The organism is Aeromonas sp. QDB20 (assembly GCF_027707805.1).
In the GTDB taxonomy this organism is placed as follows: domain Bacteria; phylum Pseudomonadota; class Gammaproteobacteria; order Enterobacterales; family Aeromonadaceae; genus Aeromonas; species Aeromonas dhakensis.
In genome coordinates, this window is record NZ_JAPCJC010000002.1 from 379,030 (window position 1) to 424,501 (window position 45,472).

Annotated in this window: 41 protein-coding genes and 3 tRNA genes (1 of these 44 cut by a window edge); 31 read left to right on the plus strand and 13 right to left on the minus strand. The window is 60.8% G+C overall.

What is annotated here, in order from left to right:
• Both PG897_RS03525 and PG897_RS03530 read left to right on the plus strand, forming a co-directional pair.
• Nucleotides 1–620, plus strand: the final stretch of a protein-coding gene (locus tag PG897_RS03525) for an ATP-dependent endonuclease (protein WP_017780171.1). 1,018 nt of this gene lie to the left of the window's left edge; the window shows 620 of its 1,638 coding nt (coding positions 1,019–1,638); its start codon lies beyond the left edge, outside the window; the stop codon is at nt 618–620.
• 117 nt (nt 621–737) lie between these two features.
• A complete protein-coding gene (locus PG897_RS03530) occupies nt 738–1,457 on the plus strand; it encodes a hypothetical protein (protein ID WP_024943378.1) in 720 nt (239 codons plus the stop codon).
• 82 nt (nt 1,458–1,539) lie between these two features.
• On the opposite strand, the gene glgX is transcribed toward PG897_RS03530, so the two are convergent.
• The gene (gene glgX / locus PG897_RS03535; RefSeq protein WP_024943379.1) at nt 1,540–3,603 is read right to left on the minus strand and encodes a glycogen debranching protein GlgX; all 2,064 of its coding nucleotides are present in this window, start codon (nt 3,601–3,603) and stop codon (nt 1,540–1,542) included.
• A 196-nt stretch (nt 3,604–3,799) separates the two neighbouring features.
• On the opposite strand from glgX, the gene PG897_RS03540 reads away from it, so the two are divergent.
• The 5 genes from PG897_RS03540 to yjjG all read left to right on the plus strand — a co-directional run bounded on the left by PG897_RS03540 (nt 3,800) and on the right by yjjG (nt 6,489).
• Nucleotides 3,800–3,876, plus strand: a tRNA-Met gene (locus PG897_RS03540).
• 92 nt (nt 3,877–3,968) lie between these two features.
• Nucleotides 3,969–4,045: transfer RNA gene (locus PG897_RS03545), tRNA-Met, on the plus strand.
• An 11-nt stretch (nt 4,046–4,056) separates the two neighbouring features.
• Nucleotides 4,057–4,132, plus strand: a tRNA-Met gene (locus PG897_RS03550).
• Between the two features lie 171 nt (nt 4,133–4,303).
• Complete coding sequence (locus PG897_RS03555; protein ID WP_017787987.1) at nt 4,304–5,800, plus strand: M17 family metallopeptidase; 1,497 nt, start codon at nt 4,304–4,306, stop codon at nt 5,798–5,800.
• An 8-nt stretch (nt 5,801–5,808) separates the two neighbouring features.
• The gene (gene yjjG, locus PG897_RS03560) at nt 5,809–6,489 is read left to right on the plus strand and encodes a pyrimidine 5'-nucleotidase (protein ID WP_270828737.1); all 681 of its coding nucleotides are present in this window, start codon (nt 5,809–5,811) and stop codon (nt 6,487–6,489) included.
• An 82-nt stretch (nt 6,490–6,571) separates the two neighbouring features.
• Here yjjG and PG897_RS03565 read toward each other — a convergent pair whose 3' ends face one another.
• The 4 genes from PG897_RS03565 to elyC all read right to left on the minus strand — a co-directional run bounded on the left by PG897_RS03565 (nt 6,572) and on the right by elyC (nt 11,783).
• Nucleotides 6,572–7,828: a M20 family metallo-hydrolase gene (locus PG897_RS03565; RefSeq protein ID WP_270828738.1), complete on the minus strand. Its 1,257-nt coding sequence runs from the start codon at nt 7,826–7,828 to the stop codon at nt 6,572–6,574.
• 1,174 nt (nt 7,829–9,002) lie between these two features.
• Entirely contained in the window at nt 9,003–9,974 is a 972-nt protein-coding gene (gene pfkA / locus PG897_RS03570) for a 6-phosphofructokinase (protein WP_005300508.1), read from the minus strand.
• A gap of 147 nt (nt 9,975–10,121) precedes the next feature.
• Nucleotides 10,122–10,877, minus strand: coding sequence for a triose-phosphate isomerase (gene tpiA / locus PG897_RS03575; RefSeq protein WP_011706224.1), 756 nt, complete (start codon nt 10,875–10,877; stop codon nt 10,122–10,124).
• 135 nt (nt 10,878–11,012) lie between these two features.
• Nucleotides 11,013–11,783, minus strand: a complete 771-nt coding sequence (elyC, locus tag PG897_RS03580; RefSeq protein ID WP_005300514.1) for an envelope biogenesis factor ElyC — start codon at nt 11,781–11,783, stop codon at nt 11,013–11,015.
• A 101-nt stretch (nt 11,784–11,884) separates the two neighbouring features.
• On the opposite strand from elyC, the gene cmoM reads away from it, so the two are divergent.
• The 13 genes from cmoM (at nt 11,885) to PG897_RS03645 (ending at nt 25,144) form a co-directional block, all read left to right on the plus strand.
• Nucleotides 11,885–12,661 carry a tRNA uridine 5-oxyacetic acid(34) methyltransferase CmoM gene (gene cmoM / locus PG897_RS03585; protein WP_010634083.1) on the plus strand — a complete coding sequence of 259 codons (777 nt, stop codon included), beginning with the start codon at nt 11,885–11,887 and terminating at the stop codon, nt 12,659–12,661.
• Nucleotides 12,662–12,737: 76 nt separating this feature from the next.
• Nucleotides 12,738–14,057, plus strand: a complete 1,320-nt coding sequence (gene mukF, locus PG897_RS03590) for a chromosome partition protein MukF (RefSeq protein WP_005300519.1) — start codon at nt 12,738–12,740, stop codon at nt 14,055–14,057.
• A complete protein-coding gene (gene mukE, locus PG897_RS03595) occupies nt 14,038–14,757 on the plus strand; it encodes a chromosome partition protein MukE (RefSeq protein ID WP_024942514.1) in 720 nt (239 codons plus the stop codon). Before mukF ends, mukE begins: the two co-directional genes overlap by 20 nt.
• Nucleotides 14,758–14,759: 2 nt before the next feature.
• Nucleotides 14,760–19,187 carry a chromosome partition protein MukB gene (mukB, locus tag PG897_RS03600; RefSeq protein WP_024942515.1) on the plus strand — a complete coding sequence of 1,476 codons (4,428 nt, stop codon included), beginning with the start codon at nt 14,760–14,762 and terminating at the stop codon, nt 19,185–19,187.
• A 170-nt stretch (nt 19,188–19,357) separates the two neighbouring features.
• Nucleotides 19,358–19,756: a septal ring lytic transglycosylase RlpA family protein gene (locus tag PG897_RS03605; RefSeq protein WP_017764581.1), complete on the plus strand. Its 399-nt coding sequence runs from the start codon at nt 19,358–19,360 to the stop codon at nt 19,754–19,756.
• A gap of 419 nt (nt 19,757–20,175) precedes the next feature.
• Nucleotides 20,176–20,649, plus strand: a complete 474-nt coding sequence (locus PG897_RS03610; protein WP_017780162.1) for a cupin domain-containing protein — start codon at nt 20,176–20,178, stop codon at nt 20,647–20,649.
• Nucleotides 20,650–20,666: 17 nt separating this feature from the next.
• Entirely contained in the window at nt 20,667–21,152 is a 486-nt protein-coding gene (locus PG897_RS03615) for a GNAT family N-acetyltransferase (RefSeq protein WP_017782927.1), read from the plus strand.
• Nucleotides 21,153–21,405: 253 nt separating this feature from the next.
• Nucleotides 21,406–21,717 carry a putative quinol monooxygenase gene (locus PG897_RS03620; protein ID WP_201880878.1) on the plus strand — a complete coding sequence of 104 codons (312 nt, stop codon included), beginning with the start codon at nt 21,406–21,408 and terminating at the stop codon, nt 21,715–21,717.
• 288 nt (nt 21,718–22,005) lie between these two features.
• Nucleotides 22,006–22,476 (plus strand): GNAT family N-acetyltransferase, encoded by a 471-nt coding sequence (locus PG897_RS03625; RefSeq protein ID WP_017788000.1) that lies wholly within the window; start codon nt 22,006–22,008, stop codon nt 22,474–22,476.
• Between the two features lie 12 nt (nt 22,477–22,488).
• Nucleotides 22,489–22,989 carry a peptide deformylase gene (gene def, locus PG897_RS03630; protein ID WP_024942521.1) on the plus strand — a complete coding sequence of 167 codons (501 nt, stop codon included), beginning with the start codon at nt 22,489–22,491 and terminating at the stop codon, nt 22,987–22,989.
• 64 nt (nt 22,990–23,053) lie between these two features.
• Nucleotides 23,054–23,665 carry a DJ-1/PfpI family protein gene (locus PG897_RS03635; RefSeq protein ID WP_024942522.1) on the plus strand — a complete coding sequence of 204 codons (612 nt, stop codon included), beginning with the start codon at nt 23,054–23,056 and terminating at the stop codon, nt 23,663–23,665.
• A gap of 65 nt (nt 23,666–23,730) precedes the next feature.
• Nucleotides 23,731–24,216, plus strand: coding sequence for a GNAT family N-acetyltransferase (locus tag PG897_RS03640; RefSeq protein ID WP_024942523.1), 486 nt, complete (start codon nt 23,731–23,733; stop codon nt 24,214–24,216).
• A gap of 97 nt (nt 24,217–24,313) precedes the next feature.
• Nucleotides 24,314–25,144 (plus strand): hypothetical protein, encoded by an 831-nt coding sequence (locus tag PG897_RS03645; protein WP_024942524.1) that lies wholly within the window; start codon nt 24,314–24,316, stop codon nt 25,142–25,144.
• 64 nt (nt 25,145–25,208) lie between these two features.
• On the opposite strand, the gene PG897_RS03650 is transcribed toward PG897_RS03645, so the two are convergent.
• The gene (locus PG897_RS03650; RefSeq protein WP_017785290.1) at nt 25,209–25,412 is read right to left on the minus strand and encodes a hypothetical protein; all 204 of its coding nucleotides are present in this window, start codon (nt 25,410–25,412) and stop codon (nt 25,209–25,211) included.
• Nucleotides 25,413–25,611: 199 nt separating this feature from the next.
• On the opposite strand from PG897_RS03650, the gene PG897_RS03655 reads away from it, so the two are divergent.
• The gene (locus tag PG897_RS03655) at nt 25,612–26,499 is read left to right on the plus strand and encodes a PhzF family phenazine biosynthesis protein (RefSeq protein ID WP_024942525.1); all 888 of its coding nucleotides are present in this window, start codon (nt 25,612–25,614) and stop codon (nt 26,497–26,499) included.
• A gap of 72 nt (nt 26,500–26,571) precedes the next feature.
• On the opposite strand, the gene PG897_RS03660 is transcribed toward PG897_RS03655, so the two are convergent.
• Entirely contained in the window at nt 26,572–27,849 is a 1,278-nt protein-coding gene (locus tag PG897_RS03660; protein ID WP_024942526.1) for an esterase/lipase family protein, read from the minus strand.
• 247 nt (nt 27,850–28,096) lie between these two features.
• Here PG897_RS03660 and PG897_RS03665 point away from each other — a divergent pair, with 247 nt between their 5' ends.
• A complete protein-coding gene (locus tag PG897_RS03665) occupies nt 28,097–29,086 on the plus strand; it encodes a Wadjet anti-phage system protein JetD domain-containing protein (protein WP_043170199.1) in 990 nt (329 codons plus the stop codon).
• Nucleotides 29,087–29,488: 402 nt separating this feature from the next.
• Here PG897_RS03665 and PG897_RS03670 read toward each other — a convergent pair whose 3' ends face one another.
• The gene (locus tag PG897_RS03670) at nt 29,489–30,067 is read right to left on the minus strand and encodes a PhnA domain-containing protein (protein WP_065017663.1); all 579 of its coding nucleotides are present in this window, start codon (nt 30,065–30,067) and stop codon (nt 29,489–29,491) included.
• Nucleotides 30,068–30,304: 237 nt separating this feature from the next.
• Between PG897_RS03670 and PG897_RS03675 the strand changes: the two genes are divergently transcribed.
• The 5 genes from PG897_RS03675 to PG897_RS03695 all read left to right on the plus strand — a co-directional run bounded on the left by PG897_RS03675 (nt 30,305) and on the right by PG897_RS03695 (nt 35,090).
• On the plus strand, nt 30,305–31,534 hold the full coding sequence (locus PG897_RS03675; protein WP_270828739.1) for a methyltransferase: 1,230 nt from the start codon (nt 30,305–30,307) through the stop codon (nt 31,532–31,534).
• 314 nt (nt 31,535–31,848) lie between these two features.
• Nucleotides 31,849–33,297 (plus strand): chitinase, encoded by a 1,449-nt coding sequence (locus PG897_RS03680; protein ID WP_080632942.1) that lies wholly within the window; start codon nt 31,849–31,851, stop codon nt 33,295–33,297.
• Between the two features lie 450 nt (nt 33,298–33,747).
• Entirely contained in the window at nt 33,748–33,876 is a 129-nt protein-coding gene (locus tag PG897_RS03685) for a glyoxalase (protein WP_252604692.1), read from the plus strand.
• A 136-nt stretch (nt 33,877–34,012) separates the two neighbouring features.
• Nucleotides 34,013–34,411, plus strand: a complete 399-nt coding sequence (locus PG897_RS03690; protein WP_252604693.1) for a GFA family protein — start codon at nt 34,013–34,015, stop codon at nt 34,409–34,411.
• 49 nt (nt 34,412–34,460) lie between these two features.
• A complete protein-coding gene (locus PG897_RS03695; protein WP_270828740.1) occupies nt 34,461–35,090 on the plus strand; it encodes a histidine phosphatase family protein in 630 nt (209 codons plus the stop codon).
• A 47-nt stretch (nt 35,091–35,137) separates the two neighbouring features.
• Here the strand turns inward: PG897_RS03695 and PG897_RS03700 are convergent, their stop codons facing one another.
• A complete protein-coding gene (locus PG897_RS03700; protein ID WP_005300576.1) occupies nt 35,138–36,433 on the minus strand; it encodes a sensor domain-containing diguanylate cyclase in 1,296 nt (431 codons plus the stop codon).
• A 211-nt stretch (nt 36,434–36,644) separates the two neighbouring features.
• On the opposite strand from PG897_RS03700, the gene PG897_RS03705 reads away from it, so the two are divergent.
• Nucleotides 36,645–37,055: an SRPBCC family protein gene (locus PG897_RS03705; RefSeq protein WP_017764565.1), complete on the plus strand. Its 411-nt coding sequence runs from the start codon at nt 36,645–36,647 to the stop codon at nt 37,053–37,055.
• 112 nt (nt 37,056–37,167) lie between these two features.
• Here PG897_RS03705 and smrB read toward each other — a convergent pair whose 3' ends face one another.
• Complete coding sequence (gene smrB / locus PG897_RS03710) at nt 37,168–37,692, minus strand: endonuclease SmrB (RefSeq protein WP_017764564.1); 525 nt, start codon at nt 37,690–37,692, stop codon at nt 37,168–37,170.
• A 65-nt stretch (nt 37,693–37,757) separates the two neighbouring features.
• On the opposite strand from smrB, the gene prmB reads away from it, so the two are divergent.
• Nucleotides 37,758–38,693 (plus strand): 50S ribosomal protein L3 N(5)-glutamine methyltransferase, encoded by a 936-nt coding sequence (gene prmB / locus PG897_RS03715; RefSeq protein ID WP_005300587.1) that lies wholly within the window; start codon nt 37,758–37,760, stop codon nt 38,691–38,693.
• Nucleotides 38,694–38,705: 12 nt separating this feature from the next.
• On the plus strand, nt 38,706–39,794 hold the full coding sequence (gene aroC, locus PG897_RS03720; RefSeq protein ID WP_010634057.1) for a chorismate synthase: 1,089 nt from the start codon (nt 38,706–38,708) through the stop codon (nt 39,792–39,794).
• Between the two features lie 87 nt (nt 39,795–39,881).
• Here aroC and PG897_RS03725 read toward each other — a convergent pair whose 3' ends face one another.
• Nucleotides 39,882–40,703, minus strand: coding sequence for a substrate-binding periplasmic protein (locus tag PG897_RS03725; protein ID WP_270828741.1), 822 nt, complete (start codon nt 40,701–40,703; stop codon nt 39,882–39,884).
• Between the two features lie 324 nt (nt 40,704–41,027).
• Between PG897_RS03725 and PG897_RS03730 the strand changes: the two genes are divergently transcribed.
• The gene (locus tag PG897_RS03730; RefSeq protein ID WP_268028706.1) at nt 41,028–42,434 is read left to right on the plus strand and encodes a DEAD/DEAH box helicase; all 1,407 of its coding nucleotides are present in this window, start codon (nt 41,028–41,030) and stop codon (nt 42,432–42,434) included.
• A 69-nt stretch (nt 42,435–42,503) separates the two neighbouring features.
• Here PG897_RS03730 and rdrB read toward each other — a convergent pair whose 3' ends face one another.
• Together rdrB and PG897_RS03740 are read right to left on the minus strand one after the other, a co-directional pair.
• Nucleotides 42,504–44,990: an antiviral RADAR system adenosine deaminase RdrB gene (rdrB, locus tag PG897_RS03735; protein WP_270828742.1), complete on the minus strand. Its 2,487-nt coding sequence runs from the start codon at nt 44,988–44,990 to the stop codon at nt 42,504–42,506.
• Nucleotides 44,991–45,024: 34 nt separating this feature from the next.
• The gene (locus PG897_RS03740; RefSeq protein WP_270828743.1) at nt 45,025–45,429 is read right to left on the minus strand and encodes a hypothetical protein; all 405 of its coding nucleotides are present in this window, start codon (nt 45,427–45,429) and stop codon (nt 45,025–45,027) included.
• Between the last annotated feature and the right edge of the window lie 43 nt (nt 45,430–45,472).

Consider the following 45,472-nt stretch of genomic DNA (forward strand, 5'->3'; position numbering starts at 1 on the left):
AGGACATCCTCTGTCATCAATTGGGGGGCGAGCGCTACAGCAGCGACGATCTGCGCAAGATTGCCTTCCACGTGCGCATCAACCGCCCCATGTCGATGTTTGCCCGCTGCTGGCTGCTGGTGGAGGGGGAGACCGAGATCTGGCTGCTCTCCGAGCTCGCCCAGATCTGCGGCTACAGCCTGCGGGCGGAGGGGGTGCGGATCATCGAGTTCGCCCAGTGTGGTCAGTCACCCCTTATCAAGGTGGCGCGCGACTTTGGCATCGAGTGGCATCTGCTCACCGACGGCGACGAGGCGGGGGTCAAATACGCCACCTCGGCGCGCTCCCTGCTCAAGGGGGAGCGGGAGCGGGACAGGCTGACCCAGTTGCCGGCGGCGGACATAGAGCACTACCTCTACCACAACGGCTTCGAGGCGGTATTCCGGCGTGAAGCTGGCGTCGGGGGGCGCTCGACCCTCAACGCCGGGCGCATTATCAACAAGGCGATTCATCATCGCAGCAAGCCTGGCATGGCGCTGGCGGTGGTGGAGGAGGCGGAGCGGCTCGGCGGCGAGCACATCCCGCCGGTGCTGCGCCAGATGTTCGCCCGGGTGGTGGCGCTGGCCCGCGGCCAGAGCTGAGCCCTTCGTCGTAGGCTGATGCGCGGCAGGGATTGGGGATGACGGCGGCTTTGGGTATACTCGGCCCCTTCATCCGGCGCCATCGGCGCGTTCTGAATTCTTGCTGCTGGAGGCGTCATGTTCGTCCAACTCTCTTTTTGGCTCTTTCCCCTGACCGGCCTGATGGCGCTGGGGGCCCTCATCGCCCTGGGCCTGGTGCTCTGGCGCGGTGATCTCTGCCCGGGCCAGCGCTCGCGGATCACCACCCAGATCTTCTCGGTCTGGGTGATCACCGGCCTCTCCCTGATGCTGGCGGTGGAGGCCAAGGCGGCCGACTGGCTGATCTGGAGTGGCGGCGCAGCCCTGATCCTGGGAGTGGTGCTGTCGCTGGCCCAGTCCAGGCTGGAGGGCAAGCGCGCCATCCCGGCCACTCTGTTCTGGCTGCCGGCGGTGCCGCTGCTGGTCTATGGCATCGGTTTGCTGCAGATCCAGGGCTGGCTTGGCGGCCTGCTGCAGATGGTGCTGCTGGGGGCGGCCTTCGCCCATCTGATGCTGCTGCGGGCCCGTCACCGTCTGCAGGCGTTCAACACCCTGTTGCCGCTGGCCGGGCTGGTGGCCGCCATCCTGAGCCTGCTCTGGCTGGCGGTGCTGGTGGGCTGGCAGGGGAGCGGCGCCGGCCTCGACGCCCTGATCCCCGGCGTACTGACCCAGGCGGCCCTGCTGATCGCCGCCCTGCTGCTCTGGTTCAGCCCGCTCTATCGCCAGCAGGAGACGGCGCCGGTGGTGGTCTCCACCGCCCTGTGCGGCCTCATCATCGCCCAGATCGCGGCGACCAGCGTGCTGCACCAGCTGGCCTGACCGACCGGCATCATGAAAAAGCCCACCCCGGGCAACCGGGGTGGGCTTTTTGCTGGCTGTTTGCGGCCCTGGTGTGCGGCCTCTAGTAGAAGTCGTCGGCGCCGCAGATGAAGAGGCAGCTGCTGCGCGGCTGGGCCAGGTACTCCCGGGTCAACCCTTCGAGCGGCATGCCGAAGGTGCTGATGTCCTCGGGCGAGGGCAGGGCGGTATCCAGGATCCGGCGCCAGTAGCCACCGACCCCCTTGGGGGGGCTTGGCAGGTTGAAGGTGAGCGGCTCCCAGTAGGCGTTGAACAGCACGTAGAGGGCCAGCCGGGTTTCGCTCGACAGGGCTGACATGGCGATGGCGTGGGAGTGGGGGCCGAAGTCCGGCTGGGCGGCGTTGACCCCGTGCCAGCAGATCTCGCTGTGGCGCAGGATCTCGGTCAGCGACAGCGGCATGCTCTCCTGCTCCGGGCGCTGGAACAGGTGCTTGCGATATTGGATCAGCTCCTTCATGAAGCGGAACATCTCCTGCCCCCTGGCATCGGGCTGCCAGTGCATCCAGCAGGTGTCGTTGTCCTGGCAGTAACCGTTGTTGTTGCCGTGCTGGCTGCGCAGCACCTCGTCCCCCATCAGCAGCATGGGGGATCCCACCGATAGCAGGGTGGCCACCATCATGTTCTTGGCCTGACGAGTGCGCAGGGCGTTGATCTGGGGATCCTCGCTCGGCCCCTCCTGGCCGTGGTTCCAGCTGAAGTTGTGATCGCAGCCATCCCGGTTCTGCTCGCCGTTGGCCTCGTTGTGTTTGCCGTTGTAGCTGGTCCAGTCCCACAGGGTGAAGCCGTCGTGGCAGGTGACGAAGTTGATGCTCTTCTCCGGATCGGCGTGGTGATAGTGGTAGATGTCCGGGCTGCCGCACAGCCGCTCCACGAACGCCATCACTGCGTTGTCATCCCCGCGCAGGAAGCGGCGCACGTCGTCCCTGAACTGGCCGTTCCACTCGCGCCAGCGGGCGCCGGCCAGGCTGCCCACCTGATAGAGGCCCCCCGCATCCCAGGCCTCGGCGATGAGCTTGATGTCGGCGATGCGGGGATCCGTATCGATGGTGCGCAGGGTCGGCGCATTGGCCTGGGGCTGGCCCGATTCGTCCCGCGACAGGATGGCCGCCAGGTCGAAACGAAAACCGTCCACGTGCATCTCCTGTCGCCAGAAGTGGAGGCTGTCCATGATCATGCGCAGCACCACCGGGTGGGCACCGTTGAAGGTGTTGCCGCAGCCCGAGTAGTTGGTGTCCTTCTGATTGGCATCGAGAATGTAGTAAGCCTCGTTGTCGATGCCGCGAAACGAGAAGGTGGGGCCATCGTCGCCCCCCTCGGCGGTGTGGTTGTAGACCACGTCCAGGATCACCTCGATGTTGGCGCGGTGCAGCGCTTTGACCATGTCGCGAAACTCGGTGAGGGGATCCTCGCCGCTGGCGTACTGGGCGTGGGGGGCGAAGAACGACATGGGGCTGTAGCCCCAGTAGTTGGAGAGCCCCCTGGGGGCATCCTGGGGATCGAACTGGAACACCGGCAGCAGCTCGACTGCGGTGACGCCGAGGGATTGCAGGTAGGGGATCTTCTCGATAAGGCCGAGGTAGGTGCCACGCAGGGCGGGGTCGACCCCCGAGTCCGGTGACTTGGTAAAGCCCCCCAGGTGCAGCTCGTAGATCACCGAGCGGGAGAGGGAGTGGGCAGGCAGCTTGTCCCCCTCCCAGTCGTAGTTTCGGGTATCCACTACCCGGTTCTTGGCGCAGCAGGCCAGGTTGCTGCCGGGGCGGGCCGCCGCCCAGCGATCGTAGTTGGCGCCCAGCTCGATGCTGCGACCATAAGGGTCCAGCAGCACCTTGTCGGCATCGAAGCGGGTGCCGTAGTAGGGGCGCCAGGGGCCCTGGATGCGATAGGCGTAGCGCTGACCCAGCCCGATCCCCTCTATATGGATGTGCCAGTAGTAGGCGGTGCGGTTGAGGCGGGGGGAGAGGGGGATCACTTCCGGCGTGGCATCGTCGGCGCTGGCAAACAGCAGCAGTTCGACCCGGCTGGCAAGACGGGCCCAGATGGCGAAGTTGACGCCGTCGTGCTCGGGTGTGGCCCCCAATTGACGGCAATGACCGGCGGAGATGCGCATGATAAACCTACCCAAAACGAGGAGTTACAAACCATCTGAGTGTAGTGCGCCAGCTTGGCCCACAAGCTGCCTGCCTGAAAAAACCGCGCTCTGTTGCAAATTCCTGCGATTTATGCCGGTTTAATCTACGAATGAAGTTTTTTTAGGATATTTACTTGCAATCTGAGCGCCGGCGCCTATTATTGGCGACCTCAGACGCGGGGTGGAGCAGCCCGGTAGCTCGTCGGGCTCATAACCCGAAGGTCGTCAGTTCAAATCTGGCCCCCGCAACCATCTGAGTTCTTGCATCAACCTTGTTTCACAATGTGTTGATAAACAAGAGAATTCGAACAGGCTACTGCTCAGCCTGAACGAAAAAATACGGACGCGGGGTGGAGCAGCTCGGTAGCTCGTCGGGCTCATAACCCGAAGGTCGTCGGTTCAAATCCGGCCCCCGCAACCAACTATTTGTGNGCGGGGTGGAGCAGCTCGGTAGCTCGTCGGGCTCATAACCCGAAGGTCGTCGGTTCAAATCCGGCCCCCGCAACCAACTTCCTTTCTCTATTACGCCAATCCCCAGCTTGTCATCCAGCCGCCTTCGCGGTCTTTTTGCTTCGTGTCGCCTTCACGCTTGATATTGATTTTCAAGTGCAATCTGGCTGTGACCCCGCTTTGTTGGGTATCATCTCTGGTATCTCTTCATGGACGAGGGCCTTGCCCGATGATGCAACCATTTACTTATCTGCCGCCGCAGATTGACATTCACGACGCCAGCCTTGCTGCCGTCCTCACCAATGGCCTGGCCGCCAACCTGCTGATCTGTGCCGAAGAGCGGCGCGAGAGCTTGCTGGCCCTGCCCGAGCTTGCCGCCGTCAGCGCCCAGATCGCACTGGGGCAGAAAGCCCCCTACAGCCTGGTGCTGCACAATACCCTGCAACTGCTGGTCTTCCTGCCGGCTCGTCCCTCTCGCGATCATGCCCTCTACAAGCAGGTGCGCAGCTGGGTTGCGCCGCTGGCCGGCCTCAAGATTGAGCGCCTGGGGCTGCACCTGGAGGGGTTTGACGAGGCCGACACCACTCTCCTGGCTGAACTGGCGCTGGCCACCCTGCTGGCGGCCAACGTGCCGCTGCCAAGCCACAAGCATCGCAGCGAAGATCCCTGGCGCTATCAGCAGATTGCGCTCTCTCCCAATTGCGTGCTGGATCTGGCGCGGATCTATGCCGAGGCCGAGGGCAACGGCATCGCCCGCCATCTGGCGGTGTCGCCCGCTTCCGATCTGACCGCCCGCAGCTACCGCGAATGGGTACGTCAGCTGGCCCAGAGCGAGGGGTGGCAGTGGCATGAGTACGATCAGGCCCAGCTGGCCGAGCAGGGGGCCGGTGCCTTCATCGCGGTGGCACGCGGCTCGGAAGACAACCAGGCCGCCATGGTCAAGTTGAGCTACTGCCCACCCAATGCGGTGCGGCGAGTGGCCCTGGTGGGCAAGGGGATCTGTCACGACTCGGGCGGCTACAACCTCAAGGTCTCCGGCAGCATGTACGGCATGCATCTGGACATGGGGGGCAGTGCGGTGGCGCTGGGCACGCTTCACGCCATCAGCCGGGCCAGGCTGCCCTACGAGGTGCACTGCTGGCTCGCCATCGCCGAGAACCACATAGGCCCGCTCGCCTACCGGCCGGGGGAGGTGGTGACCGCCCTCAATGGCACCACCATTGAGGTGGTGGATACCGATGCCGAGGGACGCATGGTGCTGGCTGACACCCTCAGCATGGCGGTGCAGGACAACCCGGATCTGCTGATCGACTACGCCACCCTGACCGGGGCCTGCAAGCGGGCGCTCGGCAGCCGCTACAGTGGCGCCTTCACCAACCGGCCCCAGTGGCTGAGCGAGCTGATCAGCCTGGGTCAGCGCAGCGGTGAGCGAGTCTGGCCCTTCCCGCTGGATGAGGATTACGACGACAACCTCGATAGCGAGTGGGCCGATCTGTTACAGTGTGCGCCCGGCGCCTCGCCGGATCACATCGATGCGGCCCGCTTCCTCAGCCGCTTCGTGCCTGCCCAGACCCCCTGGCTGCACCTCGACTTGAGTGGTTTTCGCAACAAGGGCGGCAATGGCGTAGTCAGCAGCGAGGTGACCGGTTTCGGGGTCAGATTGACGCTGGAACTGCTGGCCGGCCCGCTGGGGCGGCGCAATGAACTTGATCAACCAGAACAGTAAGGGATCCCGTGAAAGAACCAAGTTATGACTGGGTGTTGTTCGATCTGGATGAAACCCTGGTCGATTTCCCGGTCGCTCAGGCGCTGGAGCAGACACTGCACATTTACGGCGTGACGCCGACTCCGCCCAAGATGGCGGAGTACCATGCCCTCAACCACCGGCTCTGGCAGCAGTACAACTCTGGCGAGATCGATGCCGTCCACCTGCAACAGACCCGTTTCTCCCTCTTTGCCGAGCAGGTGGACGTGGCGCCGATGGCGATGAATGACACCTTCCTGCGGCAGATCATCGCCTTGAGCGTGCCGCTGGAGGGGGTAGAGGAGACTCTGCAGGCGCTGAAGAGCAAGGTGAAGATGGGGATCATCACCAACGGTTTCAGCCTGCCCCAGCGCGGGCGCCTCGACAAGCTGGGCTGGCAGGCCTGGTTCGAACCGCTGGTGATCTCGGACGAGGTGCAGGTGACCAAGCCGGCGCCGGCCATCTTCCAGCACGCGCTGGCACTGATGGGACAGCCGAGTCCGGCGCGGGTGCTGATGGTGGGGGACAACCCCAAGACCGATATTGCCGGTGCCGCGGCCCAGGGGCTGGCGACCTGCTGGTACAACCCGGCCCGTCAGGATGGTCCGAGCGAGGCGACCCACGAGATCCACCACTTCGCCCACCTCTCGGCCATCGTGCTGGGCGAATAGGAACGCCATCTGCCTCTGCTGCGCAGGGGAAGTGAAAAAAACAAGGCAGCCCACGGGCTGCCTTGTTTGTATCCGGCTCTTGCTAGCGGGCGAGGCGGGCCAGCAACCAGGACTCCAGCAGTGCCACGCCGGGGGCCAGCACAGCTTCGTCGAAGTCGAACTCCGGGTGATGATGGGGCGCCGCCAGATTGGCCCCCAGGATCAGGTAGGCCGCTTGGCCACCGTTACGTTGCACCCGCTCGATAAGAAAGCCCGCATCCTCGCTGGCGCCGAAGCGGCGGGTGTGAATGGTCTCCAGCTTGAGCGCCTGGGCGAGCGGGATGATCTCCTCAAGCAGGGCCGGGCTGTTGTCGATGCCGATGGCCTCTCCCTGCTTGCGAATGAGGTAGGTGGCACCCTGCATCATGGCCGCCCCTTCCACCATCTGCTGCACCTGGCTGAACATGTAGTCGTTGAGGGCCGGTGTGGCGCCCCGGGTCTCTCCCTGCAGCAGGGCATGGCCCGGGATCACGTTGCGGCCACTGCCCGCATGGAGCTGGCCCACGTTGATGCGGGTCATGCCATCGCGATGGCGGGCGATGCCGAGCATGGCGGTGGTGGCCATGCAGGCCGCCGCCAGCGCATTGCTGCCGGCGTTGGGCTCGAGCCCCGCATGGGCGGCGCGCCCCATGAACTCCACGTCGAACTTGGTGGAGCAGAGAAATTCGGTGGGATTGACCACCAGCTCGCCGCTGTTGGCGTGAATGCCGATGTGCAGCGCCAGCAGGGCATCCACGTCATCGAGCTGGCCACCGGCGGCCAGCGCCTTGCCGCCGCGACACCCCTCTTCGGCGGGTTGGAAGAACAGTTTGATACGGCCGTTCAGTCGATCGGCGAGGGCGGCGATCCGCTTGGCCAGCACCAGCCCGATGGCGGTATGGCCATCATGGGCGCAGGCGTGCATCCAGCCGGGGTTGCGCGAGTGCCACCCCTCCTGGCTGGGGGGATGCAGCTCATCCTGGCTCTCCTCGACCTCCACCGCATCGATGTCGAAGCGAAAGGCCAGGGTCGGGCCCGGTCGGCCGCTGTCCCACAGTCCCATCACCCCCGTTATCTCTTCGATCCGGCCCAGCCAGTCCGGATGGGCGCCCTGGCGCAGGGCTCGCTCCTTCTGGGCCTGCACGTCTATGTTGCGTCCCATGATGAGGTTGCTGGCCAGCAGCTTGTCACCCAGCATGATGGAGAAACCGAGTTCATTGAGGTGGTGAGCGATGAGGGAGCTGGTACGAAATTCACACCAGGCCGCTTCGGGCAGACGATGAAGATCACGACGCCAATGGCTTAGCGCATCCTGTGTCATGGTAATTCCTGCATGGCGAATCCAGCGGATATTGTGACGGGCAGGGGGGCAAGAGTAAATCCCGCAGACACAAATGCAACAGGGGGAGCCACTGGCTCCCCCTGTTTACGCTGCCTTGGCACGACAGCTCTGTTTATATACACCGACTGGTGCTAACCACCTTGTCTGCACTCATTTTCGATGAAACGACCAAAAATGACTGAATGCGGTGAATTAACCAGCGCACTGGTGCCTGTCGTTGCCCATGCGGATCACGAAGTGGGCAACCAACCGGCTCAAAGCTGTGACAGCGACGGCAGAGAGACGGCAACCAGAGTGAAAAACACGGTGAAAACGGCAGTAACCACAAACTCTTTCATATTATTGTCTCCCTTGGCTGACTGATGATGGAACCAAGATACCACAATTGCGCAGTAAAACAATAGTAAAGTGTATTTATGTGGCCATAGTTGTCGCGTAGCGCTCGAAAGCGTCATTTTTATAAATCTAAGGCTGTTTTATCAGCTTCAAGATGGGTGTTGGGCATGCACTAGGATTTGATGTTGTTTTTATTTAATTAAATCAATGCATTATCTTTATTCTTGTTGTGTCCCACTCAGGGTCTTATATGAGGCTTTTTTTGGTTTTTTAAAATTTTGTCGGCAAAAGCAGACAGTTTTGCTGGCGATGGAGTGAGTCTGGCATGGTTTGGACTGCTGTCAGCCCCATTTTCCCTACCCCCAGCATTTCTTGTCGTGCACCGGGGATTTTTCCCTGTCGTGACGCCACCTTCTGGCGGCGGCACGCTCGCAAATTTGCAGAAATCTTGTGATTGATGACAGTCGTGCAACCATTGAACCGATCCTGTTCGACTCTTTTCACGGCATGTTGGCGGCTTGATGGGGGCTGCTGATGGCAGGTACATGGCCACTTGATGGCATGGAGGGTGAGCTGACTGCACAGCGCGATGGCCCTGGTTTCGCTGCGAGCCAATGGCAGGTGGGGAGGTTTGCTGGCTGCATCGCCCTGACCGGGCGGCCTGAAGAGGCGAGGGGAAGGCAGGGAGCCATGGGTGGGGATAACGGCAGACATGCCAGAGGGTGGAATGGGAGCGGGCGTGCCGGCAGGTAGCCCGCGCCAATAAAAAACCCTCCAGCGGAGGGTTTTTTGTCACAACAGCCTGAACAAGCGGGGCTTAGAACAGGGTGGTGGAGAGATCGTAGAGCTCCTGGTTGAAGGGACGCTTCAGGTTCTCGATGCAGTCGATGATGTCGTGGTGCACCATCTCGTTGCCTTGAATACCGACGCAGCGACCACCCTGACCGGCCAGCAGCTGTTCGACGGCGAAGGCGCCCATGCGGCTGGACATGATGCGATCGCGGGCGGTCGGGGAGCCACCGCGCTGGATGTGGCCCAGGATGGTGGCGCGAGTTTCGCGACCTGTCATGGCCTCGATGTCCTTGGCCAGGGCGTTCACGTCGGTGACATGCTCACAGATGGTGATGATGGCGTGGCGCTTGCCTTTGGCTTCCCCTTCCTTGATCTGTTGCAGCAGCTTCTCTTTGTCGAAGGCCACTTCCGGCACGATCACGTACTCGGCACCGCCGGCGACGGCGGCAGACATGGCCAGGTCGCCGCAGTGGCGGCCCATGATCTCGACCACGGAGATGCGGTGGTGGGAGCTGCAGGTGTCGCGCAGACGGTCGATGGCGTCGACGACCACGTTGAGGGCGGTGTCAAAGCCGATGGTGAAGTCGGTACCGGCGATGTCGTTGTCGATGGTGCCCGGCAGGCCGATGCAGGGGAAACCCTCTTCGGTCAGCTTCTTGGCACCCATGTAGGAGCCGTCACCGCCGATCACCACCAGGGCGTCGATGCCGTGTTTTTTCAGGTTCTCGATCGCTTCGGCGCGCACTTTCGGATCTTTGAAGGCCGGGAAACGGGCGGAGCCGAGGAAGGTACCGCCACGGTTGACCACGTCGGAGACACTGTGGCGCTCCAGCTTGACGATACGGTCCTGGTGCAGACCGAGGTAGCCATCATAGATGCCGTAGACTTCCAGGCCATGATGCAGGCCGGCGCGCACCACGGCGCGAATGGCTGCGTTCATACCCGGTGCGTCGCCACCACTGGTCAAAACACCAATACGTTTGATTTGTTTGGTCATGAGTGCCTCTGGATCTGAGTTGTCGAATACGAAAGGGTTAAATGAGACAAGCCACTTTTACTATATCGGCTTTCATATGGGATGCGCTGGCTGCCATAGGAAAAGCGATACGCAGGAGGGGGCAAGCGCCCCCTCCATGGCAGCCGATTACTTGGCCGCGCCAGCGATGATCTGGGAGAAGTCGTCCACTTTCAGGGACGCACCGCCCACCAGGCCGCCGTCGATGTCCGGCTGACCGAACAGGTCGGCAGCGGTAGCACCGGTCACGGAGCCGCCGTACAGGATCTGTACCTTGGCAGCCACGGCGGCATCAAACCCGGCCAGGTACTGGCGGATGTGAGCGTGCACGGCCTGCGCGATTTCCGGGGTAGCGGTCTTGCCGGTGCCGATGGCCCATACCGGCTCGTAAGCCACGACGGCGTTCTCGAAGGAGGCGATACCGCAACGATCGATCACGGCTTTGAGCTGGGTTTCGACCACGGAGTTGGTGGTGCCGGCTTCGAACTGGGCCAGAGTCTCACCGATGCACAGCACGGGGATCAGGCCGCCTTTCTGGATGGCTTCGTACTTGGCAGCAACCACATCGTCGGTCTCTGCGTGCAGGGTACGACGCTCGCTGTGGCCGACCAGGGAGTAGGTGCAACCGAAGGCTTTGAGCATGGACGGAGCGTTTTCGCCGGTGAAGGCGCCAGACTCGTGAACGTCGGCGTTCTGGGCACCGTAGGCAATCTTGCTGCCGGCGGTCAGCTGCTCAACCAGACCCAAAAAGATAACCGGCGGGCAGACGGCGACTTGTACAGAAGGATGAGCGGCAGCCGCCGGGGTCAGTCCTTTGATCAGTGCTTCGACGGAAGCCTTGGTGCCGTTCAGTTTCCAGTTACCCATTACCAGGTGCTGTCTCATCTTCTATATCTCCTAGGCATTTGATTGCGCGACATTATATGAATTGAACCGAGCCCAAGATAGCTGACCCGGCGGCAAATGACGTAATTTTTTTTCGCTTTCCTGATCCAAATCAGGAATGAAAGGCTCGATCGCTCAATCGGTGACCTGACCCCGCAGACGGGCCCACCATACCCCAATCCATTCGTGAATGGCAGCCTCGGAATACATCAGATAGCGCCCCTTGGGTAGGTAGCTGTAGAGGGGTTGCACCACCTGGCTCTGCTTGGCGGTGTAGTCGGTGGGAGCCGGTACGGCATTGAGTCCCTGACCCTGATAGAGCGCCATGGCCCGCGGCAGGTGGGTGGCCGAACTCACCAGCGCCACCCGCTTGCCCTGCAGGTGGCGGCTGATGCTGACCGCCTCGTCGTGGGTGTCTTTGTTGTTTTCAAACAACGTCATCCGCGAGCGAGGGATGCCGAGGCTTGCCGCCATGCGGGCGTTGACCTCGGCGTTCGAGAGGGGATCCCCCGACACATAGCCCGAGAAGATGAGCTCCGCTTGGGGATAGGCCTGGGCCAGCCGTACCCCCTCCAGGGTGCGGGCCAGGGCGATGTTGTTTTGCCAGCTGCGCTCAGGGACGGCCGGGTCGCTCACATGGCCGTTGCCGAGCACGACGATGGCCTGGATGTCCGGATGCTGGCTCACCTCGAAGGGGGGGAAGGTCTGCTCCAGAGGGCGGGCCAGCTGGTAGCTCACTGGCCGCATCCCCATCAGGGCGACGATGAGCAGGGCCAGGGTCGCCAGCAGCTTGCCGGTTTTCTGAAAACGGGTGAACCAGAGCAGCAGCAGCGCCAGCAACAGCAGGGTGACGGAGAAGGGGAGCGGCATCAGCAGCTGACCTAGCCACTTTTTAAGCACAAACACGGCAGAGAGTTCCTTGAGTTTTCAGCAAATTCGGGATGTGACAGAATACCTCTCTTTTTTGGGATGGCCACAAGCCTGTGGCGCAAAAGTTGAGTTTCTCCTTGAAGCACGATCAGAGTTTCGACGGGCGGGCCGACAAGTTCGCCCGCAACATTTATGACTCCACCAAGGGGCGCATCCGCACCACAGTGGTGTGGAGCGACATCGAAGCCTGCCTGGCCCGCCTTGGCAACCGGCCCCTGCGCATCCTGGATGCGGGCGGCGGCTTTGGCTACTTTGCCCAGAAGCTGGCGGCCATGGGCCATCAGGTGGAGCTGTGCGATCTCTCCGCCGAGATGCTGGCACTGGCCCGCAGCCAGATCGCCGAGAAGGGGCTGGAAGACAGAATTCGTCTCATCCATTGCCCCATTCAGGATCTTAAAGCACACGTGACCGGCACCTTCGATCTGGTGCTCTGTCACGCGGTGCTGGAGTGGCTCGCCGAGCCGCGCCAGACCTTGCTCGGTCTGTTCCCTTTCGTCAATGCCGGGGGCATACTGTCGCTGCTTTTCTACAACCGCCACGGCCTGCTGTTCCAGAGCCTGGTGGTGGGCAATTTCGATTATGTGCGCCTGGGTCTTCGCAAGAAACGGCAGACGGCGCTGACCCCCACCAATCCCCAGCTGCCGGAGCAGGTGTATGACTGGATTGGCCGGGGCGGGCTCAAGATAATCGGCAAGACCGGGGTGCGGGTGATCCACGATTACATGCGCCACAAGCAGGATCAGCTGGAGAAGTTCGACGATCTGCTGGCCATGGAGCAGCAATATTGCCGGCAGGAGCCGTTTATCTCCCTGGGGCGCTATATCCACGTGATGGCGCAGAAACCCGCTGGCTGAGCCCCTTTTTTCGATGCTACCGGATGTAGCCGCGCGCAAGGCTTTGCGCCCAATACAACAACGAGATGACAACGTCATGATGAGTACATCCCGTACCCTGCCAGAGATGGTGGGATGGGTCAGGCAGGAGGGGCTGGCGTTGAGCCTGCCCACCGACCGGCTGGCCTTTCTGATTGCAATCAAGACCCTGTCCGAAGATGAGTCGGACTTGTCGGAAGCGGCCCTGCACGATGCCTTCGGCTACGTCAGCAACGCCTTCGGCCAGATGGACGAGACCCTCACCGGTCGCGCCAACAACGCCATCAACGATCTCATTCGCCAGCAGCTGCTGTCGCGTTTCAACACCGACATGGTGGCGGGGGAGAGCCTCTATCGCCTGTCGCGTCTTGGCATGAGCATCGTCGACTTCTTCATGGATCAGCGCCAGGTCGACTCCATCAAGCTCTCCATCCTGCTCGAGCACCTGGCGGCCGAGCTCGACACCGCCCGCAAGGCGGCGCTCGAGACCAATACCCGCGAGCAGTGGGATGCCGAGGTGCTGCCACGGCTCACCTTCTCCCTGGAAGAGACGCTGGGACGCATCGATCTCACCCAGCGCGCCATGGATGAGCAGCAGAATCAGGTCAAAAGCGAGATCGCGGCCCTGCTGACCCAGAACTGGGTCGATGCCATCCACAGCTGCGAAAAACTGCTGCACGAGACCGGCCAGACCCTGCGCGAGCTGCAGGATACCCTGGACGCCGCCGGCCACCGTCTGCAGGCGGGCCTGCTCAACATTCAGGAAGCAGCCCAGGGGCGCGAGGATCTGTTCCACGTCGAGGAGCTGACTCACGCCCTGCAGGGGCGCCTTGACGTCATCACCAGCTGGGGCCAGCAGTGTATCGAGCTGTGGGCCCGCTACGACAGGCACGTCCACAAGTTCATCCGCAACGCCATCGACATGGACAAGAACCGCGCCTTCAGCCAGCGGCTGCGGGAATCCATCCGCAATTTCGATCAGCACAACTGGCAGCTGCGGGTGGCCGAAGAGCCCCGCCTGCTGGAGCTGCGCGACGAGACCATCGCCATCCACGACGAGGAGGTGACCGGCGAGGTGCCCCTCGAGATGGAGTACATGGAGATGGTGGACATCAACCAGGAGCTGGCCGAGCGGATCGAGCGCTATCTGGCCCGCTACCCCGAGCAGGGCCAGCAGCTGGACTTGGCCGATGTGCTGCGCGAATACCTGCTGGACTACCCGGCCCATGCCCACTTCGATGTGGCGCGTCTTCTGATCGACCAGGCCGTGCGCCTGGGCCATGCCAGCGGCGAGCACCAGCTGCATCGTCAGCCCGCATGGAAACCCATTAACCAAGCTGGATCCAAGGTTCAGGCCTATGTCATTGATCAATACTGAATTTCCCTTGCCGCAGCGGCTCGCAGAGGCGATTGCCAACCCCTTGTTTCCGCGCATCGACACTGCCTTGCGCTCCGGCCGCCACATCAGTGCCGACGAGTTCGAGCAGCACTCGGCGCTGGTGGAATACCACCAGGAGCTGGAGATCTTCTACGGCCGCTATCAGGTGGAACTCATCAAGGCGCCGGAAGGCTTCTTCTACCTGCGCCCGCGCCCGAGCGCCGACATTGGCACCACAGTCCTCTCCGAGCTCGACATGCTGGTGGGCAAGGTACTCTGCTACCTCTACCTGAGCCCGGATCGGCTCGCCTCGGAAGGAGTGTTCGCCATGGGCGAGCTGCAGGAGGAGGTGCTGAGCCTGGCCGACGAGAAGCAGCTGCTGCGGATGGTCAACAGCCGCTCCGGTGGCACCGATCTGGACAAGAAGAAACTGCTGGAGAAGATCCGTACCTCCATGCGCCGCCTGCGTCGCCTTGGCATGATCACCGCCCTTGGCAACAGCGACAAATTCCGGGTCAACGAGTCAGTGTTCCGCTTCGCCGCGGACGTGCGCTCCGATGAGGATCCGCGCGCGGTGCAGCTGCGGATGATCCAGGAGGGGGAGGCCATCTTCCACGACGACGAAATGCCGAGCAGCGACTCGCTGTTTGATGACATCGAGGCGGACCTCGATGAAGAACAACTGGATCTGGAGGTATAAAGGTGCGAGGCAAGTTCAAATCCCTGACCATGGTCAACTGGAACGGCTTCTTCGCCCGGACCTTCGATCTCGACCAGCTGGTCACCACCCTCTCCGGCGGCAACGGTGCGGGCAAGTCCACCACCATGGCGGCCTTTATCGCTGCCCTCATCCCCGACCAGTCCCTGCTTCACTTTCGCAACACCACGGAGGCAGGCTCATCCAGCGCGTCCCGTGACAAGGGGCTCTACGGCAAGCTGCAGCGCGGTCACTGCTACTCGGTGCTGGAAGTGATGAACAGCCGCGAGCAGCGGATCTGGGTCGGCGTGCACCTGGAGCAGGTGGCCAACCGTGACAACAAGGTCAACATCACCCCGTTTGCACTGGTGGATGTGCCGGAGAATCTGGCGCCCACCGATCTGCTGCTGGAGAAGCTCGACGACGGCAAGGGCCGGGTACGTGCCTTCGCCGATCTGAAAGGGGCGGCGGCCGAGCTTGGCGCCATCAAGGTCGCCAAGTTCAATACGGTGACCGACTATCACAACTTCATGTTCGAGTTCGGCATCACCCCGAAGAAGCTGCGTGATCAAAAAGATCGCGGCAAGTTCTACCGTCTGATCGAGGCCTCCCTCTACGGCGGTATCTCTTCGTCCATCAGCCGCTCCTTGCGCGAATACCTGCTGCCGGAAAACTCCGGGGTGCGCAAGGCGTTCCAGGACATGGAGGCGGCCATCTACGAGAACCGCCGCACCCTTGAGGCTATTAAAGAGACTCAGGGCCAGCGGGATCTGTTCAAGAACCTCATTACCGAGACCACCCACTATGTGGCGGCGGATTATGTGCGCAACGCCGCCGAGAAGAACCGTCTCTCCGAGCTGGCCCTCAAGGCCCGCCAGGAGCTGGCAGGCAAGCGTCGCCTGCTGGCCGAAGAGAAGCAGCGTGCCATCTATCTGGCCGACGAGGTGGAGCAGCTCACCAACCGCGAGAAGCTGCTGACCGACGAGCTGGAGTCAGCCGCCGAGCACCTGGCCAAGGTGCTGGCTGCCGTGGCACTGCAAAAGAAGATCGAGATGTATCGCGCCGATCTGGCGGATCTCTCTGACAAACTCGAACAGCAACAGGCGGTGGTGGAGGAGATCCACGGCCAGTTGCTGGAGGTGGAAGAGCGCAAGGAGCTGGCCCAGGCAGAAGTAGACAGCCTCAAGACCCAGCTGGCCGACTACCAGCAGGCGCTGGATATCCAGCAGACCCGCGCCATCCAGTACCGTCAGGCGGTGCAGGCCCTGGAAAACGCCCGCGAGCAGTGCGAGCTGCCGGGGCTGACCGCCGAACAGGCGAGCGACACCCTGCACCAGTTCCGCGCCGCCGAGCAGAGCCTCACCAGCCGGGTGCTGGGGGCCGAGCAGCAGCTGGCGCTGGCCAAGGCGGCGGTGGCCGAGCACGAAGCTGCGCTGGCGCTGCTTTTGAGCATCGCCCCCGAGACAGTGCGCGAGGCCGCCTGGCCCACCGCACAGGCGCTGCTCAAGCGTCACATCGAAGACAAGGCTCGCATCGCCCAGGGGCAGGGGCTGCGCGCCGCGCTGGCTCGCCTCGAGAAAGAGAGCGAAAGCCAGAAGAGTCTCTTCAAGCTGCGTGACGAGCTGCAGCAGGCCTCTGGCCAGCTGATTGCCAGCAGCGATGAGCTGGAGATCTTCCTCGAAGCCCAGCGCACCCGTCAGGAGGAGCTGGCCGAGCAACAGGCCGAGGTCAATCAGCGCCGTGCCAGCCTCGAGCATCAGGGCACTCAGCTTGGCCGCGATATCGCGGAGCTCACCAAGCTGGCCCCGCGCTGGCTGAAATCCTTAGAAAAACTTGAGCAGCTGCGCGAGCAGAGTGGGCTGGCGCTCGCCACCGCCGAAGAACTTTCTTCCGGCATGCAGAGCGTGCTCGACAAGGAGCGCGAGTTCGAGCAGGAGAGCAACCGCATCGCGGCGCAGAAACAGGCGCTGGAGCTGCAAATTCGCAACCTGCAGCTGGGGGCCGGTGAGGCGGATCCCCGTCTTGCCCGCATCGCCGAACAGGTGGGGGGCGTGCTGCTCTCCGATGTCTACGACGACATCTCCATCGACGATGCCCCTTACTACTCCGCACTCTATGGCCCGGCTCGCAGCGCCCTGGTGGTGCTCGATCTCGAAGGCGCCATCGAGCGGCTGAAAAAGCTGGAAGATTGCCCGGAGGATATCTACCTCATCCAGGGCAACCCCGACTCCTTTGACGAGGATCTGGTGGAGGCCGACGAGCTGGGTGACGCCGTGCTGGTGCGCACCAGCAAGCGTCAGGTGCGTTTCTCCCGCTACCCCGAGCTGCCGCTGTTTGGCCGCGCCGCCCGGGAAAAGCGGATCGAACAACTCGACCTTGAGCGCGAAGAGCTGATCGAGGGTTACGCCAAGGCCGCCTTCGAGCAGCAGAAGTACCACCGCCTCTACGGTCACTTCCGCGACTTTATCGGCCAGCATCTGGATATCGCCTTCCGCCCCGACCCGGAAGCGGAAGTGCAGGCCAAACAGGCCGAGCAGCGCAAGCTGCAAGAGACCATCGCCGAATGCAACAAGCAGCTGACCGAGGCCAAAGCGGCCGCCGCCCAGCTGACCCGCCATATCCAGCTGGTGCAGGGGATGCTGCCCTTTGCCCACCTGTTTGCCGAGACAGAGCTGGCTGCCCGCCTCGAGGCGGCTCACGCCGATGTGGAAGCGTTGAAACAGGCCGAAGCCTTTATCGCCAAGCACGGCAAGTCGCTCGAGAAGCTGGAAACCATGGTGCAGGTGCTGCGTCAGGATCCGCAGGATCTCTCTGCCCTACAGGCGGCGTTTGACGAGGCCAACGAATTGCTGGCCGAGCAGAAGCGCCGTTGCTACGCCCTCGATCAGCTGGTGGCCCGCCTGCCGCACTTTGCCTATCAGGATGCACAAGACCTGCTGGGCAAGGCCTCCGAGATGAGCGAGCGACTCAAAGAGAAGCTCAAGGCGGCCGAGCTTGCCGCCCGCACCGCTGGCGAGCAGCACAAGCAGATTGCCCAGCGTCACACCGAGGCGTTGCAGCTGCGCACCGCGCTCAACTCCAGCGTCGAGGCCAAGCGCCAGACCCTGACCGAGTTCGAGCAGGAGCTGGCGGCCATGGGGCTGACCCTCTCTGACGACATGGAAGAGAAGGCGCGCGCCCACAAGAAAGAGATCGAAGAGCTGCTGATCCGTACCCGCTCCCGTCGCACCAGCGCCGAGGCCCAGCTGCAGGTGACCAAGCGCGAGATCGAATCCCTTGGCGGCCGTCTCAAGCTGGAGGGCAAGGATTACTACGGCGCTCGCAAATCCCTGGTGGGTCACAAGGCGAGCTGGTCGCGGGTGGTGCGGCTGGCGCGGGAGACCGACGTCGAGAAGCGCCTCAACAAGCGCGAGCTGGCCTACCTTGACAGCGATGAGCTGCGCTCCATGTCAGACAAGGCCCTCGGCGCCCTGCGGGTGGCGGTGGCCCATGACGAGGCCCTGCGCGATGCGCTGCGACTGTCGGAAGGCAACCGCAGCACCGAGCAGAAGGTGGCCTTCTACGTGCAGGTCTACCGTTACCTGAAAGATCGCATCCGCAACGACATCATCCGCTCCGATGATCCGGTGGAGGCCATCGAGGAGATGGAGATCGAGCTGGCCCGTCTGGCCGACGAGCTCAAGCAGCGGGAAACCCATCTGTCGCTCTCCTCCCACGAGGTGGCGGCCAAGATCACCAACATCATCCGCCGCGAGCAGAACCGCATCCGGGTGCTCAACCAGGGCTTGCAGAACATTGCCTTCGGTCTGGTGCGCGGGGTGCGCCTCAACGTCAATATCCGCGAGGCCCACACCCGTCTGCTGACCGCGCTGGCCGATCAAACCGCCATGCACAACGATCTGTTCGCCGACAAGGAGCTCAGCTTCTCCGAGGCGATGGCCAAGCTGTTCCAGCGCCTCAACCCGCAAGTGGAGCAGGGGGATCGCAGCTATCAGGTGATGGGCGACGTGCTGCTCGACTATCGCAACTATCTGGAGCTGGAGATCGAGGTGCAGCGCGGCGCCGATGGCTGGCTGCGGGCCGAGAGCGGCGCGCTCTCCACCGGCGAGGCGATCGGTACCGGTCAGGCCATCCTGTTGATGGTGCTGATCAGCTGGGAGGAGGAGTCCCGCCGTCTGCGCGGCAAGGACATCGCCCCCTGCCGCCTGCTGTTCCTCGACGAAGCGGCGCGGCTTGATGGCAAATCCATCGCCACCCTGTTCGAGCTGTGCGAGCGGCAGGACATGCAGCTGCTTATCGCCGCGCCCGAGAACATCAGCCCCGAGAAGGGCACCACCTACAAGCTCATCCGCAAGGTGCAGGGCAAGCACGAACACGTGCATGTGGTGGGTCTGCGCGGCTTTGGCTTCGCCGACGACAAGCTCATCGCCTGACAGAGGCTGACGGACGAGGTATGAAAACGGGAGGCTTGGCCTCCCGTTTTGTTTGGAAACTATGGCAAAGTAGCGGCGCGGCCATGGCAGGCCGGCACCACGCCGGTTTGCTCACGCCCACTACCGCTTCATTGGCACGACAACCCCGCAGGGGAGCAAGGACAAGGCACATGGTTGAAAAGGGGCAATTTTTGCGAAAGGGGCTGCTGCTGTCGCTCACCGTGCTGCTGGCCGCCTGCAGCAGTCGCTATGACGAGAGCCATGGCGGCAGCTGGCGCGGCTATAGCGAGACGGGACTCGCCTCCTACTACGCCGATCGCTACCACAACAAGCGCACCGCCAGCGGCGAGCCTTATCAGCGCCACGCCAACACCGCCGCCCACATGGAGTTGCCCTTCGGCGCCATGGTGCGGGTCACCAACCTCGCCAACGGCAAGAGCGTGGTGGTCAGGGTCAACGACAGGGGCAATTTCCCGCGCGGGCGCATCATCGATCTCTCCAAGGCGGCCTTCAGCGCCATCGGCAATCCCCGATCCGGGCTTATCAAGGTCAGGATTGAGGTGCTCTAGTCACCGGGTCTGCATGTACTGGTACCCCTCCATACCCGGGCCGCTGGAAGAGGGCGCTTCCCAGTGATCGCGGGCCATCTTCTTCATTCCATTGGTGATGTTGCCAACACGACTTCCCATTTTCCGGTGTGCCATTAAGATAGCCAAACGAAAATCAGGGAGTTTTTGCCATCTGGCGGCAATCGGTCAGGCGGGTATCGGGCAGTAGCAGGGGAGGTTGAATGCATATGGAACACCCCTTGCCGTGGGTGGAGGCGATCATGTCTCCCTTCAAAGGGGTGACAGGGGAGGATTTCACCGGCGTTTGCTGCAACCGGGCATGGCATGGTGTGTGAGACCCCCCTTCAACCCCCTGCCCATGTTTCTCCGCTAAGGAGCAGGCTATAAAGAGAGACGTCATTCACAGGGAGGATCAGAACATGACTGACAAGCGCGCCATTCAGGCAGCGGCCATCCCCGAGCACAAGGCAAAGTCCCTTTATCCGGAGCCCTTTGCCTCCTTGGTCAAGCACCGCACCCGGCGCAGGCTGGGGGATCATTTCGGCCTCGCCAATTTCGGGGTCAATCTGACGACCCTGGCACCGGGGGCCATCTCGGCGCTCAAGCACCATCACGGCCTGCAGGACGAGTTCGTCTATGTGCTCTCGGGCAATCCCACCCTGCGCCACGGGGAGGAGGAGTACCGGATGTCGCCGGGGGAGTGCATCGGCTTCAAGGGCGGCAGCGGCCTGGCCCACCAGTTGCTCAACCACGGTGAAGTGGACGCCGTCTATCTCGAGGTGGGGGACAGGCTGCCAGGGGACACAGTCGACTATCCCGATGACGATCTGGCCCTGGTACAGGGTGCCGATGGCGCTTGGTCAGCCAGACACAAGGATGGCCGCCCCTACTAGGGGCGCCTCTTCGCGCAATGAGAGAGACTTCCATGGTGTTCAGCCCCTTTTCTGCTGTCAGGGCAGAGGATTTTCTGCCGCTGCTCAACGACGAGACGCTGCGAAAGCACCTGATCCCTCACCCGCTTTTCGATGTGGCCGGGGTGTGCGACTGGATGGCGTACAAGCTGGGAGTCGACGCCCGGCCAGGCTGCCGCGTGCGTGCCATCTTCCTCGACGGCACCCTGGTGGGGTGGTGCGGCATCCAGCCCGATGACGAGGGGGTGGAGCTTGCCATTGTGCTCGCCAGGGCCGGCTGGGGAAGCGGCGTGGCGATTTTCAACGAGATGATGGGGTGGGCGAGGGAGCTTGGCCATCGGACGATCCTCTTTCACCTGCTGGATACCCGCCCGCCTTACCGCTCCCTCGCCAGACGGGCCATCTGGGTGAGGAAAACACGCCAGGGCGAACACCCTTTCACCACCTATTGCCTTGATGTTGAATCCTGGTCTGCAGACCCTTAGCCCTTAGCTAGGGGGTTGCAAGCCGTGCCGCCTCCTGGCGGGTAACGTTGACACCCTTTGCGCAATGATCCCTCCCGCTCGTTTGTTCCTCTGTGCACGGCGTGGTGAACACTGTGTTCATTCTGCCCCCCTATATGGCCCCCACCGTCCTGCCTACACTGGGCAACTTCTGATGGGGGTGCATCCGGCACTATAAATAGCTGTCCAGGCTGCACTCTCTAGTGTGTTGACGATGTAAAACGGAGAAGGATGGATGAAAAAAGAGACAGACAAACTGGTGTCTATCGCCGTGCTGAAGGCTCGCACCGGCATGAGAGAGCAACTGCGCCGCGAGCTGCTCAAGCTCATTGCGCCGACGCGGCGCGAGCTGGGCAACCTGGATTACGTGTTGTTTGAATTGCAGGAGGAGCCGGGCACCTTCTATATGCGCGAAGCGTTCGTCGATCAGGCCGCGCTGGATAGTCACTGCCAGACGGACTATTTCCAGGCCTTTGCCGTCCAGGCCGAGGTTCTGCTGGCAGAGCCGCTGCGGCTGATTTTTATGGAGGAGGTGAGCCTCCCTTAAACCCATCGGGCCCAAGGTTGGCCCGATTTCTTCCCATGCCCGGTGCCGCACCGGACGCTATCCCCCGTCATCTTCCCCTTGATTTGTTTTCCTGCATCCTCCGACGAGGGACGTCTCATCACACTTATGCCACCTGTTTGTACCTGCAACCTTTTCATCTCCAGATTGTTTAGTAAGATACCCAAATGAAAATCAATATTGGGGCCAACCCCCGCAGCATCGTCACCATCGCGGGGGCTGTGATGGGGGCATTGGTCGTCATGGCGCCGAACAGATCAGAGGGATGAAATGGAGATAACACTGGCAGGGATCCCGCCAAGTGAGTGTGAACAGCGCTTTGCGGCCGTCAAAGAGGGGATCTTTCCCTATGTCGAGGCTGTGTTTGGCTGGGATGACGAGATGCAGCGTGAGCGGTTGACCAGCGAATATGAGCCGCACTGGTTTTCGTGGATCCTGGTAGAGGGCGAGCGAGTCGGCCTGCTCTGCTGCAAGCCATACGAGGATGCGCTGCACGTCCATCTGCTGATCATCTTCCCTCGCCATCAGGGCCGGCAGCTTGGTTCTGCCGTCATGGCGCAGCTGCAACGGGAAGCGGCATGTGAGGGGAGACTCCGGGTGACCCTGTCGAGTTTTACCGCCAATCAGGGGGCGCTGCGGTTTTATCGGCGCCTCGGTTATCAGGTGGTGGCGGAGGAGCCGGCGTTCGTCTCCTTGTCCCGACCGGTGACGAGGGAAGAGTCATGGGGTGCCCATGGTTGAGGGAGCGTATTGATGGCAAGGCTGGATATTTTAACGGTTCCCGACCCCAGGTTGAGAGTCAAGGCCGAGCGGGTTGAGGATATTGCGGCCGTGCAAGGCCTGATCGATGACATGCTGGAGACCCTCTATGCCACCGACAATGGTATTGGTCTCGCCGCCACGCAAGTGGGGCGCAAGGAGGCCATCGTCATCATCGACCTGTCAAAGAACAGGGATCAGCCGCTGGTATTGATCAATCCGCAAGTGATAAGCGGCACTGACCCAGCGCTTGGGCAAGAGGGGTGTCTGTCCGTTCCCGATTATTACGCCGACGTCGAACGTTACAGCACAGTGGTGGTGTCGGCAGTGGATCGTCATGGCGCCCCGATCACGGTAAAGAGCAGCGATTTCCTGGCCATCGTGATGCAGCATGAGATCGATCACCTGCTGGGAAATCTGTTTATCGATTATCTCTCGCCGCTCAAGCGCACTATGGCGTTGAAGAAGGTAAAAAAGCACCTCAAGGCGACATGACGCGATATTTCATGCGGCACGTTACATAACCATTTGATTATCTGCACAGGATGACGGGGTAACCATGTACAAGGTTGGTATTGTTTTATTTGATGATTTCACCGATGTGGATTTTTTCTTGATGTATGACCTGCTTGGGAGAAGCAAAGAGAGCTGGTCGGTGAAAATACTGGGAACCAAACCGGAGCATGGCTCTGCACTGGGTATCAACGTAAAGACGGATGGACATGTGACGGAAGCCCGTGATCAGGATGTGGTGCTGATCACCAGCGGGCAGCGTGGCATCCCTACCGCGCTGCAGGACCATGAGTTCATGTCCGCGTTGCGACTGGAGCCGCAGCGGCAGCTGATTGGCTCAATATGCGCAGGTTCATTCATATTGCATGAACTGGGTTTGCTGAAGGGAAAGAAATTGACAACCAACCCTGCAGCCAAAGCCCGGTTGCTGGAGATGGGGGGAGATGTGCAAGACTCTCCCCTGGTAGTGCAAGGAAATATTGCAACGGCAGGCGGCTGCCTCTCCTTGGTTTATTTGATTGGCTGGGTGGCCGAACGATGTTTTGGTCCGGAGAAGCGCAGGTTGATCCAGTCTCAACTTATTCCTGCCGGACAAATGGAAATCTTCGAAGAACTGATATCTTCCACCATCAGAGATGCTGAGAGTGCATTTGACTGATGTCATCCAATGCTCCTGAGCTCGGTTCAGACCATGACAAGCAAGCGCTATGACAAGGATGGTGAATGAACCTTGCGTTCAACAGGATCAATCTGGCCCGAGACTACGATTTTTGTGTGGCAGCGCGCCGGGACGCCTATGTGTGCAGCTTCCATCGCGACGACGGATTTGACGCGTTTCTGGCGGGCTATCGGGAGCGGATGACGACGAGGCTGACCAGCCGGGAGTGGCATTATCTGCATGTATGGCGCGGTGGCGAAATAGTAGGGCAGCTGGAATTTCGGACCTCTTCACCCGAGCCGGATAGCGGCTATGTTCACCTGATCTATTTGACGCCGCAGGCGCGCGGACAGGGCCTGGCCGCATTGCTGCTCCAGCACGTTGCCCACACAATGCAGCAGGCCGGTTGCCGGCGGGCAGTGCTGTCAGTCAGTCGCCTCAACTTGCGTGCGCTGCGTTTCTATCGACGCTGTGGGTGGCACTATCTTGGGCCAAACCCCAAGCATGCCGAGACAGATTTTTATGAATACCGGTTGCCGGACCCGGCTTGAAACTGGGCAAGCGACCTGAGCCGAAGACGGTGGGAGCGCATCCGCGCCCTGAATGACGATATGACAGGGCAGGCTGCAAGCCACGGAAGGAGATGGAATGAACAAGGTGCAGTGGGCTGTTGGTGGGAAAGGCAAAGCGCCGGGAAAAATGGCGCCTCGCAGGGGGAGTCTGGTGCTGGTGTCGCTGCTGGGTTGGCTGCTGGCTATGATGCCGGCCCACGCCGAGGAGCCGCTGCTCGCCGCCGAGTATCAGCCCTTGGTACAAAAGATGATCGATGCCGCCAAGGCGCGTGATCAGCAGGCGCTGGCCCGCCAGATCAAGTACCCCTTCAAGCGAGAGTATCCCATCCCCGCGATCAAGAGCCCGGCCGAGATGGTGGCCCGTTTCGACGAGGTGTTTGATGACGCCATTTTAAACAGCATCGCCAGCTCCCGGGCCGGGCAGGATTGGCAGGCCATGGGCTGGCGCGGCATCATGCTGGGCAGTGGCGAGGTGTGGCTGGATTTCGATGGCAAGGTGATCGGTATCAATCATCAGACGGCGCAGGCAGCAAAACGCAAGGCCGAGCTTGTCGCCAAACAGAAAAGTGATCTTTATCCCAGCTTGCGGGAGTACAAGCGCCCCGAGCTGATGTGGCAGACCGAGAAATTTACCATTCGCATCGACGAGTTGGGGGATGGCCGCTATCGCTACGCCTCCTGGGCCAAGGGCAAGGCACTCAGCGACAAGCCGGATCTGGTGCTGAAAAATGGCACCGTCAGGGTGGAGGGCACAGGAGGCAACCACACCTTTCAATTCACCAGCGGCCCTTACCGCTACGAGTGCGCCGTGACCGTTTTGGGTGAGCAGGGCATGCCGCCGGGCGAGTTGGTGGTCTATCAGAACGAGGTCGCCATCATGCACCAGCCGGTGATCAAGGTGCTCTGAGACTCCGAGCGTTCAACGCGCAGCCCGGCGTTGTGCGGTGGTCATCTGCAACGGGCTGACGGTATTAGCCCTGCGGCACTCGAACCCCCTTGTCGAGGTAGAGGCTGCTGTAGTGAGCACGATGGGTGACGAACATCACCTGATGGCGGCTGCCATCGGAGAGGATGATGAAATCACCGGCCTGGGCGGGGCTGTGCAGGCTGATCTCATGTTCGGGGGCGGTCAGCTTGTCGACCTCCTCCTTGAAGGTGAGAGTGTAAGAATACATAGGGTGCTCCACTGCAGGACCTTATACAGACACGCCTCAAAGGTAGTTGCTGTCGCCCGGCTCTGCGGCGCCCAAGCGGCACCCGTGTACCATTTAATTTACCGGCCACGGCGGGCTCGCTATCTTATGGAAAGCGGCCTGCGGTATGTGCAAACACAGTCGGCAGACCAGGGTTATCAGCCATCGTCAGGAGCAAGTCATGACAGAGCCAGCAGCACAGTGGAAACCCGAGTTGGTGCGTATTGCCGCCTTCTCTTCTGGGGAGACGGGAGGCAATCCGGCCGGGGTCTGGCTTGGTGCTCAGCTGCCCGCTACCGAGGAGATGCAGCGCATCGCCGCCGAGGTGGGTTTTTCAGAGACGGCCTTTGCCGCGCCGCTCGCCATTGCCGATGAGCCTGCCGGGACGGCGGCGCCGCAGTGGCGGGTGCGTTACTTCTCTCCACTGGCCGAGGTGCCTTTTTGCGGCCATGCCACCATTGCCCTTGGGGTGGCGCTGGGCCGTCGGGTTGGCCCCGGTGAGTATGGGTTGCAGCTCAATCAGGCCACCATTTCGGTCTCGAGCTGGCTGGATGGGGAAGGGGAGTGGCAGGCGGCGCTGCAATCGCCCCCCACCAGCAGCAAGCCAGCCCCTGCCGAACTGGTGAGCGCCGCGCTGGCGCTGTTTGGTTATACCCGGGCTGATCTGGATCCCCGCATTCCGCCGGCCCTTATCCATGGCGGCGCCGATCATCTGGTGCTGGCCCTTAACAGCCGCACGGCTCTGGCGGCCATGCACTACGAGATGGCCGCGGGGCGCGCCCTGATGCAGCAAGAGGGGCTGGTCACCATCTTGCTGGTTCATGCCGCCCGCGAGCAGCTGTTTCATACCCGCAACCCCTTTGCTTATGGCGGTGTCTATGAAGATCCCGCCACCGGTGCGGCCACCGCAGCCTTTGCCGGTTACCTGCGGGACCTGCACTGGCCCCACGGTGGCATCATCGATCTCTTGCAGGGGGAGGAGATGGGGATGGCATCGCACCTGCACGCCGAGATCCCCCCCGAGCCCGGCAGTTCAATCCGGGTATTTGGCCGCGCCCGTCTGATGTAACCCAGACAATAAAAAACCGCCATCAGGCGGTTTTTTCGTTGTGTCGAGGGGAACCTGCATGGCTGCTTTGGCCTATTGCGGCTCGTGCTCCTCAGATGGGATCTGCTCCTGGTTATCGCTCTGTAGCCAGTGCAGCAGCTGGCGAGCCACCTGCGGGCTGCCGAGCAGCGCCATGTGACTGGTGCGATAGGCAATCATGGTATGGGCGGGGAGAAAGGCCAGCTGGTGGCGAGCCTCGTCATGCAGGCCAAGGGCACTGCGCAGGGGCACCAGACCATCACCAATCAACCGGTCTGCCAGCAGACTGCGTTTGGCCGCCGTGGTGGCCGCAATGGCAAAACAGCGGACTCCGCCCGGCAGGGGCAAGGGCGTACGAGGATCGATCAAGGGGGAAGGAGGGGGGCTCAGGGCAGGGTACGGCTCCATCACCTTGCCGTGGCGCAGATCCTTGATACCGGCGCTGCGCAGCTGTGCCAGTCTGACGAACGGCTCGCTGTAGGCCGTCACGGGCAGCAGTCGTTCCAGCCAGTGGCCCACTGATTCGAGCGGCGCGCCATGATGGGGCGTGCCGAGAAACAGCAGATTTTTAAGGTGAGCCGGCCATGCCAGGGCGGCCATGTCGGCGCTGTGACAGGCGCTGCGGATCACCAGCCCGCCCATGCTGTAGGCCAACACGCTGATCTCGCCAAGGCCGCCGGGCCAGTGAGCTGCCAGTTGTTCCAGCTGACAGGCCAGTGCTTGACCGCTCTGCACGATGGAGAGGCCCGAGTTGTAGCGCACATAGATGGGCACGTAACCCAGCGCCTTGGCCAGCATCTCACCGTGGTTGACCGGCGCATCCTGATGCCGGGTCTGCCACTGCAGATCGTTCATGCACAGCCCGTGCACCATCAGCAGCACCCGCCCGCGAGGGGGCAGTTGCGCCGGCAGGCTCTGCCAGTTCAGGGGATTGCCGAGATAGCGCAGGGTCATGGGGGTGGCCAGGGCATTGTGACTCTCGACCAGCTTGTCCCCCATCACGCCATTGAGGGTGGCGAGCAGGGCGGCGCGGCTGGGCGTGTCGGGAATGTGCTGCAGGGGCGGGGCTGGCGGCAGATGGGCAAGCAGGGTATGGAGGCCGCTGCCCAACGCGCTGGCGGCGCCATGTACCCCCTTGTAGACCAGCCCGGTGATCCCCGCCGTCTTTCCTTCCTCCCGCCCTTTGAAGCCCATGCCGCTCAAGACCGCCTGATGGACGGCTTCGGTGAGCTGTATGGTCGCAGGCAGGGCCTGAATGGACAGTCGTGTCAGTTCGCGAATGTCCGCAAGATGCCAGGAAGTGGCGGGTAGTGGTGCGGTTGGTTGCGTCATTAGAGCCCCCTGTGAAGATATTGCCGGCCTGCTCCCGCCCGGCCGCGAACAGCGTGCACGACAACCAGCTTGCGCCCTTTGCCCCGGGTTTGCCAGTAACGCGCCGACGGTTCTTGGCAGGAAAAACTACCTCGTGCGCCTAAAGGCTACGAGCGTGATCTTTCCTTGGTGCGAGTCGGGTCACGGCAGCGGGCAGCAAAATCCACTCTACTTCTTTTCCATATGGCACCGAAATGGGGAGGCGAAGATGTCACTGTTTGATGAGCGCAGGGTACAGGGTCTCTGTGCCCGCTTGCTGGAGGACAGCGATGAGAAGGGGTATTCACTCGATAGCAAGCATGGCCGCGGATTGCGAGATCTCTTGCAGGCTGTGGGCGGAGTCAAGCCGGTGGGGCGAGGGGCTCGTTATGTGCTGACTGATGCTGGGCGAGCTTATCTAGCAGCACAGTTGGCACAGGTGGCACCAGTGATGCCAAACAGGCGTGACACCATACGGGCTCTCGGGGCTAACCTGCCTGCGCGCCTTAACCTGGCCAGTTTTCATGCCCTTTGGCATGGGGACAGCAAAAGCGGGATAGGTCCAGATAATGATGCTATCGACATAACATTGACACAGGATGAGGTGGTCCGGCTGCGTACCATGAGCCCGTTGCTACTCATTGATAAGAGCGGCCAGCGCCATGATATGACGGCACAGTTGGCGCTATTGGGAGAGCTGGTCTTGCCGGAGCGTTGTCTTTGCAAGTTGCAGGGCATCGAGTGGCAAGGACAGCAGATAGTCACGGTGGAGAACAAGGGGGCCTTCGTGGATTACCCGTTGCAAGCAGGGGAGTTGTTGCTTTATGTGCCTGGCCGCAATACCAGACTGGCGCGGCAAGTGATCCCGCTACTGCCGGCGGTTGTGCCTTGGGCCCATTTTGGCGACCTGGATCAGCGGGGATTGGATATCGCTGCTGAACTGGCCAATGCCCTCCATCGCCCCTTGGTGCTCTGGTTGCCCGATGCGTTGGTGGCGTATGTTCATTACTATGCCCGCCCGCTGACTCAGCGTCTGGAGGGGCAACTGATCAGCAGAGGTAAGACGCCCTGGAGACTTGAGCCTGAGACCGGCGGGCATGGCAATCCGCTGGCAGAGGCTCTCATGTATCTGATCAGGCTGGGTCGGTGGCTGGAGCAGGAGGTATTGGTACTGGCTAGGGGATGGCAAGCATGGCCATTGAACGTGGCTTGCGACTGATATCGCCATAAAAAAACCGCCATCAGGCGGTTTTTTTATGCTGCTGGCCCTTATTTCAGGGCTTTCTTCAGCTTCTTGATTTTGCTCTCGTGCTTGGCAATTTTCTCGAGGCGGGTGGCGATCTTCTTCTTGATCTCTTTCTTGCTGACTTTGGCCATCTGGCGTGCTCCTTTTGGCTGTGATGACACTCGCGGTGTCGGGGGTAGGTCAGTCCATGAAACACCAGAGTGCCACAGGGTTGCTGATGACACCAACCTTTCGCTCAAAATAACGGCAGACAGCATGCTGGCGTAGGGCCTTGTGCTGCGACGCTACGAAGCCAGAACAGGGGAATGGCAGGGCAATCGACAGCCATAAAAAAAGCGCCCCGCGGGGCGCTTTTGTATCGGTGCGTGAGGGCGATCAGGCCTTTTTCAGGTAGGCGGCGACCAGCACGATCTGCACGCCGTTGACCTTGCCTTCGATGTGCAGCGGGTTGTTGGTGAGGCGGATGCCCTTCACCAGGGTGCCGCGCTTGGCGGTGAAACCCGCCCCCTTGACGTCCAGATCCTTGATCAGGGTCACCGAGTCACCTTCGACCAGTACGGCGCCGTTGGAGTCGACGGTCGGTACGCTGTCGTCATCCTCACTGGCCAGGCCGGCTTCGGCCCAGGCTTTGGTCTCGTCTTCCATGTACATCATGTCCAGCATGTCCTGGGCCCACACCTCGCCTTGGGCGGAGAGGCTTTTCAACTGGCGCCACGCCATGACCTGTACCGCAGGTACCTGGCTCCACATGCTGTCACCCAGGCAACGCCAGTGGTTGACCACTGTAGTTTCTGGCTGCTCCAGCTGGCCACGGCAGGTGTCGCACAGGGCAACGCTGTGATCATCATCGCTGGCCGGAGAGTGGGGGACCGCGAAGGCAGTCAGCGCCTGCTCGGCACCGCACAGTTCACACTTGGCGCCCGCGCGCGCTTGCAGGATGGCATTGATGGTCATGTTTTGGTTCCATTCACGTTGGTAAAATGGCCCGCGCTGGGCAGGCCAAGATAATGAAGGGGCGGAATATACCACAAAACCCCGCTCTTTGTCAGGCTAAGCCCCGCCGCAGGGCTATGGCGGGGCGGAGGAATGGGCCGAAGGGGCTCTCTTTGCCCGTGCTGAAGCCCGGTGATGGCGGCACACCCATGCCGGCGCAGCATGGATGAGAGTGCTTTTTGGCGCGGGATCGCTAGAATGAGCCTCCATTTTGACGGCAGAACAGGGGCGCGCGTGCTGGCTCAACGTTTTCAACAACTGGACCGGCTGCTGAGCGAAGCCCGGCACTGGTGGCAATACCAACCCTATCATCACCTTGACCTCGCCTTTGCCAAGGCGGCGCCGGCGCTGGCTGAGCGGCTCAATGCCCTGTCGCTGGCCGAGATTGAGCGGCTCGATGGCGACATGCCTGCCCTGTGCGAGCTGCTGGCCCCCTGGATCCCGCAGGGTTCAGCGTTGCATGCTCTGAGCGCGTTGCCGACCCTGACGGGCGACCCCATCCCGTGCGAGCGGACCATGGCGATGTACATGCCGGGGCGCAAGCAGGCCCAGATTGAAGCCTTCACCGCCTGCCTACCCGCCCATCGCGGCCCCTATCTGGAGTGGTGTGCGGGCAAGGGACACCTGGGGCGGCTGGTCTCCCTGCACCGTCAAGCCGAGGTGCTGAGCCTGGAGCTGCAGGCGCCCCTGTGCGAAGAGGGGCGCCTGCTGGCCGCCCGCGACGGCGCCCGGATGGCATTTGTCTGTGCCGATGCCTTCGCCGATGAGACCGCCCAGCTGATTGCACCGGCCCATCACGCCATGGCGCTGCACGCCTGCGGCGAGCTGCACACCCATCTGATTGAACAGGTGGCGGCGCGCGGTGCCAAGGGGGTGACCCTTTCCCCCTGCTGTTATCACCTGATCCGCACCAGCCACTACCGCCCGCTCTCCGGCCCGGCCAAGGCTAGCGTGCTGCAGCTTGCCAAGAGCGATCTGAAGTTGCCGCTGCAGGAGACGGTCACCGGCGGCGCCCGCATCGCTCGCCTGCGGGAGCAGGAGGTGGCCTGGCGGCTGGCCTTTGACTGCCTGCAGCGCCAGGTGCGCGGGGTGGATGAGTATCTGCCGGTGCCCAACATGCAAAAGAGCCTGCTGACCGGCACCTTCGAGGATTTCTGTGGCTGGGCGGCCGAGCGAAAGGGGCTGCTGTTGCCGGCCGGCCTCGACTACGCCGGGTTTCTGGCAAAGGGGGAGGCGCGCTATGGCGATGTCGCCCGCATGGAGCTGGTGCGTCACCTGTTTCGCCGTCCGCTGGAGCTCTGGCTGGTGCTGGATCGCACGCTCTTCCTGCAAGAGCAGGGCTACCGGGTGGAGGTGGGAGAGTTTTGCGACAAGCCAATGACCCCCCGCAATATCCTGATCCGCGCGGTGCGCACGCCAGAAAGATAAGCGGCGGGTCCCGTCGTTGCGGTGTCTGTTGCAGCGGCTTGCTGTTTACCCTGATGTCGCCGATTGGGGCGTTTGTTTTGTTGAAAGAGCGGCTTTTCCGCTCTTTTTTCATTTTTCTTCGGTTTATTTACATATATCCGGCCGCCGCGTAAAAACATCGGTCCACAATGCATTTTATGGCGGCCGACCGGCAGAGTGAATTGGCTCACAGTTCCAACAATATTCTTAATTCTCATCGTGAATTTAGTGGCTGATAATATTACTCTCGATGCGACTCTTATCCCGACGTTATTCTGACATAAGGACTGTCTGTTATGTTCAAGCCTACACATTGTGCCTGGCTGGTTGCGGCTGCCTGCGCATTGCCAAGTCATGCCATGAATATTCAACCCGATCCACAAAATGCCGGTGGATATGTGATTTCCGCACCGGATCTGGCGGCGGTTGAAAAATCCAAGACGGCCAATCCCATGTACGGGATCTGGGCAAAGGCGTTGGCGACACGTTCCAATACCATTGTCGATGCCATCAAACCGAGGGCGGCCAGCAACCCGGATAACGTCAAACGGGTCGAGCGGGTATTCACCGAATCGGACTGGGATTATTTAACCCAGATGGCGGCGCCGGAATATACCTACGAACGCTTCTTGCGGGCGGTCGGTAAATTCCCGGCTTTTTGCGGTGAATATACCGATGGCCGTGATGCCGATGCCATCTGCAAAAAATCCATCATCACCGCTTTTGCCCATTTCGCTCAGGAGACCGGCGGCCACATTGCCAAAGAGAATATCTCCGACAACCCGTTGGCCCTGGAGGAGTGGCAACAGGCGCTGGTGCACGTGCGCGAAATGGGCTGGTCGGAGGGGCAGACCGGCTACACAACCGGCTGCGGCCAGAACGACTGGCAGAACAAGAAGTGGCCCTGCAGCACAGGGCAGGGTTATTTCGGCCGCGGCGCCAAGCAGCTATCTTACCACTTCAACTACGGCGCCTTCTCCGAGGCGATGTTTGACGGCGATGCGTCTGTGCTGCTCAACAACCCAGGGCTGGTGGCGGACTCCTGGCTCAACCTCGCCTCCGCCATCTGGTTCTTCCTGACCCCGCAGGCTCCCAAGCCCGCCATGCTGCACGTGATTGACCGCACTTGGGTGCCCTCCCAGCGCGAGATCGCCGCCGGTATCGGCTACGGCTTTGGCACCACCATCAACGTCATCAACGGCGGCATCGAGTGCGGCGAGCAGAACAAGGATAAGGGTCAGCCGGTCAACCGCATCCGCTACTGGGAAGGGCTGGCCAAGCATTACGAGATCCCGCTCAAGGCCGACGAGAAGAACACCTGCTGGCAGCAGACTCCCTATGGCAGCCTCAACCTCAACGGCGCCACCGACGTGCTCTACACCAACTGGGACGGCAACTGGAAATACTATCCGGATCGGCCAGGCGGCTACTCGTTCGAATGTGAACTGGTGGGGTTCCAGACCGCCTACTCGGCGCTGGTGCCAGGAGATTACGAGAAGTGTGTGACCAACTTCTACGGCTCCCACGCCAACTGGCCCAAGGTGCGAGTAGTGGCCAAGCTGGATCCTGCGCCGGTTGACCCGACCGATCCCCCCGTGGGCGATGTACCTGCCTGGAGTGCCAGCAAGGTCTATACCGCGGGCAATCAGGTGAGCTACAAGGGGGCCATCTATCAGGCCAAGTGGTGGACCCAGGGCAATGAACCGGGCAAGGGGGATCCCTGGGTGCTGGTGCCGGCGAAATAAAGCAAAGCGGCCTGGATCAATTCGCGAGACGATTGATACATCTATTCAGCCAAGTAGGGGGACAGATTGTCCCCCTTGTTCCATATCCGACATGGAAAAATTGAGTTTGCATTTAATTTGGCAAGAGAGGGCGATACTCCGGCCCTTATCACTTATATGAGGGCCCGATGAGGGGGATAATAACCGACAGCCACAGATGCTGATGTTGGAAGTCAGTCATTTATATCGAGCTGACTCAGTTCTTTATCTTGGGGTGAAGCCAGCTGAACTTTATTCAGCTGAGCATTGATGATGTGTTGCCTTATTAAACTGGCCCTTGTTTTATCCATCAGGCATGCCTCACCCAGCCGATATTTTATCGGGAAATGACATGCAAGAGTTAAAAGGATTGGCCGCCATCTCGCCATGGGATATCACTGTGCAAATGAGTAAACATCAGGGAGCAACCCCATGTTCAATATTGCCGTGCATGTTGAAATACCGCTGACAGAGGTCGGGGAGGGCATCAAGGCGGCCAAATTTCAGGGCCCGGAAGGCAACCGGATTGCATTGCAGGTGCGCTGGCCGCCGGCTTTGTGAGTCATCTCGCAGCCGGTTTTGTGATGGGGACGGTGGCCGACGAGGGCGCAACATGGTACTCATCTGATCCGGCAGTGGCTGCAATGACGCGATCAGGTCAGCGACGACAAGCGACAACAAGATGCAAGGAGCAGTGATGAAGGGACATTGTTTGTGTGGCGGGATTGAGGTCTCGGCCGGCGATCACCAGGAGGTGGGGGTGTGTCACTGCAGCACCTGTCGGCGCTGGTCGGGCGGCCCGCTGTTTGCGGTGCACTGCGGCAAGGAGGTGCACTTTAGCGGGCTCACCCCGGTGGCCTATCGCTCCTCGGAGTGGGCGGAACGGGGCTTTTGTCCCACCTGCGGCACCCACCTTTTCTATCACCTGTTGCCAACGGATGAGTACATAGTGCCGGCCGGCCTGTTTCAAAACGAATCTTTCCAATTGGCGAGCCAGATCTTCATCGACGAGAAGCCCGATTTTTACGAGCTGAAAAACGAGACACCAACCCTGACCGGTCAGCAGGTGTTCGAGCAGTTTGCGCCCAAGCCGTGAGCATGGGGCGAGGTAGCGTGAGCATCGGCCGCAATCAAAGGAACAGACCATGCAATTGGTAGTGATGCGCCACGGGCAAACCCCGGCCAATGCCGAGGAGCGCTATCAGGGGGCGCTGGATATCGGTCTGAGCGACACCGGCGTGGCCCAGATCAGCGCGCAGGCAAAGATGCTGGTCTTGGCGCAGGCCCCGTTTCAGCGGCTGCTGAGCTCCCCCTTGCTGCGGGCACGGCAAAGTGCGGCCCTGGTGGCGGACGAGCTGGCGTTGCCGGTGATGCTCGCCCCCGCGTTTCGTGAGCGCCATGTCGGGGTGTTCGAGGGGCTGACCCAGCAAGAGGCGCGGGAGCGTTATCCTGCGCTGTGGGCCCGCAACATCACCCGGCGCTGGGCCGAGGCACCGCCCGGCGGCGAATCGCTGGACGAAGTCATTGCCCGGGTCGGGCAGGGACTGGCGGAACTGGCGCAGAGTTGCCATCAGGAGCGGGTGTTGCTGGTGGCGCACGGCGTGGTGGCCAAGGTGATCCGGGCGCTGACCGTGGCGGGATTTGACGACTTCTTCGAGTGGCAGCTGGCCAACGGAGCCCTGCTGGAGGTGTCGCTGGCATGTGACGACGCTGGCGGGCCGCTGCGTCTCTTTGCCCGGCCGGGCAGTGAACATGGTCTCGCTACCTTGAATTGAGGAAGGCGCCAGGCCTGATGATTGTCTATCAGGCGTGGCATCGCCTATCAGGGGGAATCTGGCAGCGCCTTCCTTGAGCAGTTGCGCCCCTGTTTCTTGGCCAGATAGAGGGCGGTATCGGCCCGGCGCACCATGCGTTCCACCGTATCCTGCGGGCCCAGACTGGCACTGATGCCGATGCTGATGGTGAGCGGCACCTCGGTGCCTGCGCCCAGCTGATGCAGCTGCGACTCGACGGCGAGGCGGATCCGCTCCGCACTGGCCCAAGCCAGCTCCAGCGAGGTTTCCGGCAGCAGCACGATGAACTCCTCGCCGCCCCAGCGGCCCAGCATGTCCACCTCCCGCAGCTGTTTGGCAACCCGCTTGACCAGGCTCAAGATGGCCTGATCGCCCTGTTGATGGCCATAGGTGTCGTTGATCTGCTTGAAGTGATCGATGTCGATCAGCAGCAGGCTCATGGTGTGACTGAAGCGCTGGCAGCGCTGCATCTCCAGCTTGACCAGCTCGTCGAAGCGGCGCCGGTTGGCGATCCCGGTGAGGGGATCCGTGGTGGCCGCCACCTTGAGCTCCTCCACCAGCTTGGCCCGCTCCGAGATGTCCCGCAGGATGGCGGTCATCTCGGTGGTCTGGCCCAGGTTGATCTTGGCGATGGTCACCTCCAGCGGAAATTCGCTGCCGTCGCGGCGCAGCCCCATCACGGAGGCGCGGGCGTGCATGGGGCGCGAGTTGATGGGGGAGTTGCTGAAGGCCTTGAAATAGCCGTCGTGGTTGGCCCGAAAGCGCTGGGGCAGCAGGGTTTCCAGCCGCTTGCCGAGGTAGCTTTCGTCCACCCCGAACATCTCGCAGGCGGCGGTGTTGATAAGTTCGATGCGCGACTCGCTGCTGACGCTGATGATGCCGTCATAGGCGGAGTTGACCACCGCCTCGAAGCGCTTGCGGCTCATCTTGAGCGCCTCTTCCAGCTGCTTTTTGGCGGTGATGTCGATAGCGGTGACCATGATGCGGGTGATGCGGGACTGCTCGGGAATGATGGGGGAGATGACAAAGCGCCACCAGCTGGTGCGCGACAGGGTGTCGATGGGCAGCTCGCTCTCGAGCCCGGTCTGCTGGCTCACACACTCGTGCATCGGCTGCTCTATGCTGCCGGTGATGTAGCGGGGAAACATCTCGCCCAGGCGCTTGCCGATGCAACCCAGCACATCCAGCTCGAAGGCCTGGGCAAAGGTGTCGTTGGCGGAGATGAGGGTAAAGCGATCGTCCTTGTCGAGGGAAAACACCGCGACGGCGGCACCGATGGCATCGAGAGAGGACTTGATATCGGCGTGGGAACCCTGTGTGAACATGCAACCTCCATGGCGAATAACATATTGATATTCAGTATAGTGCGGCCGCTTTGATACCCGGTTGGCGGGAGCCGGGCAGGGGCCGGCCACAGAGCGCCCGCTCTGGCAAACTGGCCGGTCGGCCCGGATTGGGCTTTACTTGCGGGCATCTACAAACGGCACCGGATCCGGCGCAGCGGTCTGGTCAGCGCAACGAAGCAGGGAGGGCGAGATGAAGATCAGCATCGAGGCACATATCGAGCAGGAGATAGAGGCGGTCTGGTGGGCCTGGAACGATCCAGACTGCATCGCCAGGTGGAATGCGGCCTCCAGCGACTGGCACACCACCAGCAGCCGGGTCGATCTGGTGGTGGGTGGGCGCTTTTGCCATCACATGGCCGCCAAAGACGGCAGCGCCGGTTTTGATTTCACCGGCACCTTTACCCGGGTGGAGGCGCCGACCCGCCTCTCGTTCTTGATGGATGACGGGCGCGAGGTCGATGTGCGGTTTGCGAGCGAGGCGGGCGGCACCCGGGTGCAGGAGACCTTCGATGCCGAGACGAGCCACACCCCGGCTCAGCAGCAGGCGGGCTGGCAGGGGATCCTCGACAACTTCAAGCGCTACGTGGAGGCGGCAGGCTAGGGGAGAGGTGCCAGTACCAATAAAAAACCACCGCCAGACGTCGGTGGTTTTTTATTGCGCCCTGATTGTGGGGCTCATACCGCTGGCGTTGCCGGCGGGTAGCGCGAAGGCGTTACTCCTCGATATCCAGCAGCACCAGGATGGCGCTGTCACCGCCCCACTCGCGGGGGGCCTGATGGAACGCCTGTACATTGGGGTGTTGGGCCAGCCAGCTCGGGATGCGCTGCTTGAGGATATGTTTGCCGATGCCGTGCATCACGGAGGCGACGTGAATGTTCTCGCGTCGGCAGAGAGTCAGCAGGGCCGCCAGCTCCTGTTTGGCCTGCTGCTGGTTCATGCCGTGCAGGTCCAGGTAGATCTCCGGCGGATAGCTGCCGCGCTTGAGCTTTTTGAGCTCGAATTTCGACACATCTTCGCGCACGTAACGGGTCGGTCCATCCTCTTCCAGATGGGGCTGGTATTCATCGCTGAAATAGTGGTCAACCCCAAGGGATTCGCGGCTCTCACGCATTTCGCGTTTCTGCTTGACCGGGCGTAACTCGGCCCTTATGGTATCTTGCTTGATTTTCCGGGTACCTTTTATCGCATCGCGGAACAGCAGGGTTTCCTCGTCTGTCGGTGAGGGCGTTTTTTTCATCAGGTACTCGTCTTGCTCGCTGTATAGAATTCTCGGGCCGGATATTACTCGACTTGGAGGTGGATTTGGACAAGATATTTATCGATGAGGTGGTTGCCGAGATGCACACCATCCAGGACATGTTGCGCTGGGCCATGAGTCGTTTCAACGACGCCGGGATCTTCTACGGACATGGTACCGACAACGCCTGGGATGAGGCCGTGCAGCTGGTACTGCCCGCGCTACATCTGCCGCCGGACGTGGATCCGGCCATGCGCCACTCCCGCCTGACCACCAGCGAACGGCACCGCATCGCCGAGCTCATCATCCGCCGCGTGCAGGAGCGCATTCCCGCCCCCTACCTGACCAACAAGGCCTGGTATGCCGGTTGGGAGTTCTACGTGGACGAGCGGGTGCTCATTCCCCGCTCCCCCATCGCCGAGATGGTGGCCAACCGCTTCGCCCCCTTCCTGAAAGACGAACCGACCCGGATCATGGATCTCTGCACCGGCTCCGGCTGCATCGCCATCATCATGGCCCACGAGTTCCCGGAAGCGGAAGTGGATGCCATCGACATCAGCGTCGATGCCCTCAACGTGGCCGAGCGCAACATCAACGATCACGGCTTGGAGCAGCAGGTCATTCCGATCCGCTCCGATCTGTTCCGTGATCTGCCGGTCGGCGACAAGTACGATCTCATCGTCTCCAACCCGCCCTACGTGGACTCCGAAGACATGTCGGATCTGCCGGACGAGTTTCGCCACGAACCCGAGCTGGCGCTGGCCTCCGGCTCCGATGGCCTCAAGCTCACCAAGCGCCTGCTGGCCAATGCCGCCGATTTCCTGAAAGACGATGGCGTGCTGGTGGTCGAGGTGGGCAACAGCATGATCCATCTGGAAGCCCAGTTCCCTGACGTGCCCTTCACCTGGGTGGAGTTCGAGAACGGTGGTCACGGCGTGTTCGTGATGACCCGTGCCGAGCTGGTGCAGTACCAGGACCATTTCGCGATTTACAAGAGCTAAGCAGGAGCAAGCATGGCAGGGAACAGTTTCGGCCAACTCTTTCGGGTTACCACCTTCGGCGAGAGCCACGGCCTGGCGCTGGGCGCCGTGGTCGACGGCTGCCCGCCGGGGCTTGAGATAAGCGAGGCGGATCTGCAGGGGGATCTGGACCGGCGCAAGCCCGGCACCTCCCGCTACACCACGCCGCGTCGCGAGCCGGACGAGGTGAAGATCCTCTCCGGGGTGTTCGAGGGCAAGACCACAGGCACCTCCATCGGGCTGCTCATCGAGAACACCGATCAGCGCTCCAAGGACTACTCCGACATCAAGGACTTGTTCCGTCCGGGCCACGCCGATTACACCTATCACCAGAAGTACGGCCAGCGCGACTATCGCGGCGGCGGTCGCTCCTCCGCCCGTGAAACCGCCATGCGGGTGGCGGCGGGGGCCATTGCCAAGAAGTACCTGAAACAGGTGCACGGCATCGAGATCACCGGTTTTCTCTCCCAGCTCGGCCCCATCAAGGCCGAAGCCTTCGACGCCGCGCAGATCGAGCAGAATCCCTTCTTTTTCCCCGATGCGGGCAAGCTGGAAGCGCTCGACCAATACATGCGCGATCTGAAGAAAGAGGGCAACAGCATCGGTGCCAAGGTGCAGGTCATCGCCAGCAATGTGCCGGTGGGTCTGGGTGAGCCGGTGTTCGATCGTCTCGACGCCGACATCGCTCACGCCATGATGGGCATCAATGCGGTGAAAGGGGTGGAGATCGGTGACGGGTTCGCGGTGGTGGAGCAAAAGGGCTCCGAGCATCGCGACGAGATGACCCCGGCCGGCTTTGCCAGCAACCATGCGGGCGGCATTCTGGGCGGCATCTCGTCGGGTCAGGATATCGTGGTGAGCATGGCGCTCAAACCCACCTCCAGCATCACGGTGCCGGGCAAAACGATCAATACCGAAGGCGAGGCCATCGAGATGATCACCAAGGGTCGCCACGATCCTTGCGTCGGCATTCGCGCCGTGCCCATCGCCGAGGCGATGCTGGCCCTGGTGCTGATGGATCACCTGCTGCGCCACCGTGCCCAGAACCAGGGCGTGCTGACGCATACTCCGCAGCTGCGCTGATCGGCTTGTTCACCACTCGGCTGATCGGGTGGCGCTACCGCAGACAAAATGAAAAGGCGACCTCAGGGTCGCCTTTTTGATGGCCATTCATCCCCTATTGGCGATTGGGCCGGGGGACGTGTCGGCCGCCGGGTTGTCGAGCCGGCAGGTGGGCAGGGTGGGGTTGCCGCTTGCCGGCGGCAGGTTGGCGATCGCCGCATCGACCCGGGCCAGGGTGTCGTCATCGATGGCGCTGTTGGCAAACATCAGGCTGACCGGCTGGTGGTGGAGCAGCAGCTGGCAGTGGATAAAACCGTCGGCCCCCAGCTGTTGCAGCCGGTAACGAGCGTATTGCCACTCGACGATGATGCCGTCGAGGCGGCGGGCCAGCAGCAGATCGATCAGCCGATCGTCGCTGTTGTATTCACTCGCCTGTTTCAGGGCCGGGCAGGATGCCATCAGCTGGGTCGGCCGGGTGCCGCGCAGCTTGCCAAGGCGCAGCTGGCTTTGCTGGCAGAGCCCCTGCAGGCTCTGCACATCCTGCCAGGGTTCACGCTGACCGGGGATGGGATCGCTGCTCAGCAGCACAAAGGTGCTGCGCCGATAGGGGGCCGAGAAGCGGGCGAAGGCGCGCCGCTCCGACGTATCGAGCGCCCCCATGGCGAGATCGAGTTGCTGCTGCTCTATAAGATGAAGGGCCCGGGCCCAGGGCAGGTTGCGAAAGCGGGGCGAAAGCCCCGCCTGGGCCAGGATCTGGCGGGTCAGGCTCACGTCCAGCCCATCCAGCGTCCCCTGAGCATTGATGTAGCTGAACGGTGGCCAGTGGCCCCAAGCGACGGACAACCTGGTGTTGGCCTGCAGCGGCAGAGTGAGGGCAAGCATCAGCAGCAACAGCCAGTACCGGCCGGCAGACAGAAAATGAACACGCATGAACCTGAACCTCCTTGTTGCAGGATCGCCGCGGCGGCGTCGCCATGGTCTGGCATCAAGCATAGCCTGATTCGAATGAGTTCTTGAACGGCTTTTCTCGGCGGGACGGTGACCGGCTTTTGGCAAACATGCTGGGAGGAACATCACATTTTTCTCGTTTCTCCTCAATAACTCCGTTAGACTGCGCCCCTATTCTTTCCCCTTTGCTCTGCTCCCCGGGGAAATCGTTGTGTTCTCAACAGGCCCGGATCTGGCGAGATGGCATCGGCTCAGCAGAGGAGCCCCATCACGGATCCCCGGCGCCCCTATCCCTAGCAGGTAACTATGAGTTTTACTTCCCTCGGTCTGGCCGAACCCTTGTTGCGTGCCGTTGCCGAGCAAGGCTACGACACCCCGTCTCCCATTCAGCAACAAGCGATCCCGGCGGTACTGGCTGGCCGTGATCTGATGGCGGCAGCCCAGACCGGGACCGGCAAGACCGCAGGTTTTACCCTGCCGATGCTGCAACGCTTGACCGAGAGCAAGCGCAAGGTCTCCCCGAATCGCATCCGTGCCCTGGTGCTGACCCCGACCCGCGAACTGGCCGCCCAGGTGGGCGAGAGCGTGCGCAACTACGGCAAGCACCTGCCGATCCGCAGCCACGTGGTATTTGGCGGCGTGAGCATCAACCCGCAGATGATGGCGACTCGCCGTGGTCTGGACGTGCTGGTGGCCTGCCCGGGCCGCCTGATGGACCTTTACAACCAGAACGCCGTCAAGTTCGACGAAGTGGAAATTCTGGTGCTGGACGAAGCGGACCGCATGCTTGATATGGGCTTTATCCGCGACATCCGCCGCATCCTGGCTCTGCTGCCGAAAAAGCGTCAGAACCTGCTCTTCTCCGCCACCTTCGCCGACGAAATTCGCGAGCTGGCCACTGGCCTGTTGGACAACCCGGCGGTGATCGAAGTGACCCCGCGCAACAGCACCGCCGAGCGCATCGAGCAGCTGGTGCACCCGTGCGACAAGGCCAACAAGATTGCCCTGCTGAGCCACCTCATCTCCAGCAACAACTGGCAGCAGGTGCTGGTGTTTACCCGTACCAAGCACATCGCCAACCGGGTTGCCGAGAAGCTTGAGAAAGACGGCATCAGCGCCGCCGCCATCCACGGCAACAAGAGCCAGGGGGCCCGTACCCGCGCCCTGTCCGGCTTCAAGGATGGCAGCGTGCGCGTCATGGTGGCGACCGACATCGCTGCCCGCGGCCTCGACATCGACAAGCTGCCCCAGGTGGTCAACTTCGAGCTGCCAAACGTGGCGGAAGATTACGTGCACCGTATCGGCCGTACCGGCCGTGCCGGCGCCGCCGGTCACGCCATCTCCCTGGTGGCGGCAGACGAGGGCAAGCTCATCAAGGCCATCGAGCGGCTGACCAAGCAGAGCATCCCCTGCGAGCAGGTGGCCGGCTTCGAAGCCTCCCGCGAGACGCTCGACAACATCGCCCGTGGCATCGGTGCGCCGCTGCGCAAAGAGCCGCGCGATCCGAGCGAGCAGCGCCGTGCGCCACGTCCGCAAGGCCAGGGCCAGCGTCAAGGTGCCGGTCGCTCCGGCAATGGCGCCGGTGGTAACGGTGGTGGCAATCGCACTGGCAACGGCGGCAAGCCCAAGCCCCAGGGTGGCCAGCGTCCGGCCGATGGTGCCGGCAAACCGGCCCAGGCTCGTCGTCCCCGTCGCGCTACTCACAACCAGTAAACGGCCTGGGAGCCTGCTCCCTCGCTCGGTTGATGTAAAAAGCCCCGCCAGTCTGGCGGGGCTTTTTCATTAAATACCTTGCTGGATCCAGTCGAGGTGATTGGATTTGAAAAGATCGACGCCGGTTTGTCGTATCGAGTCTATCCACGTCGTAGCACCTTGATCGCTTACCTTGTAGTGAGTAATGGCGATCTCCTTGATGATCCTGTGTTCGTTTTCAAGGGTTGTGGGCATGAGGCCCGCATCATCGGTATTGATACAGACCCTGACCGGCCCACGGCGCAGACCGAATCGATTTGCGCTGTTACCGGCTTGCAAAGCCTCCGTTGTCGGCGGGCTCCAGCGGAATATGGGGTGCTCTTCGTAGCTCTCCAATCGGCCGATATAGAGGTTGGAAGTCGGGCAGGCCTCAAGCACCCACTGGTTTTGGCTGAACTTTTCCAGCATCAGATCTTGTAGTGCCTCATAAAACTCCAGATCTTCATCCGTCAAATAATCTTTGCGAGAGTCAGCAAGGGTTGGCATATCGGCAAGGCCTTTGGTAACCGGCAATGTTGGATGATATTGGATGTGAACCCACTCCTCCTTTTTACTGGCGGGTTTTTCATCGAGATAATGTCGCCAAATATCTTGTTCTGGTGTACCGAGCTGTTTGCTCAAATCAAGGTCTGCGCATTTCTGCAGCTTGGCCCAATCGGGTAACCAGAGCGGCTTTTCCAGCCCAAGGACACCATGCTCTTTATTCACCATATCCGGGCAGTTACGTCGTAATAGCCATGCTTGATGCAGTTGGATTGGGGAGTACTCCTCGTTATAAACAAGCCGTGAGTAGATCCGGATTTTTTCCTGAATACGCAGCAAGGTGGCTTGAAATGTCGATACCTGATGGCCCAGTTCAAGACCACGCTGATAACTCCAGACGAGATTATCCAGATATTCTCTGATGGGGAGGTAGCAACTATGTTGGCGCTTGGCCCAGTCGTAAGGATTAATGCCAATCGCCAATCCATGGCCAATGCGATCACCCGGGCGATAATCACAGAAGGTGACGGCTTCATCGATGGTTCTCATTCCGCTTAAAATATGAGCAAAGTCTTCTCCCGCATGTAGAGTCACAAAGGGTTGGCGTAAGCGCTTTTCAATCGGATAGTGCTGGGGGAAAAGCGCACTTCTCAGTACTCTGATCGCCGGTGCAAACACCTCGATAGGAAGGTGGTTTTCATTTCCCGCAACATCAATTCCGCGCAGCAGTGCCCGAAGATCGACCCGGGTGCTGTCGGGAAAGGGGATTACCGGAATGCGCGCTGAATCCAGAGTGACGGAGTGAAAAAAATGCTGCAGATCACGGGTTTTTTGAAAAAAAGATTCGCGTGATGATAAATATCTGCGGTCTTTGATTTCTTTAGGATTTTGCCGAGAGAAGTGTGCGACAAAATGAACCCGGTTATGAATATTGTTATTTAATAGCTGTTTAGCCCATAAAACTGTGTTTTTAATGATGTCATCAGGGCCGACTCTAAACTCTCTGAAGTGATTGTCAGGAAGATCGGATAATAGGCTGAATGATTTGTAATTTATGGTGTTTGAAGTGGGTTTTCTATATGAGAACCCAAAAAAACTGACAAAATCCCCCAGTCCGACACCGGAGACCACCATATAGTTTCTTAATATGTTGGCACAGAGAATAAAGCTGGAGAGCAATCCATATTGATTTAGTTTTTGGGAGGCAAGGAGCAGTGCAATAATTAATAACAGCCAACGACCCGTACTCTTCTCATCCAGCGCAGCTTGCAGCAGGCGCTGGGAAAGAGAATCAGCAATGTCATAGCGGATAATTGGTGTTTGCTCTTTGGCAAGATAAAGATCCAAGTGTTCCCAGTCCACCCGTGCTGGTGGATTTTTATTCTGCTTATCACTCCACAGCTCCGTGACGAGCTGCGCATAGATAGCATGAAATAGCACAGGTAGATGATTTTTATTTCTATGACCACTGTTAAAGAGTGAATGTTCCTGGCGGCTCGGCCATTTTTTATTGTCGAGTTCTTTTCTGGATGGGTATTTATAATTCAGCGCAAAATCGGCCAATGAAAGGCTATGGTGGCCGTGGCCACCAAGATGCACATGATTATCGGCAATAGGCTTGCCATCAAAGCGCTTGGGTAAAGCGCTGATACACTGGGTGCGAGCGAGCTCAATCATCTGCTCGGCAGAGAGAATGCCGTGGTTGAGTAAATGGGCATAACCGGCACCTATTATCCAGGCCGAGTCAACCTGCGTTAATAGAGAGAGCCAGTTATCGAGATCACCATGTTTCACTTCAAACCGGTCGCCGCACCAGTCGAGATAGTGCTCGCTTAGCTTGCTGAGCAGTTGAGCCAGATCCGCTTTTTGCTCCGTCGACTCCAACCATTGCAATAGCGCCGGCTTTATATCTTCCTCGCGTATTTTTCCCGGCAGATAGGATTGAAAATCTTGTAGTGCGAGGCGGTATTGTGTTGACCATTTGACGTCAAGCTCAGATCTTAGATAAACATCCAGTAGTCTATCTGATGCCAAGGGGGCACAGGAACTTATAATATGTGTAGATAGACTAAGCATTTAAACTGCCTTGTTTAAATTTGGAATCCAACGCAGCATACAATCTTACAATGTCCGCTCCTTTATGTAAGTTGTTAACATCACCAAATATATTGACAAGCTTTTCATAGAGGGAGTAAATAACCACCTTGCTATATTTATCAGAGTTCAAATTGTTTTCTATATATGAGATAACATCTTTTAATTTCATTTCGCCAAAGAGGTTTTTAACAGCAGTTTTAGCATCACTTTGTTGTCTTTCACTTGCTCTTTTCTTTGCTTGCCCATTTTTTTTGGTGGTCGACCTTGGTGATGGTGAAGTCCAGTTTGACTGGTTAGTTATTCTCGAGGAGGTTTTTTTATCGTCAAATTTAACAAAAATAGGGTGTTCCGGGAATTCAGATAATAAGTGCGACACTCATGGATGAATGGCGAGAGGTGGCCAACTGCTGATTGGTGGT

Coding starts and splice junctions, on each gene's coding strand:
- PG897_RS03530 (WP_024943378.1), top strand. CDS start 738: ATGTTCGTCCAACTCTCTTTTTGGCTCTTTCCCCTGACCGGCCTGATG.
- glgX (WP_024943379.1), bottom strand. CDS start 3,603: ATGCGCATCTCCGCCGGTCATTGCCGTCAATTGGGGGCCACACCCGAG.
- PG897_RS03555 (WP_017787987.1), top strand. CDS start 4,304: ATGATGCAACCATTTACTTATCTGCCGCCGCAGATTGACATTCACGAC.
- PG897_RS03565 (WP_270828738.1), bottom strand. CDS start 7,828: ATGACACAGGATGCGCTAAGCCATTGGCGTCGTGATCTTCATCGTCTG.
- pfkA (WP_005300508.1), bottom strand. CDS start 9,974: ATGACCAAACAAATCAAACGTATTGGTGTTTTGACCAGTGGTGGCGAC.
- tpiA (WP_011706224.1), bottom strand. CDS start 10,877: ATGAGACAGCACCTGGTAATGGGTAACTGGAAACTGAACGGCACCAAG.
- mukF (WP_005300519.1), top strand. CDS start 12,738: ATGATGAGTACATCCCGTACCCTGCCAGAGATGGTGGGATGGGTCAGG.
- mukE (WP_024942514.1), top strand. CDS start 14,038: ATGTCATTGATCAATACTGAATTTCCCTTGCCGCAGCGGCTCGCAGAG.
- PG897_RS03605 (WP_017764581.1), top strand. CDS start 19,358: ATGGTTGAAAAGGGGCAATTTTTGCGAAAGGGGCTGCTGCTGTCGCTC.
- PG897_RS03610 (WP_017780162.1), top strand. CDS start 20,176: ATGACTGACAAGCGCGCCATTCAGGCAGCGGCCATCCCCGAGCACAAG.
- PG897_RS03615 (WP_017782927.1), top strand. CDS start 20,667: ATGAGAGAGACTTCCATGGTGTTCAGCCCCTTTTCTGCTGTCAGGGCA.
- PG897_RS03620 (WP_201880878.1), top strand. CDS start 21,406: ATGAAAAAAGAGACAGACAAACTGGTGTCTATCGCCGTGCTGAAGGCT.
- PG897_RS03625 (WP_017788000.1), top strand. CDS start 22,006: ATGGAGATAACACTGGCAGGGATCCCGCCAAGTGAGTGTGAACAGCGC.
- def (WP_024942521.1), top strand. CDS start 22,489: ATGGCAAGGCTGGATATTTTAACGGTTCCCGACCCCAGGTTGAGAGTC.
- PG897_RS03635 (WP_024942522.1), top strand. CDS start 23,054: ATGTACAAGGTTGGTATTGTTTTATTTGATGATTTCACCGATGTGGAT.
- PG897_RS03640 (WP_024942523.1), top strand. CDS start 23,731: ATGAACCTTGCGTTCAACAGGATCAATCTGGCCCGAGACTACGATTTT.
- PG897_RS03645 (WP_024942524.1), top strand. CDS start 24,314: ATGAACAAGGTGCAGTGGGCTGTTGGTGGGAAAGGCAAAGCGCCGGGA.
- PG897_RS03650 (WP_017785290.1), bottom strand. CDS start 25,412: ATGTATTCTTACACTCTCACCTTCAAGGAGGAGGTCGACAAGCTGACC.
- PG897_RS03655 (WP_024942525.1), top strand. CDS start 25,612: ATGACAGAGCCAGCAGCACAGTGGAAACCCGAGTTGGTGCGTATTGCC.
- PG897_RS03660 (WP_024942526.1), bottom strand. CDS start 27,849: ATGACGCAACCAACCGCACCACTACCCGCCACTTCCTGGCATCTTGCG.
- PG897_RS03665 (WP_043170199.1), top strand. CDS start 28,097: ATGTCACTGTTTGATGAGCGCAGGGTACAGGGTCTCTGTGCCCGCTTG.
- PG897_RS03670 (WP_065017663.1), bottom strand. CDS start 30,067: ATGACCATCAATGCCATCCTGCAAGCGCGCGCGGGCGCCAAGTGTGAA.
- PG897_RS03675 (WP_270828739.1), top strand. CDS start 30,305: ATGAGCCTCCATTTTGACGGCAGAACAGGGGCGCGCGTGCTGGCTCAA.
- PG897_RS03680 (WP_080632942.1), top strand. CDS start 31,849: ATGTTCAAGCCTACACATTGTGCCTGGCTGGTTGCGGCTGCCTGCGCA.
- PG897_RS03685 (WP_252604692.1), top strand. CDS start 33,748: ATGTTCAATATTGCCGTGCATGTTGAAATACCGCTGACAGAGGTCGGG.
- PG897_RS03690 (WP_252604693.1), top strand. CDS start 34,013: ATGAAGGGACATTGTTTGTGTGGCGGGATTGAGGTCTCGGCCGGCGAT.
- PG897_RS03695 (WP_270828740.1), top strand. CDS start 34,461: ATGCAATTGGTAGTGATGCGCCACGGGCAAACCCCGGCCAATGCCGAG.
- PG897_RS03700 (WP_005300576.1), bottom strand. CDS start 36,433: ATGTTCACACAGGGTTCCCACGCCGATATCAAGTCCTCTCTCGATGCC.
- PG897_RS03705 (WP_017764565.1), top strand. CDS start 36,645: ATGAAGATCAGCATCGAGGCACATATCGAGCAGGAGATAGAGGCGGTC.
- smrB (WP_017764564.1), bottom strand. CDS start 37,692: ATGAAAAAAACGCCCTCACCGACAGACGAGGAAACCCTGCTGTTCCGC.
- aroC (WP_010634057.1), top strand. CDS start 38,706: ATGGCAGGGAACAGTTTCGGCCAACTCTTTCGGGTTACCACCTTCGGC.
- PG897_RS03725 (WP_270828741.1), bottom strand. CDS start 40,703: ATGCGTGTTCATTTTCTGTCTGCCGGCCGGTACTGGCTGTTGCTGCTG.
- PG897_RS03730 (WP_268028706.1), top strand. CDS start 41,028: ATGAGTTTTACTTCCCTCGGTCTGGCCGAACCCTTGTTGCGTGCCGTT.